The organism is Nonomuraea composti (assembly GCF_012034275.1).
Taxonomy (GTDB): Bacteria; Actinomycetota; Actinomycetes; order Streptosporangiales; family Streptosporangiaceae; genus Nonomuraea; species Nonomuraea composti.
In genome coordinates this window covers 1-56634 of sequence record NZ_JAATEP010000035.1, presented here as the reverse complement: position 1 = coordinate 56634, position 56634 = coordinate 1, and the positions used below count along the sequence as shown (strand labels likewise).

Genomic DNA, 56634 nt, shown 5'->3' with positions numbered 1-56634 from the left:
CAGGGTATGGCGTCGATCTTACGATTTACCCCGATTTTGTGTGATAGCTCCGGACACTTTGACCGCACTGGGTACCCGAGCGGGCGCGGGTTACGATCACTTCATGGACGGCTACTTCGGGTCGTACGTGCTCGTCGCCGCGCTCCTCGCCCTCGGCGTCGCCATCGTGGCCGGCGCCCTGCTCGCCAACCGCCTCCTCCGGCCCACCCGGCCCACCCCGGAGAAGCTGACCACGTACGAGTGCGGGGTCGACCCCGTGGGGGAGGGCTGGGCGCAGTCACAGGTGCGCTACTACGTCTTCACCTACCTGTACGTCGTCTTCGCCGTGGACGCCGTCTTCCTCTTCCCCTGGGCCACCGTCTTCGACGCGCCCGGCTACGGGGTGACCACGCTGGTGGAGATGTTCGTCTTCCTGGGCTTCATCGCCCTGGGCATCCTGTACGCCTGGCGCAAGCGCGTCCTGTCCTGGACGTAGACGCCATGTGAGGCGGGCGGCGCGCTTTCGACGGTGGCGCGCTTTCCATGGGCGGCGCGCCGTGGGCCCCGGCTATCTTGCTGTGCCATGTCCGCTCACCCCCCGTCCGGCCCGTCGTCACAGCCCTTACCGCCCGCCCCGCCCGGTTCCACGGGGCAGGGGCTCGCGATGTCCGCCGGCCTCGCCCGGGTCGCCGTCCACATCCTCGCCCTCCTGACCCACCTCCTCACCCCCGCCTTCCTCCTTCTCGGCATCCACCTCCTCACCCGGGGCACCCTCTTCGCCATCCTCCCGGCCCTGGTGGCGCTCGACCTGGCCTGGCTGTTGCGCCCCCGCCCCGCCCCGTTCCCACCGGAGACCCGGCCCCTCACCCGGGAGACGGCCCCGCACCTGTTCGCCCTGCTCGACCGCATCGGCGCCGAGGCGAACGCCCCGCGCACCGACATCGTCGCCGTCAGCGGCGAGGTGAACGCCTCCGCCCACGCGTACGGCTGGCGCCGCCGCCCGGTGATCGAGATCGGCTACCCGATGTGGCTGATCCTCACCCCGCAGGAGCGCATCGCGCTGCTCGCCCACGAGATGGCCCACTCCTCGAACGGCGACAGCCGTCACGGCTTCCTCGTGGGCAGCGCGCTCCACTCGCTGGCCGTGCTGATCGACGTGACGCGCTTCGACTGGAGGGAGGGCGACGGCGTGGCCCGGCTCTTCGCCGAATGCCTGCTCGCCCTGGTCGGTCTGCCCGTCCGTGGCCTGATGGTGGCGATGGAGCTCCTGCTGCACCGCTCGTCCCAGCGCGCCGAGTACCGCGCGGACGAGCTGGGCGTCCGGGCGGCGGGCACGTCCGCCATGATCGCGCTGCTGGACACCACGACCACCAGGGCGCCGTCCGTGATCAGCTTCCTGGAGACGAGCGCGCTCATCGCCAAGCCCGAGAACCTGTGGACGGCCCTCCGCGCCGCCGTCGAGGCCGTTCCCGCCGCCGAGCTGGAGCGCCGCCAGGAGGCCGCCCGGTCGGAGGACGTCCGCTGGGACAGCACCCACCCGCCCACGTACCTGCGGATGGAGCGGGTGGCCGCGTTGCCGCACCAGGAGGGACGGGTGCCGGCCGAGGCCGCGGGCGAGGCGGTCGACCAGGAGCTCGGCGCGGTCGCGCGGCACGTGGCGCAGGCGATCAAGGAGAACGCCCGCTCGGCCCTCTACCACTGACCGCGGGGACGCCCCGGCTCCTGATTCCTTTGCCTCCCCTCTGATCCGCGCAAGAATGGCCATATGGCAGCGACGGATCTCCCGATGCCCACCGTGGGCCCGATCTCACGGTTGGCGCCCAAACCCATGCGTTTCGTCCTCAACTGGGGGCGCCGCTACTCGCTGTGGGTGTTCAACTTCGGGCTGGCCTGCTGCGCCATCGAGTTCATCGCCGCCTCGACGAGCCGCCACGACTTCATCCGCTTCGGCGTGATCCCGTTCGCGAACGGCCCGAGACAGGCCGACCTCATGATCGTCTCGGGCACGGTCACCGACAAGATGGCCCCGGCCGTCAAGCGCCTCTACGAGCAGATGCCCGACCCCAAGTACGTCATCTCGTTCGGCGCCTGCTCCAACTCCGGCGGCCCGTACTGGGACTCGTACTGCGTCACCAACGGGGTCGACCAGATCATCCCGGTCGACGTCTACGTGCCCGGCTGCCCGCCCCGTCCCGAAGCCCTCCTGTACGGCATCACGAAGCTCCAGGAGAAGATCGCCGGCGAGAAGCTCAGCGACCGCTACGTCTGGTCCCGCCCCCACGCGGACCACCCCGAGGGCCCGGACGAGGGCCCGGACGAGGGCCCGGACGAGGAGCCGCAGCGGTGACCCCGAACGACCCCGCCGACGCGCCGGACCTGCGCGCCTCCCTCGCCGAGAGCTTCGGCGACCGCGCCCAGGTCTCCGAGTCCTTCGGCGACACCACGATCGACGTCGCCCCCGCCGACTGGCTCGCCCTGCTCACCCACGTCCGCGACACCCTCGGCTTCGCCTTCTTCGACTGGCTGACCGGCGTCGACGAGCCGCCCGACGCGTTCGCCGTCGTGGCCCACGTCTACAACCCGGCCGCGGGCCGGCGCCTGCTCCTGCGCACCCACGTACCGCGCGACGACCCGCGCCTGCCCACCGCCGTCGGCGTCTACCGGGGCGCGAACTGGCACGAACGCGAGACGTACGAGATGTTCGGGGTGATCTTCGACGGCCACCCCAACCTCGTCCCGCTCCTGCTCCCCGACGGCTTCGAGGGCCACCCGCTGCGCAAGGACTTCATCCTGGCCGCGCGCGTCGCCAAGCCGTGGCCGGGCGCGAAGGAGCCGGGGGAGTCGGGCCACGGCGCGCCGAGCCGCCGCAAGACCCTTCCGCCAGGAGTTCCAGCCGACTGGGGGCCACCTGATGCTTGAAGTGGTGCTGAGCTTCGTCGTCATCCTCGCCGTGTTCCTGGTCCTGCCGCTGATCATCGGCCAGACCGAGCACAAGGTCATGGCGCACATGCAGTCGAGGCTCGGCCCCATGTACGCGGGCGGCTTCCACGGCTGGGCGCAGCTGATCGCCGACGGGGTGAAGTTCGCGCAGAAGGAGGACGTCGTCCCGGCCGCGGCCGACCGCCGCATCTTCATGATCGCCCCGGGCGTGGCGCTGGTGCCGTACCTGGTCGTCCTGATCGCCATCCCCATCGACCGCGACGCCGTCGCCGTGAACCTCGACCTCGGCCTGTTCTTCGTCCTCGCCGTCATGGGCATCGGCGTGCTCGGCTCGATCATGGCGGGGTGGGCGTCGGCCAACAAGTACTCCGTCCTCGGCGGCATGCGCTCCGCCGCCCAGCTCATGTCGTACGAGCTGCCGCTGGTCCTGGCCGCCTCCTCGGTGGCCATGGCGGCGGGCACCCTGTCGATCCCGGGCATCGTCGAAGCGTGGCAGTGGTGGTGGCTGCCCTGGCAGGCGATCGGCGCCGTCGTCTTCTTCCTCGCGGGCCTCGCCGAGCTGCGCCGCCCGCCGTTCGACATGCCGATCGCCGAGTCGGAGATCATCATGGGCCCGATGACCGAGTACACCGGCATGCGCTTCGCCCTGTTCATGCTCTCCGAGTACGTCGGGATCGTCGTCCTGTCGTTCCTGACCACCGTCCTGTTCCTGGGCGGCTGGCAGGGGCCGTTCCTGCCGGGCTGGCTGTGGACGCTGGTGAAGGTCTTCTTCCTGGCCTTCGTCGTGATCTGGCTGCGCGTCACGTACCCGCGCCTGCGCGAGGACCAGCTCCAGAAGCTGGCCTGGGCCGTCCTGGTCCCCCTGTCCCTCGCCCAGCTCGCCCTCACCGGCATCGTCAGGGTCCTCACCTGACCGGCGACCCCGGCCCCGCGCGTCTCAGCCCTGGTCGTGCCGCGCGGGCTCGGCCTGCCGTCCTCGCACGAGCGCTCGGGCGATCTCGATCGTCCTGCGGGTCATCGCGAGGATCGTGCTCTCCTGCCCGCCTGCGGCGCTGAACGGCGCTGCCGCGTCTCGTGACCAGCCTGGCGGCGGCCCCCGGCTCGCGCCTCGGCGAAAATCGCTTGTCCCGGGAACCGCCTGGCTCGGCAAGACCCGGCCTCAGCCGTTGGCGGCGCCGAGCTTGGCGAGCAGCTCACGCAGCGTGGCGCTCTCCTCCTCCGTGAGCGGCAACGCCTGGTTGATCTCGCCGGGGATGCTCCGTGCCTGCCCGCGCAGTGCCGCGCCCTGGGGGGTCAGCTCGATGTCGACGCTGCGCTCGTCGTCGGCCCGGCGGCGGCGCACGATGTGGCCCGCCGCCTCCAGGCGCTTGAGCAGCGGCGTGAGCGTCCCGTGGTCGAGCTGGAGCGCGGCGGCGATCTCCTTGATGGAGGCGTGCCCGCGCTCCCACAGCACGAGCATGACCATGTACTGCGGCTGGGTGAGGCCCACCCGGTCCAGCAGCGGGCGGTAGAGGGCGGCCACCGAGCGGGACGCGGTGGCCAGGGAGAAGCAGATCTGCTCGTCGAGCCGCATGCGTCGCAATCTACCACGTGCACACTTATCTTGTGCACAAGATAATTGCGTGCTAGGTTTCTCGCCATGAGTGCATACATGATCATCAGCGTCACCCCCGAGGACGAGCAGAAGTTCCGCGAGTACGAGACGGCCACCCTGGAGCTCGTCAGCCGCTACGGAGGCGTCCCCGTGGCCCGCGACCCCCAGCCGCTGGTGCTGGAGACCGACGCCAAGCCGGCCTTCGGCGTCATCCTGCGGTTCGACAGCAAGCAGGCCGTCGAGGCGTTCTACCACTCCGAGGACTACGCGCCGCTGAAGGAGTTCCGCCAGACCTTCGCCAAGGCGCACGCCCTGGTCATCGAGGCGCCTGAGCAGTGAAACGCACCGGCAGCGCGACCGGCCCGCGCGTGATCCCCGCCGGCAGCCACCGGCGCTCGGCCGACGGGTCCGCCCAGGCCAGATCGGGCAGCCGGGCCAGCAGCACGCGCAGTGCCACGGCGCCTTCGAGCCGCGCCAAGGGGGCGCCCAGACAGTAGTGGATGCCGTGGCCGAAGGCCAGGTGGCGCGGGTCAGGGCGGGTCACGTCGAGGCGGTCGGCGCTCTCGGCGGGGCCCGCCGCACGGCTCGCCGAGGTGAGGGCGACGGTCACCGTCTCGCCGCGCCTGATGTGCCGCCCGCCGAGCAGCAGGTCCTCGGTGGCGAACCGAGCGGGAGTGACCTCCACCGGCGCGTCGAAGCGCAGGAACTCCTCCACCGCCGCCGGCAGCCGCTCGGGATTCGCCCGCAGGTACGCGGCCTGCTCGGGGTGGTCCAGGAGAGCGGCGACGGCGTTGCCCAGCAGGTTCACCGTGGTCTCGTGCCCGGCGACGACCAGGATGACGGCGGTGCCCAGCAGCTCGGTCGACGACAGGCGGCCGTGGTCGTCGTCGTGGACGGCGATCAGGCGCGACAGCAGGTCGTCGGCGGGAGCGGTGCGCTTGGTGGCCAGCAGGACCCGCAGATAGGTGTTGAGGGCGAGCAGGGCCTCGCGCTGCCGTGGCGACGGCGTGCCCATGCCCTGGCGGGTCCACCGCTGCAGGTCGTCCCGGCAGTGCTCGGGCACGCCCAGCAGCTCGCAGATGACCGCCATCGGCAGCGGGCCGGTGAAGGCGGTGACCAGGTCCGCGCCGCCCTGGGGCGCGATGACGTCGATCAGCTCGTTCGCCAGCTCCTCGATCCTGGGCGCGAGCCGCTCGACGGCGGCCGGGGTGAACGCCTTCGACACCAGCCGGCGCAGCCGGGTGTGCTGCGGCGGGTCGGACATCAGCATGTTCCCGCCGAAACCGGAGCCGGCCAGCAGGATGTGCCGCCCCGCCGCGCGTAGCTGCTCGGCGAACGGCTCGGGATCCTTGCTGAGCGCCGGATGGGCGAGGGCCTGCCGGGCCAGCTCGTAGTCGACGACCAGCCAGGTGATCCCGCCATCGGCCGAGCGCACCCGGTGGAGGGGCCCCTGCGCGCGCAGCCGGGCGTAGCGGGCATGGGCATCGGCCTTGAACTCGGCGGTGCCGACGACGACGAGGTCGTCATGGTGGACGGTCATGACCGGCATGGTTCGCCGGAGGGCACGTCAGCGACCAGAGCAGCGACACGTCAATCACGCGTCATGTCTGTGCGGCTCGCGAATCACGCGCCATCTTCGTGCGAGCTCGTGGATCACGCGTCATCTTCGTGCGAGCCCGTGGATCACGCGTCGGCTTCGCGCAGCTCGCGCTCCCACAGCTCCTCGATGATCAGCTCGGTGCCGCGGGCCAGGTGCCGCCGGTAGGTGCTCAGCGAGACGGCCAGCCGCTCGGCGCCGGCCTCCTGGGTGGGAGCGGCGTGCAGGTAGGCGGTGGCCAGCGCACGGTGCAGCTTGGCGGTGCGGGGGTCACCGGCCAGGGCGCCGATCGCCGAGGTCAGCAGCTCCCGCAGCCGCTCCCGGCCGTCCTCGGCCCCGGCGACGAGCCGGGTGCGCATCAGCGGGCCGGCCGCCAGCCGGTCGGGCCGGCGCAGGTCCTGCAACGCCTGCGTGACGGCGGCGGCGAACTGCTCGCGGGTCAGTACGGCGAACGCAGGGCGCCGGCGGGGCGTGGAGCCGGCGATCGGCGGCTCTGCCGGCCCGCCCAGCTCGACCGTCCCGCTGAACTCCAGCCACCGGCCCACGGGAACGGCCCGCCAGTCGTGCGCGTACAGCGTGGTGGGCCGGTCGCCGGCGAGGACGGGCCGCGGCAGCGCACGCTGGTCGATGTAGGCCATGAGCGGCCCCCAGAACGGATCCCGCAGCGCGGTGAAGGACCACGCGAGCCGCCGCCCGTGGATGAACTGCGCCAGCACGCGATGGATCATGAGGTCCATGGCCGGAGAGGGCCGCTCGTGCGCGGCCGGGTGCACGAGGAACCGGGCGACGCCGATCTCCTCACCCGGGCGCAACGGCCGGCGGGCGCGCACGTGCTCCCAGGCGGCGGCCACGACGGGATCGCGCTCCACCTCGTCCTGACGCTCGGCCTCCAGCCGCAGCCACGCCAGCACGGCGACCGGCTCGCCCCGAACGGTCCGGTACACGCGGAAGGCGGACGGCTGCCGCTCCAGCCAGAAGGCGGCGACCGCGGCCGAACGCGCCCCTTCGGCCCGCTCGACCAGGCTCAGGACGGCCGTCCGATCGGCGGGCAGCAGGGCGTCCTCGTGCAGGCCGCCGTCGCCGCGCCAGGTGATGAAGCGGGCGACGAAGCCGTTGTGCCGATGCAGGTAGGACAGGGCCAGCGTGGCGGGCAGCACCTCCGCCCCCGAGGCGGTCCTGGCCCGCTCGACGAGGTAGGCCCGGACCTGCTCGTGCATCTCCTGGTAGCCGTCGGGGTCGCGCCAGCGCAGGTCCGCGTCGAGGAGGTCGCGCACCAGGTCGTGCGGGTGCAGGCCGTGGCGGCCCGGCACGATGTAGGGCTGGCGGCGCAGCCAGGCGAACAGCTCCCCCGCCTGGTCGGGCAGGACGGTGCGCAGCAGCGCCTGCGTGGTGTCCAGCACGTGCGCGCACACCTCCAGGGCGCGGCGGTGGCCGGGCGTGGGGACCTCGCCCACGAGGCGGTCGAGCAGGTGGCGAAGCACGTCACCGGGCAGCTCGCCCGGCAGGTCACTGAGCGGATCGCCGGAGCCGAGGGCGAGCCTGGCGGCCATGCCGAGGGCCAGCGGGTGGCCGCCGGTGACGCGGAGCAGGGCCTCGTGCCGCGGCGCCGCCACCCCGAGTGCGTGCAGCAGGCTCCTCGCCTCCTCCTCGCGCAGGTTGCCCAGCGGCAGCACGCGCATCGCCCGCGCCCAGCCGGCGTCCTCGCTCCAGCGGCTGCCCGGCGGCTGCCGCCCGGCGATGACCGTGAGCACCGTCGCGGGCAGGCGGGGCAGGAACGACTCGCTGAGCCACTCTTCGAGCCCCTGGCAGCGTTCGAAGTCGTCCACGAGCAGGACCGCGCGCGGGTCGTCGAGCGCGGCGGCCGCCGCGGACCCGAAGGCCCCAGGCGACGGCACGAGGCTGCGGCCGTCGATCCGGACGACGTGGCGTCCGTACCCGCGGGCCTCGCGGGCGTAGCGGCGCAGCAGGCTCGTCTTGCCGATGCCACCGGGGCCGTGCACGAACAGGACCGCGACCGGGCCGCCCTCCAGGGCGTCGCGGAAGGCGGCGAGGTGGGCCGCGCGGCCGGTGAACGCCTCCTCGCGCGCGGCGTCCAGGCGCTCGCCCAGCCGGGCCGGCGGGCTGAAGTCGGGGATGGGGATCACCTCTTCACGTGGCCAGCGTGCCCAGCAGGGCCAGTGCCTGGGCCGAGCGGGAGCCCGGCTCCGCCGGCCAGGCGACGAGCCGCAGGCCGGGCGCGCTGGTGATGGGAAAGATCTCGGTACGCAGGCGCAGCTCTCCCACGTCCGGGTGGTGGAAGCGGTCGCCGGGCCTGGGCCTGCCGCGCGGCTCGGGCGCCGCCCACATCTGGCGGAAGTCCGGGCTGCCGATCGCCAGCTCGCCGACGAGCTCGCGCAGGCCGTGCTCGTCGGGGGCCTCGCGAGCGGCCCAGCGCAGGTCGTGCAGGGCGGCCCGGGCGGTGGCCGCCCAGTCGAGGAAGAACTGCCGTCCCGCCGGATCGAGGAAGATCATGCGCAGCAGGTTGTCGCCGCGGACGAACCGGTCGTGCAGGACGGCGGCCAGCGGGTTGCGCGCCAGCACGTCCCCGGACCAGCCGAGGATCAGGGCGGGCGCCACCGTCCAGCCGTCCAGCAGGGACAGCACCTCGGGCGCGACCCGCTCGACCCGGCCCGGACGGCGCCGCCGCGCGGCCGGCCGGGCCAGCCGGTACAGCTCGGCCACCGCCTGCTCGTCCAGGCGCAGCGCCCGCGCCAGACTCTCCACGGTCTCGCGCGTGGGGCGCTCGCGGCCCTGTTCGAGCCGGGCGTAGTAGCCGGTGCTGAGGCGGGCCAGGTGAGCGACCTCGTCGCGGCTCAGGCCCGGGACCCGGCGGCGGCCGTGCGCGGGCAGGCCGACCTGCTCGGGACGCACCCGCGCACGGCGTTCACGCAGGAACCGCCCCAGCGGATCGTTGCGCTCGCTGTCCATGACATCCCAGGTTAGGCACCCGGCCGGTGCGCTGCCTGGGTGCGTCATTCCCAGGCTGGACGAGCGATGCCGCACCGGTCAGCCTCGCAGGTCCAGCTCGCGCAGTTGCCGGCGCGAGCCGATGCCGAGCTTGCGGTAGATGTTGTGCAGGTGCGCGTCGATCGTGCGCGGGCTGAGGAAGAGCTCCGCGGCCACCTCGCGCGAGGTCCTGCCCGTGGCCACCAGGCGGGCGATGTGGGCCTCCTGGGAGGTCAGGGCGTCGAGGACGGACGGGGCGGAGCTGACCGGCCGGTCCCCGAGCTCGCGCAGGCCACGGGCGGCACGCTGGGCGAAGGCCGCCGCGCCCATGTCGTCGAACATGCGGTGGGCCTCGTGCAGGCTCGCGCGGGCCGCCGCCCGCTCGCCGGCCCTGCTCAGCCACTCCCCGTGGAGCAGGTGCGTGCGGGCGAGCTGAACGGCGACCCGGGTGCCGCTGAGGCGGGCCACGGCCTCCTCGTACAGCTCGCCGGGCCTCTCGCTGAGCAGGGCGCGGCTGCGGGCCAGCACGCCCAGGCCCCACTCGGTGCCCGCCGCCTCCGTCAGCTCGGCGAGCTCGGCCAGGGCGGGGGCGGCCAGGTCCGCCCGGCCGGTGCGGGCGGCGGCCTCGACGAGCTCGGGCAGCGCGGCGGCGCTCCAGAACAGGCGGCTGCGCCCGGCCGCCTGCCGGGCCGGCGCGAGCGCGGCCTCGTGGTCGCCCAGGCCGTTGTGCAGCACGGCCGTGGCGTACTCGACGATCGTGACGAACCCGCCCGCGCCCTCGGCGGCGGCTCGCACGCTCTGGTCGAACAGGTCTTGGGCCCGGCCGCGGTCGCCCTGGTGGGCGGCCAGGACGATGGCCGCGTACGGGGCGAAAGCGCCGGCGATGGCCTCGGTGAGGGCGTGTGCCTGCTCGGTCATGGCCGAGGCGGCGGTGAAGCGTCCCGCGTAGGTGGCGGCCACCGCCTGGAAGTTGAGCGCCAGCGGCAGGAACGTGAGCGCCCCCGCCTCCCGGGCCAGCTCGACGCACCGGGTGGCGAGCCGGTCGAGCGCGACCTCGTCCCACAGGTCCCACGCCGCCCGGCAGGCGACGGGCAGCCAGCGGGGGTCGTTCACCTGGTCGAAGGCGTCGACGGCGGCGCGCAGCAGGGGGACGGCGGCGCGCTGGCCCTGGGTGAACAGCGTGGCCAGGCCCTCCAGGAGCAGGTCGGTCGGCTCGGTGCCGCGCATGCCGGTCGGCTCGGCGGCGTGCGGGTCGGCGGTGCCGCGCCCACCGGGCGGCTCGGCAGCGTGCGGGGCGGCGGGGCCGTTCAGGATCGCCGCGGCGACGGCCCTGATGCCCTGCGCGTCGCCGTTGCGCTCGGCGCCGGTCGCGGCCCAGAGCGCTTCCAGCGAGGTCCGGCGGGCGAGCGCCGGGTCCAGCGGCGCCATCTGCTGGGCCGCCTCCAGCAGCAGCATGGGGGCGTCGTCGCCGCGCCGCGAGGTGAACGCGATCTGCCCGCGCAACCGCAGCAGGCGGGCCCGCCAGGCGTCGTCGAGCGGCCCGGCGTCGGCGGCGGCGAGCAGGGCGGCGGCCTGCTCCGAAGCGCCCGCCTCGTGCTTGGCCTGGGCGGCGCGCACCGCGCGCCGGGCCCTCTGCGCGGGATCGGGGGTCAGCTCGGTGGCGCGTTCCAGGAAGGCGGCCGCGGCCGCGACGCCGCCACGGCTGCGCGCCCGGCCGGCCAGGCGCTCCAGCTCGCGGGCCAGGTGCTCGTCGGCCTCGTCCGCCGCCTGCGCCAGATGCCAGATCCGCCGGTCGGGGTGGCGGGCGGGGTCGAAGGCGCGGGCCAGGGCGCCGTGGGCGTGCCTGCGCTCGTCGTCGGTGGCCAGGCGGTAGATCGCCGAGCGTACCAGCGGGTGACGGAAGCGGACGTGGGCGTCGAGCTGGAGCAGCCCGGCGGTCTCGGCCGGCTCGGCGTCGGCCAGGGAGAGGCCGTCGAGCTCCGCGGCGTGCCGCAGCACCCTGATGTCGCCGCGCGGCTCGGCGGCGGCCAGCGTCAGCAGCCGCCTGGTGCGCTCGGGCAGCGCGCGGAAGCGGCGCTGGAACGTCTGCTCGACCAGGTCGGCCACCGGCAGGGCGAGCTGGCCGGGGTAGCCGGGCGGGCCCAGGTCGTACGGCAGCTCGATCAGGGCGAGGGGGTTGCCGCGGGCCTCGGCGATGAGCCGGCGGCGGATCTCCGGCTCCAGCGGGGCGTGCGGCAGCCGCGCCAGGAGGGCGGCGGCCTCGTCGCCGGTGAGCGCCGACAGGCGCAGGCGGGGCAGGACCGCCAGCGCCGGCACCGCGTCCGGCTCGCGCATGGCGAACAGCAGGGTGACGGGCTCGGCCTCGATCCGGCGCGCGACGAAGGCGAGAGCCTGCGCCGAGCCGGCGTCCATCCACTGGGCGTCGTCCAGGACGCAGATGACCGGCCCGGCCGTGGCCGCCTCCGCCAGCAGGCCGAGCACGGCGAGCCCGATGACGAGCGGGTCAGGAGCGGGCCCTTCCTCCAGGTCGAACGCCGTGCGCAGGGTCGTGCGCTGCGGCGCGGGCAGCCGGTCGATCAGGGGGAGCAGCGGCGCGCAGAGCTGGTGCAACGCGGTGAAGGCCAGGTCCCGCTCGAACTCGGCGCCGGAGGCACGCAGCACCTGGGCGCCGCGCACGGTGGCCATCAGGTCGTCCAGCAGGACGGTCTTGCCGAGCCCCGCCTCCCCGTGGACGACCAGGGCCGTGCCGCCGCCCTGCCGCGCCTGCTCCAGCAGCCGGGTGAGCTGCGCAGTCTCCCTGCGGGGCAGGCTCGGGCGGGCGGCCGTCGTGTGCTCGTTCATCAGCCTCTGATGGTAGTTGCGCCCGCAACGCGCCTGGTCAGAACCGCATCTCCCGCAGTTGCCTGCGCGAGCTGATGTCGAGCTTCCTGAAGACGCTGCGCAGGTGGGCGTCCACCGTGCGCGGGCTGAGGAAGAGCCGCCGGCCGATCTCCTTCGACGTGGTGCCGGCCGCGGCCAGCCGGGCGATGCTCTCCTCCTGCGGCGTCAGCCGGGCAGGGGCCGGCTCGCGGCCCTGCCGCCGCCGCGGCCGGCCGATGGCGGCCAGTTCCCGCTCGGCCCGCCCGGCGAAGGCGGCGGCGCCCATCGAGGCGAACGAGGCGTGGGCGGCACGCAGGTGCTCGCCCGCGTCGCTCCTGCGGCCCTGCCTGCGCAGCCATTCGCCGTAGGAGAGCCGCGCGCGGGCCAGGACGGCGGACGGCTGCGGCGCTTCCAGCCGCCGTACGGCGTCGCGATACGCCTCTTCCGCGGCCGGCCCGTCGCTCAGCAGGGCCCGGCACCACGACGCCAGCCCGGCCGCCCAGCCGGAGCCCGTCGCGCGGGCGTGCGCACGCACCCGCGCGGCCACCGGCGCCGCCAGGCCGGGCCGCTCGGAGCGGACCGCGGCCTCCACGAACTCCATCGCCACGAACGGCAGCACGCCCGGCTCGTCCAGCTCGACCGCCGGGCGCAGCACCTCACAGGCCGCGTCGTAGCGGCCCAGGCCGTTCAGCAGGACGGCCTGCGCGATCTCGCCGAACGTGACCTGTCTGCCGTCACGCGCCTCGGGCCCGGCCCGGCGCCGCAGCTCCGCCACCACGTCCTGGTCCCCGCGCCAGGCCGCGCACAGCAGCTCTCCCGTGGTGAGCGGGCCCGCGCCGAGGGCACGGGCGATCGACCGCCCGGTACGGAGGTGCTCCTCGGCGGCGGCCAGCTCACCGGCGTGCAGCCGGGCGACGGCGAGATCGTCGAGCGCCGCGCACAGCTCGGCCGGCGCCCCGGCGGCGGTGCCGGCTCGCACGCGGGCCTCGGCCAGCCGCCGCCAGCGCGGGAAGTCCCAGGTCTCCACGGCGGCGATGGCCGGCAGCGGCCCCTCGGCCGGCAGGCGGCCGTCGAGCGCCTGCCGCAGCGGGGACAGGGCGTCACCGCCGCCGATCCGGGAGGCGATCGCCGCCAGGAGCGCTCTCCCGGCGGTGGAGGGTGGCCGTGCGGTCCGGGTGGCGTTCGCCGCCAGGAGCGCCCTGCCGGTGGTGGACGGCGGTAGCGCGCTGACGGCGCTGGTGAGGGTGCGGCGCTGCCGGGCGGTGGCGTCGCGGCCGGCGGCGATCGTGATGGCGAGCGCATCGCGCAGGGACGGGTACGCCTGGGACGGGTCGGCGGCGATGGCCGTCAAGAGCCGGTCCAAGGCGTCCTCGTCCCGGTCGGCCGTGTAGCGGATGCGGGCACGCAGGGTCTCGGCCCGCGTCCGCTCGGCCGGGCTCGGCGTGGCCGCGTCGACCAGGCCGATCAGCGTCAGCGCCACGTCGTCGCCCCCGGCCCGCCTCTGCGCGTCGGCGGCGGCCAGCGCGCGGCCGGCCAGGCGGCGCGGGTCTTCGGTGAGCGAGACGGCGCGTTCCAGGAAGGCCGCGGCGGCCACGGCTCCGCCGCTCACGCGGGCCTGCCCGGCACCGGTCTCCAGCTCCACCGCCACCTGCTCGTCGGGCCCGAGCGCGGCCATGGCCCGATGCCACGCCCGGCGCCCGGCATCGGCGTCTGGGCCGGTGGCGTCGGCGAGTGCCTGGTGGGCTCGGCGGCGGGCGGGTGTGCTCGCCGCGCGGTAGACCGCCGACCGGACGGCCGGATCGGGGAAGCGCACCACCTCCGCGCACTCCAGCAGGCCGGCTTCGCACAGCGGCCGGACGTCGGCCTCCGACAGGCCCAGCCGTGCCAGCGCCCGCGACAACAACGCCGGATCGCCCGTCGGGTCGGCCGCGGCGGCCAGCAGCACGGTACGGCCCGGTTCGGGCAGCTCGGCGACCGGGGGCACGTCCGCGGCCGGGGTGCGCAGAGCGCCCGGATACCCGCCCGACCTGATCGCCGTGCCGGCCGCCTGGAGCAGCGCGCGGGGATTGCCCCGGGCCTCGGCGAGGATCCTGCGCCGCACCCGGGCGTCGAGGGGCACCGGCACGTGGGCGTCGAACAGCGCGGCGGCCTCGTCCTCGGGCAGCGGGCCGAGACGGAGGCGGGGCAGCTCCTCGATCTCGGGGCGTTCGGCGGGCTCGCGCAACGCGAGCACCACGGCGGCGCGCGCCGACGACAGCCCGCGCGCCATCAGATCGAGGGCCCTGGCGGAGGGCGGGTCGAGCCATTGTGCGTCGTCCACCAGGCACAGCAGCGGCGGCCCGTCCGTGGCGTACCGCCGGACCAGCGCGTGCAGGGCGAGCCCCATCGTGAACCAGGCGGGCGCGCCGTCAGCGGCGGCGAAGGCGGCCTCGACAGTGCCGCGCAGGTGGGGCGGCATGCGGTCGAGGCGGTCCAGCAGCGGGGCGACGAGCTGGTGCACGGCGGCGAATCGCAGGCCGCTCTCGAACTCGACGGCGCCGGCCTCCAGGACGCGGAACCCTTCGGCCCGCGCCCGCAGGCTCCGCAGCAGGGCGGTCTTCCCGATCCCGGCCCCGCCGTGCAGGAGGAGGGCGCCGCCGTGGCCGGTGCGGGCGCGTTCGAGCAGCCGGTCGAGCTCCTCGCGCTCGGGACGGCGTCCGTACAGGATCGGGGCGCCGGCGCGGGTGAGAGGCAGGTGGTCCATCGCAAGCGAACCTACCCGCAGCCTGCTGGTCCATCGCAAGCGAACCCTGCCCGCAGCCTGCTGGTCCATCGCAAGCGAACCCTGCCCGCAGCCTGCTGGTCCATCGCAAGCGAACCCTGCCCGCAGCCTCGCGGGCTCGCGTCACGGGCGGATGCCGGCCGGATCGCCCGGGAGCGTCAGCGGGAGCGTCAGGCGGCCGGCGGGCCGTCCTCGGCGGCGAGCACGAGGCTGAGCACGATCTTGCCTCTGGTGTGCCGCCTGGCCAGCTCCACGTAGGCGTCGCGGACGCGCTCCAGCGGGTAGACGGCGTGGATCGGCACGGTCAGCCGCCGCACGGCGACCAGCGCGGCCAGCCGCTCGACCAGTTCGGGCGTGAAGGCGTCCTCCTGGGCCATGCTGTGCACGCCGTGGCGGCGCACGGCCGCGCCGTCGGCGATCGTGTTGATGCGCCGCGGCGGCACGCCGAGCCGGATGGCCTCCTCGACGTTGCCGTCCCCGAAGGTGTCGATGAACGCGTCCACCCCGCCAGGGGCCGCGGCCCGGACGCGCTCGGCCAGCCCGGGGCCGTGCAGGACGGGGGTGATGCCCAGCGAGCGGGCGAAGCCGACGTTGTGCGGGCCCACGGTGCCGATCACGGTCGCGCCGCGCAGCCGGGCCAGTTGCGCGGCGAGCACGCCGACCCCGCCCGCCGCGGCGGAGACGACCACCGTCTCTCCGGGCCGTGGCGCCACGGCCGCGACCCCGGCCCAGGCGGTCACCCCGACGGCCGACAGCGGGGCGGCCTCCTCCCAGCACAGGACCGGGGGTTTGCGGGCGAGCGTCGCCGCGTCGTGCACGACGTAGTCGGCCTGCGCGCGCCGGGGAGCGTAACCGATCACCTCGTCGCCGGGCGCGAAGCCGGTCACCCCTTCGCCGACCTCCACGACCTGGCCGGCCAGGTCGTTGCCCTGCCCTTCGGGGAAGGTGGCGGGCCAGACGCGGGCGAAGACCCCCTCGCGGATGCCGATCTCGCCTGGGTTCACGGGCGCGACGATCACCCGGACCAGGACCTGGCCCGGCCCCGGCACCGGTTTGCCCACCTCGACGACGTCCAGGACCTCCGGCCCGCCGTACCTGCTGAAGCGGACGGCGCGGGATCTGGTGGTTCCGGTCACGGGGTGGCCTTTCTTCTGGTGTGCCGCCATCTCGGGTCACGAGGATGGCGGCCCGCCCGCCAGGTCCGCCTCGGCGGAAAATACGTAAAAAGGGGTATATCGCTGCCCAATAAGTAGTTTTCGCCGATGTCATCACCACACGTCACAGGTGAGGCTGTAAGGAGGCCATCGTCGGAGGAGGACATGTGCAGGCCCTGGTCACCCGCTCGTACGGGCCGCTGGAAGAGCTGGCCGTCGCGGACCTGCCGGCACCCGTGCCGGGTCCCGGCCAGGTGCTGGTCCGCGCCGAGGCCGCCGCCCTGAACCCGGCCGACCTCAAGCTCGTGACCGGCGGCATGCGGCCGGCGGGGCTCACCCACCCGTTCGTGCCGGGGATCGACGTCACCGGGACCGTCACGGCGGTGGGGGAGGGCGTCACCCGCTACGCGCCCGGTGACCCGGTGCTCGCCTGGAACGGCGTACGCTCGGGGGCGCTCGCCGAGCTCGTGCTGGTCGACGACGGCCCCTTCAGCACCCGCCGCCCCGCGGGCCTGCCCGCACGGGAGGCCGCCGCGCTGCCGACCGCCGCCCTGACGGCGGCGGCGCTCATCGAGGCGGCGGGGCTCTCCCCCGGCCTGCGCGTGCTGGTCGTCGGCGCGGCCGGGGGCATCGGCTCCTTCGTGGTGCAGCTCGCCAAGCACGCCGGCGCCCGCGTGATCGCCACGGGCCGCGCCGGGGACGAGGGCTTCCTGCACACGCTCGGCGCCGACGACGTGCTCGACTACACCCGCGACGACGTCGCCGCGCAGGTGGCCAAGCTGACCGAAGCAGACGGGAAGACCGGGGCCGACGTCGTGATCGACCTGGCCCGCGCCGGTGACGCGCTCATGCTCTCGGCGGACGCGGCCCGTACCGGCGGGCTGCTGGTCTCGCCGCTCGGCGGGCCCGCGAGCTTCCCCCGCGACGTGCGCGCGGCCTACACGGGGACCGCCGCCGCGCCCCACCGCCTCGGCGGGCTCGCCGCGCAGGCCGCGGAAGGCCGCCTGCGCGTGCCGATCGCCGCCGCGTACCCGTTCTCCGAGGCCCGCCAGGCCCTCATCGACTTCGCCGGCCACCACTACCAGGGGAAGGTGACGATCACCTTCTGACACCCGTCGACGCGAAAGGACGGACATGACCGCCCGGTCAGCAACCCACATCCCGGACGCCCTTCTCCGGGGCGGCGAGCCCGGACAAGGAGCGGCGGCATGAGCGCCACCCCGCTGGGCGACTTCCTGCGTGCCCGCCGCGAAGCGCTCAGGCCCCAGGACGTCGGGCTCCCCGAGTACGGCCGCCGCCGCGTCAAGGGCCTGCGCCGCGAGGAGGTCGCACTGCTGGCGGGCATGAGCAGCGACTACTACGTACGCCTCGAACAGGGCCGCGAGTCGAGCCCGTCCCCGCAGGTCGTCGAGGCCGTGGCGCGGGCACTGCGCCTGGACGCCTTCGCCACCGAGCACCTGTGGCGCCTGGTCCAGCCGCCGGAGGCCCGCACGTGGCGGCACGGCGCGGCCACCGCCGTCGACCCGCAGCTGCTGCGGCTCATGGACGGCTGGACGACCGCGCCGGCGTTCGTGCTGGGCCCCGCGCTCGACATCCTGGCCGGCAACCCGATGGCGGCCGCGCTGCACGAGGGCTTCAGCCCCGCCGACAACCTGGCCCGCATGGTGTTCCTGGACCCGGCGGGCCGCGAGTTCTACCAGGAGTGGGAGCGCGCGGCACACTCCTGCGCCGCGGAGCTGCGGGCCGCCTACGGCCACGACCCCGGCGATCCGCGTGTCGCCGAGGTGGTGGCCGATCTGTCGGCGGGCAGCCCCGAGTTCGCCGAGCTGTGGGCGCGCCACGACGTCAAGCCCAAGACCCAGGAGGGCAAGCACCTGCGCCACCCGCGCGTGGGGGACCTGCACATCCTGTTCTCGGCGTTCACCGTCAACAGCGCGCCGCACCAGCAGCTCGTCGTCTACCAGGCCGAGCCCGCCGGCCCGACGGCGCAGGCGTTCGAGCGGCTGCGCGCACGCACCGAGAACCAGGTGACCGTTTCCTAGGTACATCGCTCCCAGGAAGTCCCCGGCCTTCTTCCACCCCGCTGACCTGGACAAACTCGAATATGTCAGCGGCGGGAACCGCCCGCCGCAGGTAGCTGGGACAGCGGAAGGAAGGCCACCGTCATGGCAACCTGGTTCATCACCGGAGCCTCCCGCGGGCTGGGCGCCGAGATCGCCCGCACCGCCCTCGCGCAGGGCGACGACGTCGTCGTCGCGGTGCGCAACCCCGACACCGTTCCCGACGACCTGAAGAAGGCCGGGAACGTCCTGACCGTCGCCCTGGACGTCACCGACACCGCGGCCATCCCGGCCGCCGTCCAGGCCGCCGTGGACCGGTTCGGCCGGATCGACGTGCTCGTCAACAACGCCGGCCGCGGCCTGCTCGGCGCGCTGGAGGAGATCACCGACGCCGAGGCGCGCTCCCTGTTCGACCTCAACGTGTTCGGCCTCGTCAACATGACCCGGGCCGTGCTGCCCGTCATGCGCCGCCAGGGCTCGGGCAAGCTCGTGCACATCGGGTCGCGGTCGGGGTTCGAGGGCGAGCCCGGGGTCAGCATGTACAGCGCCTCGAAGTTCGCCGTCGCCGGGATCAGCGAGGCGCTGTCGGCCGAGCTGGCGCCGTTCGGCATCCAGTCCATGGTGGTGGAGCCGGGCGTGCTGCGTACCGACTTCCTGGACGTCAGCTCCCTGTCCGTGGCCGCGCACCGGATCGCCGACTACGACGGCACGCCCGCGCACGTCACCCTCGACTGGGCCGGCACCGCCAACCACACCCAGCTCGGCGACCCCGTCAAGGGCGCCGCCCTGATCTACGAGGTCACCGGGCAGGACACCCTGCCCAGCCACCTCTACCTCGGCCCCGACACCCTCGACCGGCTCCAGGTGAAGCTGCGCCGCATCGAGGAGGACCTGGCGCCGTGGCGCGCCAAGTCCGCCGCCACCGCCCACGACGACGCCGTCCACGACGACGCCGCCCACGACGACGCCGCCTGAAAGGAGTGACCGACATGTCCACCCTGCCCACCGGCCCGGGCTCCGGCCCGGGCTCCGGCCTGCTGACCGGCACCCCGCTGGCCGGTCGCGTCGCCGTCGTCTCCCGCGCGTCCAGCGGCATCGGGGCCGCCACCGCCACCCGCCTGGCCGAGCTCGGCGCTTCCTGCCCCACCTCACCGCCGCGGCCGGGAACGGCCGGCCCGCCGACCTGATCACCACCTCCTCCATCGCGGCGACCCGCATCCTGGAGAAGTTCTCGGTCTACTCCGGCACGAAGGCCTACATCAGCCACCTGACCCGGCTGCTGCGCGTCGAGCTGGGCCCGAAGAACGTCCGCGTGGCCACGATCGAGCCCGGCATGGTCGACACCGAACTGCCCAGCCACGTCACCGACCCGGACGCCAGCGCGCTCATGGAAGGGCTGCTCACCGAGATCGACCCGCTGCGCTCCGCCGACGTGGCCGAGACGGTGGCGTTCATCGCCGCCTCGCCCCGGCACGTCAACCTCACCGAGATCACCATCCTGCCCACCGCGCAGGCGGTGTGAGCCCCCGCGTCCCGCCCTCCCCTTCGGGGGAGCGGGACGGGGTCACTCGCGCGTCCTGAGCAGCGACACCAAGGCGGGGCGCATGGCCGCTCGGGTGGCGAGGACGTTCGTGATCCCGGTGGCCAGCAGCACGCCGGCGACCAGCGCGCCGGCCGGCGGCCACGGCACCGCCACCGTCACGTCCCCGGTGACGGCCGCCATCGTCGCCACCGCGGCCACCAGCGTCCCGGCCGCGGCCAGGGTGCCCAGCAGCAGCCCGATCGCGGTCACCGCCCAGGTCTCCGCCAGCGCCATCCGTACGACCTGCCGCCGCGTCAGGCCGATCGCGCGCGCCGCCGCGAACTCCGGCCGCCGTTCCGAGCCGGCGATCACCACGGTGTTGACGACGCCGATCAGCGCGTACAGGCCGCCCAGGCCCAGCACCACCAGCAACGTGGCGGAGCTCGTCGTGGTGGCCGCCTCGGCGCGGCCGGCGAGCCAGGCGTCCGCGCTCCGCACCGTGCCGACGGCGGCCAGCTCGGCCGTCACCCGCCGCCGGTCCGCGCCGCGCTCCAGCGTGACGAAGCTCGTCGAGGGCGCCCGCGCGAGCTGGGCGGCCGGCACCGCGCCGGCGGGCAGCAGCAGCGCGGGGCCGCCGCCCATGCGCGCCGGGACGGCGGCCACGACGGGCAGCTTGCCCAGGTCGGTGTCGCCGACGCGGGCGACGACGGCGTCCCCAGGCGAGATCCCCAGCGCGCCGGGACCGGCCGCCGCGGCCCTGCCCCGCAACGCCCGCACGCTTCCGCTGCCCGGATGGGCCGACTCGTACGCGGCCGGATCGATCAGGGCCGCGCGGCTCAGCTCCGTGTACGCCAGCTCGCCGGTCCCGGTCGTGAGCCGGACGGGCACCTCGATCTCGGTGGAGACCCGCTCCACCCCCGGCACCGCGGCGATCCGCGCGCCGGCCGGGCCGTCGGCCTCCACCACGAGGTCGGCGGAGGTGCCCCGCCGAAGCTCCGCGGCCGCGGCGGCGGACAGCGAGACCAGCGCCACGGACTGCCCGAGCACGAGCCCGACCAGGACGATCAGCGGCGCGGCCGTGGACGCCGTGCGGCGCACGTCGTCCCGGAGGTTCGCGGCGGCCAGCAGCCCCAGCGCGCCCGCGGCCCGCCACGGCAGCAGCCGCGCCATCGCGGGCACGACGACGGGGCCGAGCACGGTGCACGCCAGCGCGGCACAGATCGACACGCACATGGCCATCGCCTGCCCGCCCGCGGGCCCCGCCACCGGGGCCAGGACGATGAGCGCGACGGTGCCCGCGGCCAGCGACAGCCCGGCGATCCATCTGCCGCGCGTCATGACGTGCCCGGTCTGCCCGCCGTCCCGCAGCGCCTCCAGCGGGAGGATGCGCGCGGCCCGCCGCGCAGCCGAGAGCGCGCCGGCCACGGCCAGCCCGACGCCGGTCAGGACGCAGACGCCGAGGATCCACGGCCGCCACTGCCCGGTGAACCCGGCGGGCACGAAACCCAGCGTTTCCAGCAGCCACGCCTGTACGCGCACCGCGGCCGGCCCGGCCAGCGCCCCCAGCGCGGCTCCCGCCGTACCGAGCAGCACCGCCTCCCCCAGCAGCAGGCGGCGCAACTGCCCCCGGTCGCCGCCCACGAGCCGCAACAAGGCGAAGTCGCGGCGGCGCTGCGCCACCGTGAACGCGAACGTGGAGCCGATGACGAACACGGCCAGGAACGCCGACAGCCCCAGGCTCACCGCAATGACCGTCACCGCGACCAGCATGCCCTCCTCGAACCGCATCCGCTCGATGGCCGGGAGCCCGGCCGGGGCCTCCCAGGTGGCGGCGGAGATCAGCAGGAGCAGCGAGGACTGCACCAGGGCGACCCCCAGGCAGACCGCCAGCACCGCCCCGACGAACAACGACCACCGCTCGGCGACCCCCGCCCAGGCCAGACGCAGCATCACCGCTCCAATGCGACGAGGCGTTCGGCGACCGCCCGCGCGTCGCCGCCGGCGAGCCGATCGATGACCCGCCCGTCGCGCAGGAACACCGTGGCGTCCGCGCGAGCGGCCGCGGCCGGGTCGTGCGTCACCATGACGATGGTCTGCCCCCGCCCCGCCATCGCCCGCATCAGGTCGAGCACCGTACGGGCGGCCGTCGAGTCGAGCGCCCCGGTGGGCTCGTCGGCGAACAGCACCTCGGGGCGGGTCACCATGGCCCGCGCCAGCGCGACCCGCTGCTGCTGGCCGCCGGACAGCTCGCGCGGCCGGTGCCGCCCGCGCTCACCGAGCCCCACTGCGGCCAGCACCTCCCTGATCTCGGCCGCGGCCGGCCGCACCCCCGCCAGCCGCAGCGGCAGCGCGACGTTCTGCTCCGCCGTCAGCGACGCGATGAGGTTGAAGCTCTGGAACACGAAGCCGATCCTGGTACGGCGCAGCGCCGCCAGGTCGTCGTCGGTGGCCCGGGTGATGTCGGTGTCGCCGATGAGGACCTGCCCGGCGTCCACCCGCTCCAGCCCCGCGGCGCAGTGCAGCAGCGTCGATTTCCCCGACCCCGACGGCCCCATCACCGCCGTCCACGTCCCCCGGGGGAACTCCAGGTCCACGCCGTCAACGGCCCGTACCGGCGCTGAGCCGCCGCCATAGGTGCGGCTGACCCCGCGCAACGCCACGGCGGGCGTGACTGTGGGGATCGTCGTCGATGCCATGGCAGCACCCTGCCGACCGCTCGGCCGGGGTCGCATCGGTGACAACTACCTACCTCGTCCCCGGCCCTCTCCCGGCAGCGCGTGATCAATAGGTAGTTCTCGCCGAGGCGCCTCCGCCCTCCTCGGTGGCAGCGTCGGGGCCGGGCGCAGCGCCCCGCACGACCTCCGTACCCCCGTCAGGAAAGGCGCATCACCATGGCATCCGTCAACCCCTACACCGGCCTGGACGCCCTGCTCACCCCGGACCGCTCGGTCCTGCTGCTGATCGACCACCAGGGCGCCCAGTTCGCCGGCCTGCAGAGCCATGACGGCGGCCAGGTGGTCAACAGCGTCACCATGCTGGCCAAGGGGGCGAAGCTGTTCGGTGTCCCCACGATCCTGAGCACCGTGGTCGAGGATCGCGGCGGCCGGATCATCCGCCCGCTCCAGGACCTGTTCCCCGAGCAGAAGCCGATCGACCGCACCACCATCAATGCGTGGGAGGACCCGCGGGTGGTGGAGGCCGTCGCCGCCACCGGCCGCAAGGACCTGATCATCGCCGGCTTGTGGACGGACATCTGCCTGGCCTTCCCCGCCGTCCACGCCCTCGCCGACGGCTACCGTGTCATCGCCGTGACGGACGCCTCCGGCGCCACCTCGCCGGAGGCCCACGAGCGGGGCGTCCAGCGGATGGTCCAGGCGGGCGTGATCCCCGTCACCACGGGCACCGTCCTCGGCGAGTGGCAGCGGGACTGGGCGCGCGAGGAGACCGTGCCCGGCATCGCCGAGATCTTCATGTCTCACGGGGGCAGCTTCGGCGCCGCGCTGGCCTGGGAGTTCCAGCTTCTCGGCGCGCCCGCTGCCGCCCCCTCGCCGGACGCCCGGTAGGCGGGGCGCGTCAGGCCCAGGTGGCGGACTCAGGGTCGATGCCGTGCTCGCGGGCGTTGGCGTCGATGATGTCACGAAGCCAGCCCGCCAGCCCCGGCTCGATCGCGTCGTAGTACGCCGCGAAGCCGGGGTCGGCGGCGTACTTCCTGCCCAGGCACACCTGCATCGGCAGGGTGCAGTCGAAGTACACGCCGATGGAGGCCCTGTGGCGGTCGGCCAGCGCGTTGGCCTCGGCGGAGCCAGGGATGACGCCGGCCCGCTTGGCAGCCGCCAGGCCGGCCTCGAGCGCCGCGATGTCGTCGGCGATCCGCTGCCAGTCCTCGGGCGTCCTGCCCGCGGCCCGCTCGGCGTACTGCACCCACTGTGGCGTGTCGCCCCAGCGCTCACGCGCCCCCGCCGCCCACGACGGCTCCCAGCGCTGCCCGAAGATCGCGACCTGCTCCTCCGCCGACAGCAGGATCCCCGCGTTCGCGGCCTCGATCATGCGATCGACGGCGTCGACCATCGCCTGCAACCGGGAGATCCGCTCCATGAGCTGGGCGCGCTGCTCCCGCAACGGCACGGTCATGTCCACCTCGGAAGCGTCGAGCAACGCCCCGATGTCCTCAAGGGGCAGGCCGAGCTCGCGGTAGACGAGCACCCGGTGGATGCGCGCGATATCGGCCGCCGAGTAGAGCCGGTAACCGCCCGAGGTGCGCCCGGACGGGCTGACGAGCCCGATCTCGTCCCAGTGGTGCAGGGTGCGGATGGTGACCCCCACCTGCGACGCCGCGGCCCCGACGGTGAGGCCGCCGCCGGGATCCGTGGCACGGTTCGTCGCGATTTCTTGCACGTTGTCGAGTCTGACACGCCCGCGCCCTTCGGGGAGCGCTCGGGTCAGCCGGTGAGCACGGCCGCGCCTTTCGGGGAGCGCTCGGGTCAGCCGGTGAACACGCCCGCGCCTTTCGGGGGCGCTCGGGTCAGCCGGTGAGCACGGCGGCGACGGCGGGGCCGAACGCGGCGCCGAGCAGGTAGCAGAGGCTGAACAGGCCCATCGCCGTCGACCTGGCCCCGTCGGGCACCGCGGCGCCGGCGCGCTGCGCGAACGCCCCTTGCCCGGACGCGGCGGCGAGCGAGGTGAACGCCTGGGCGAGGAGCAGGACGGCCGGCGAGCCGCCGAGCCACGCCAGCCCCGCGCCCGCCGCCGCCAGCCCGGGAAAGAGCACGGCGACGACCTTCACGGGCGCCTTCGCGGTGAGGGCGACCATCCCGTACGAAGCCAGCCCGCCGAACAGCAGCGGCCACAGGATGGCGGCCCCCACCTGGCCGCTGCTCCAGCCCGCCTGTTCCGCGAGCAGGGCGGGCAGCAGGTAGATCGTCCCGAAGTTGACCGTGGCCAGCAGGAACGCCAGCCCGGACAGCAGCAGGAACACCGGGGAGCGCACGACCGGCACGGGCACGAACCCATCGGGCCTGGCCCGCAGGCGCACCGCCAGCAGCCCGCCGCAGACCACGGCGGCCCCCGCCACCGGCCACCAGTGCGGCACGAACACCAGCGCCGTGACCAGCGCCGTCAGCAGCACCGCCCCCACCACGTCGAAGGACACCCGCAGTGCCGGTCGCGTGCCAGGAGCGGGAGGCGGCGCGCCCGCCGCGCCTGCCACGCCCGCCGCGCCTGCCACGCCTGCCACGCCGTCCGGACGGTGCCGCAGCACGCCGGGAACGGCGAGCCCCGGATCGCGCCGCAACACACCAGGGACGGCGAGCAGGCTCAGCGCGGGCAGCATCAGCGCAGCCTGCCAGGACAGCAGCTCCGCGGCCAGCCCGGCGACCAGCGGCGCGACGGCGCCAACCGTCGCCATCGAGGAGGCGACGAGCCCCATGGCCCGCGCCGAGCGGGTGAGGCTCATGGCCATCGTGCTGAACCCGGCGGTGCCGAGCCCTTGGGCGGCGCTGCCGAGCACGAGCACCGGCAGCGCGGGCACGCTCACCACGAGCACCGCGCCCACGGCGACCAGCGTCGCACAGGTGAGCAGCGCCCGGCGGAGACCTTGGTGGCCGTACAGGCTCGCCATCAAGGGGGTGCCGATCGCGATGGCCCAGCCGAAGGCGGTGACGATCCAGGTCACGGCGCCCAGGTCCAGGCCGAGGTCGCGGGCGGCGTCCGGCAGGATGAGGCTGGGCCCGGCGATCCCGAAGGAGAGCGGGCCGGCCAGCAGCGCCAGCCACGCCGCCGGCACCTCACGGGCCGGGGCGTCGGTGCGGGTGCGGGTCGTGCCGCTCATCTGTGCTCCCCTTCCGCTTCTGCGGACAGGACCGGATAGTCGGTGTAGCCGCGGTGGTCGCCGCCGTAGAAGGTGCCGGGGTCGGCCTCGTTGTACGGCCCGTCCGCCGCGATCCTGGCGGGCAGGTCGGGGTTGGCCAGCCACAGCCGCCCGAAGGAGACCGCGTCGGCCAGCCCGGACCGCAGCGCCTCGCCCCCGTCGGCGGGGCTCGCGGGCTCATCGCCGCTCCAGGGGTGCGGGTTGAGGATGAGCGGACCGTTCCACTCCTCGCGGATGATCTTGGTCACCTCGCGGGTGCCGTTCTCCGAGACGTGCAGGTACGCCAGTCCGTACGGGCGCAGCGCACGGGCCAGCTCCGCGTAGAGGACGTCCGTATCGCCCTCGTTCATGCCGTTGTACGTGATACCGGGGGAGATGCGGAGACCGGTGCGGTCGGGCCCGATCGCATCGGCCACGCCCTGCACCACCTCCACGGCGAACCTGAGGCGCCCGGCCACCGAACCGCCGTAGGCGTCCGTGCGCCGGTTCGTGTTGTCCGACAGGAACTGGTGGATCAGATAGCCGCTGGCGCCGTGCAGCTCGACCGCGTCGAAGCCGGCGTCCATCGCCAGGCGGGCCGCCGCGACGAAGTCCTCGATGGCCTGATCGATGTCGGCGAGTGTCATCTCCCTCGGCGTCGGGTGGTCCAGCAGCCCTTCGGGGGTGTAGAGCCGCTCCCCGGAGCAGATCGCCGACGGGGCGAGGGGCAGCTCGCCCCCCGGATACAGGCAGGGATGCCCGATCCGCCCGGAATGCATGATCTGGACCGCGATGCGGCCGCCGCGCCGGTGCACCGCGTCCGTGACCAGCCGCCAGGCCGCCACCTGCTCCGGCGTGTGCAGGCCGGGGGTGTCGATGTAGCCCTGGCCGATCACGCACGGCTGGGTGCCCTCCGTGATGATCAGCCCGGCCGCGGCACGCTGGGCGTAGTACTCGGCGGTCAGCTCACCGACGAGCCCGCCAGGTGCCCGGTTCCGCGTCATGGGCGCCATGATCAGGCGGTTGGGGAGATCCAGCGTGCCGATGGTCACCGGTGCGAGAAGCTCGTTCACGATCACCCTCCTTATGAGTCGTCACCGCATGTACAGCGGTCACTTCTGTCACTCGGGTCTGGAGCGCGCCTTTGCGCAACCACGAGGGTAGGAACGGGCCTTCAACGGCCGAATCGGTAAGGTTTCGTACCTGGAGTACTGGTTCTCCTGGGACGCATACGTATCCCCCGACGAAGGGTGCGGGCGGTTGCTGTACGGCAGGGCGAGCGAGCAGGCCGCGATCGAGGCCCTCGTGGAGGCCGCGCGGGCCGGCCGCAGCGGCGGCCTCGTCCTGCGCGGCGAGCCTGGCATCGGCAAGTCGGCGTTGCTCGGCTGGGCCGCCACGTCCTGCGTCGGCGACGACGTCCGCGTCCTGCGCGCCGCCGGCATCGAGACGGAGGCGGACCTGGCCTTCGCCGGGCTGGTCCAACTGCTCTGGCCCGTCAGGGGCCATCTCGATGCCCTGCCCCTGGCACAGGCGGACGCGCTGCGCGCGGTGCTCGGCTCGGGCGGCCCGGCCGGCCAGGACAGGTTCCTGTCGGGGCTGGCCGTGATGACGCTGCTGGCCCACCTCGCCGACGACGGGCCGGTGCTCTGCCTCGTCGACGACGCCCACTGGCTCGACCACGCCACCGCCGACGCGCTGCTGTTCGCCGCCCGGCGCCTGACCCAGGAGAAGGTCGCCCTCCTGTTCGCCGCCCGTGAGGACGGCTTCGCCGCCCCCGGCCTGCCGGAGCTCCGCCTGTCGAGGCTGTCGCAGGAGGACGCCGAACGCGTCCTGGCCCAGCGCGGCCTCACCCCCGCCGCCCGGGCACAGGTGATCGAGGAGTCGGAGGGGAACCCGCTGGCCCTGATCGAGTTCTCCCGCGAACGCCGGCGCTACCACGCGGCGCCCGGCCCCATCCCGATCGCCGACCGGGTGCTCGCCTCCTTCCGCTCACGCATCGCCCTGCTGCCCGACAAGACCCGCCTGATGATGCTGATGGCTGCCGCAGAAGGCCGCGGCGACCTGCCGATGCTGCTGAGGGCGGCGAACGCGCTCGGAGCCGGGCCGGAAGACCTCGAAGAAGCCGAGAAGGCCGGCCTGATCGAGGTGAACGCCGCCACCATGGCCTTCCGCCACCCCCTGATCCGCACCGCCGTCTACCAGAGCGCACCCCTGGCGCGACGGATCGCCGTGCACCAGGCGCTGGCGGGCGCGGCCACCGACGACGACTGCCGGCTCCGCCACCTCGCCGCCGCGACGATCTCGCCCGACGAGAACCTCGCGCTGCAACTGACGCACGCCGCCGAACGAGCCCGCCACCGAGCCGCCTTCGCCGCCGCCGCCGCTCTGTGGGAACAGGCCGCCGCGTTCACCCCGCAGCCCCACGCCCGCGCTGCCCGTCTGGGCCGAGCGGCGGCACTGGCCCTCTCGTCCGGCCACGCCGACCACGCCGCCGGCCTCCTCAGCCAGGCCGAGGAACTCCTGGACGACCCCGCCTCCCTCACCACGCTGACGGAGACCCGAGCAGCGGTGGAGTTCGAGCGAGGCCACGGCCGCCCGGCCGCCCGCCTCCTGGTGACCCGCAGCGCCACCGCCGACCAGCAACGCATCGTCCCCATGCTGCGCACCGCCGCCGGCTACGCCTGGCTCTACGGCGAGGCGGAGGTGATCCGAACCGCAGCGTCACGCCTGACCGCCATGGGCACCCAGGATCCGATGATCCACGGCCTGGCCCACCTGGTCGACGACGACTACGCCCACGGCCTGCCGCTACTGAGGCAATACATCACCCAGACCCTGTCACACGTCACAAGAACCCCACCGCACATCACAGAGCCCCCGCCGCGGGCTACCGAGACCGCGCCGCACACTGCACGGACCTCACCGCAGGCCACAGAGACAGCGCCACAGCTTGCACAGGCCCCGCCACAGGTCACAACGCCTTCGCAGCAGACCAGAAAGGCCGCACAGCACGTTACACAGACCCCGCCGCACATCACCCAGGCCATCCCGCATGCCACGCAGTCACCACCGCCGATCACCACCCTCACCGGCCAGGAGGCGCAGCCCGGCACGCCGCCGGAGAACGCCACCATGCCCTGGGCCGCCTTCTGCGCCATGGTCATGGCCAACGACGAAGCGGCCGCCGCCCTGGCGAGTGCCGAGGCGGCCCGGCTCCGCCGTCAGGGCCTGGTAGGGGCGCTGCCGCAGGTGCTGCAGGACCTCGCCGGAGTGCAGGTGCACGCCGGCAGCCACCGCGACGCCGAGGCGTCCATCGAGGAAGCCGTCCGGCTGGCCCGCGACACAGGAATGCACCAGAGGGTGCCGAGACTGCACTCGGTGCTGGCCAGAGTGGCCGCGATCGAGGGCGACGAGCAACGCTGCGCCCGGCTCGCCAGCACTCAGCCGGATGCCGGCGGCATGAGCGGCCTCGCCGCACTCTGCCTGCTCGACCTCGGCCTCGGACGCTACGACAGGGTTCTGGAGCGACTCGAAGCCGCAGCCCGAGGACCACTGCGCCACCTGACGGTACTGGTCACGGCCGGCGCCGATCAGATCGAGGCGGCCGTACGGCTGGGCGAGCCAGAACGGGCCGAGGAGCCCCTGCGCCGCTTGGAAGCCTGGGCACAAGCCGGAAACCAGCCCTGGGCTCAGGCCGTCAGCGCCCGCTGCCGCGCCCTCCTGAGCGACGACGAGTCCGACTACCTGCATGCACTGGCGACCCACCGACGCGCGAACCGCCCCTTCGAACAGGCCCGCACCGAGCTCCTGTACGGCGAGTGGCTGCGCCGCTCCCGCCGCCGCACCGACGCCCGCCCCCCGCTGCGCGCAGCATTGCAGACCTTCGAACGCCTGCGGGCCAGACCATGGCAAGCCCGGACGGAAGCAGAGCTGAAGGCCACAGGAGAGTCCATGCTCCCCACCCGGCCAACAGCCGCCGACCCCCTGGAACGCCTCACCCCTCAGGAACTCCAGGTCGTACGCCTGGCCAAGGACGGCCACACCAGCCGAGAGATCGCCGCCCACCTGTTCCTCAGCCCCCGCACGGTGGAGCACCACCTATACCGGGCTTACCGCAAGCTCGGCATCCGCTCCCGCCGTGAACTAACCCACCTCGACCTCACCTGACCACCATCCCCTCACCCACCGCGCAACCTCTCTGGCCCGCCTTCTATCGGTGCATCCGCCCCTGACCCGCCTGCCCCTGACCCACCTGCCATTGGCCCGTCTCCCAACCCGCTTGCCGTCCACTGGTCGGTCTCTCAACCCGCTTGCCGCCCACCGGATGGCCGCAGAGGCACGTCCCTGCACGTGACCACCCTCCTATCCCCGCACGTATCCCCGCACGGTTCGGCCGCTCTACCCAAGACGCTTCTAACCGGTCGGGCGCGCCGACTCGCACGCACTGCCCTCACCGCCGCACCGCAACCCCGCGTCATCGCCTCGCCGCCGCACCGCGCCCCACGTCATTGCATCGCCTCGCCGCCGCGTCTCGGCCCGCGTCATCGCACGGCTCCGCCGCCGCGCCCCCGGCGCGCAGCAGAACACCCCACCTCCCATCGCCCGGACCCGCACCGCGCCCCCACAATCCACCATGCCCGGAAACCTTATGCACGCCTTATTCGTCGTAACGGAACAAGGGGGCCATTGGGGGTATGACGAGTGAACCAACTCCGACCATGCGCCGGCGCGACAAAAGACAGCCGTTGCCCGCAAACAATCCTGACTTCCGGCCATCAAACGCTGACAGTCACCGACGAAATCACCGGCGATTCGATCAGCCTGACACCGGCCAGCCTCTATCACTACCGGTACGACCAGCAGCCGTCTTCCGACAGAGAAAAGCCGCTGACCATCCATGGCCTGGCAGCCCTGGACTCCGACGGCTTGGTCCTCGTCGACCTGCCTGGTAGCTGGCACGCGGTTGACCTCGAACAATTCGCCCGTAAGGCCGGAATCCCCTTAGAGGACGCCCGCAACCACCCCGCCAACGAGATCCGCGCGGTTCTGGCAGCCCGCGCCCCTGGTTGGCGGCGCGTACGCGGCCTGCCCCGCCCTTCCATCGCGAAATGGCGGAAACCAGTCGGCATATGTCTTGGAATCGCAGGTGCCGGCCTGATGGTCTATCTCGCCTCCTTGGGAATGTGGACCGCCTGGCGTGGCCTGTCCACGATTGGCAGGGTGATCGTCGATCTCCTCGAAGCCAAATGGCTCTTGGTGGCCTTCAGTCCAGCGTTACTCCTTTTCCGCCCCGCCCTGGCCAAACTCCATCGCAGGCGCGTCCGACGAGGCACGATCGTCGGCCCGTACGGTGGCCCGTACCTCAGCGTGCGCTCCTCGACCAAGCTCCACATCACCCAGGGCACCGACATCATGGCCAAGCTTCGCCTGGGCGAGAACCCGGGCCAGGCCTTCAGCCTCCTCCTCTACCGGTACGAGGACCTGAGGGGCCTCCTCGTCCTCGACCGCTTCGGCCGCCGAGCCCTCCACCATCTCCCCGGCCCCTGGCCTCCCCAGGACGTGGAACGTTTCGCGAAACGCCACAACCTCGCCCTGGCCGTGCACAGGGTGTCACGCGAGGAGTACCTCGCCCTCACGAGACACGCAAACGAAGCCACCCCCTGACAGAGCACACCGCTGGCAGCCCGCCACCACGTCATGCGACATCCCGCCGACGCGACCAGCTGGCACTACGGGAAGCTGACGGCCCAGCCACACAGCTACACCCGCGACTCGCGATGTGGGGATCCACGATGCCGCGACCTCTGGTGCCACGACCCGCGACCTGCGATACGGGCACGCAGTGGCACACGACCCAGCATCACCCCGACCCAGCATCACCCCGGCTCGGCTCACCCCGACCCGGCGTCACTGCGACCCGCCTCACCGTGACACGGCGGTACGGGGCGTCGCAGCACAGCCGACAGCCCACAGCCGAGGGCTCACCGTCGTCATTCGACAGCCGACAGCCGGTTTGGGCTCAGCGCACGATCGCCAGCATCACGTCCGAGGCCGAAGGGCGTTCCTCGGGCTTCTTGTTGAGGCATGCCTTCACGATGCCTCGTAACCCGGGCGGCAGCGGCGATAAGTCGGGGTGAAAGGTGAGGACCCGGTGGAACACCGCAGGCACGGTGTCCTCCCCGAACGCCGGTCGCCCCGTGGCCGCGAACATGATCGTCACAGCCCAGCTGAACACGTCGGAGGCCGGCCCCACCGCCGCCCCCGTCAGCTGCTCAGGCGACATGTACGGCGGCGTCCCCACCATCTTCCCCGACGTCACCGTCACCTGGTCGAGCGCCCGCGCGATGCCGAAGTCGATCACGCGTGGCCCGTCGTGCCCGATCAGCACGTTGCTGGGCTTGAAGTCGCGATGCACGACCCCCGCCTTGTGGATGGCCGCCAGCGCCCCCGCCGTGGACAGCGCGAGCCGGGTCAGGCTGTCCTGGTCGCGTGGACCGTACTTCTTGACGAGTTGCTCCAGCGACGGCCCCTCGATGTACTCGCTGACGATGTAGGCGTGCCGGCCGGTGATGTTCACGTCGAGCACGCGGGCTGTGGAAAACGTGGCCACCCGCCGCGCGGCCTCCACCTCCCGCGCGAACCTGGCCCGCGCCACCTCGTCCACCAGATCGTGCAGCACCTTCACCGCGACCCGCACCCCGTTGGGCGCCATGGCGAGGTAGACCGACCCCTGCCCGCCACGCCCGAGCTGCTGGAGCACCCGGTAGTGGCCGACCCACTCGGGATCGCCCGGCCGACGCTGGTGGCTGGGCGCGGTGGTGCGCTGCCGCAGGTCGACCGGAGGGTATGAGGGAGCGGTGAGCCGGGCACGGGCCATGAACGGCACGAGGACCGCCGCATGGACGAGCCCGCCGAACCAGCTCACGAAGAGCCCGACCGTTATGATCATGGACAGTGACGCCGGGATGTCCTCATACGTGTCGTACGCCAGTATGACGATGACGAACGAGCCGATGCCCACCAGATAAACCGCCGCGGCGACACCGTGCCAGATGTTGCGCAGCCAGAACGCCGCGATCCCGATGGTGATCGGGGTTGCCAGGCCGCACGTGAACAAGGGCAGACAGGCCCACCCGACGGCGGCTGTCCACCTCAGGCCACTGGGGCGGACGGGATGGCTGTGCTGCATGGCGGAGAGACTATCGCCATGCCGTGGTTCATATCGGGCATGCACACAGGTTGTGGATAACCTCCCGTCAACCTGTGGACAGCTGTGGAAAAACTGGGGACAACGCGCCCGCTCATTCACGTCCGGGGCCAAGTGCGTCATGATGTTGAACCATGGCGCGGATACCGGGAGTCGGACTGGCAAAGGGGCTGTCCATCACCCTTCGCCACATGCTGCGCAAATCGGTCACACAGCAATATCCCGAGGTCAAGCCCGATCTGCCGCCCCGGAGCAGAGGCGTTATCGCCCTGGTCGAGGAGAACTGCACCTCTTGCATGCTCTGCGCCCGGGAGTGCCCCGACTGGTGCATCTACATCGACTCCCACAAGGAGACGATCCCGGCCCCCGAAGGTGGCCGCGCCCGCCAGCGCAACGTCCTCGACCGCTTCGCCATCGACTTCGCCCTGTGCATGTACTGCGGCATCTGCATCGAGGTCTGCCCCTTCGACGCGCTCTTCTGGGCCCCGGAGTTCGAGTACGCGGAAGGCGACATCCGTAACCTCCTCCACGAGAAGGACAAGCTGGCCACCTGGGTGCCATCCGTACCTCCTCCTCCCGCCCACGAGGCCGGCGCCGAGCCGCCGAAGGAGCTGACGGCCGCCCCCCGTCGTCCCGCCGCCGACCGCCCGGCCCGTACACCCGCAGCTCAGCGCCCCCGTCCCGCCCCTCAGGAGAGCACCCCCGAAGAGCAGACGCCGTCCGCGACCGCTGAGCCGGCACCCGAGACCGGGCCCGCCGCGCCTCCGTCACGCACCCCTGGTGGCCGCCCCCGCCGCCCGATGACGAACGTACGAGGCATCCGCCCCCCAGGCGCCCTCCCGTCCACTCCTCCGAGCGGCACGCCCTCGCAGCAGGAAGGCGCGGCGAACGCCGAGCCGGGCTCGGCCGGGGAGCAGGCGCGCCCGCAGAGCGACCACCCGCAGGACGACCGTCCAGAAGGCGACCGCCAGGAAGACGAGCGCTTGGAAGACGAGCGCCTGGGGAAGAGCCGAGAAGCGGCTCAAGGCGAGTCCCCACGGGAAGGCCAGAAGGCGGCTCAGGACGAGCCCCAAGGGCAGGGCCAGGAAGCGCAAGACCAAGCGTCATCCACAGGACAGCCACCCGAAGACAAGTTGTCCACAGCCGCGGCCGAATCGCGATCGAAGCCTGAAAACGAGGAGCAGACTTCTTCCGCGAGCCCCCGCCGGCGCAGGATGGCCGATCCACGATCCATCCGACCGCCAGGGCGGCTCGGCCCTGACGAGCCGAAGGAGTCCGAGGAGGAGTCGTGACCGAGGCGGTGCCCTCCTACCTGTCACCCACCGGGCAAGAGGTCGTCTTCTTGCTGCTGGGCGCGGTAGCGGTTGGATCGGCGCTGCTCGTCGTCACGACCAGGCAACTCGTCCACGCCGCCCTCTGGCTCGTGGTCTGCTTCGGCGCCCTGGCGGGCGGCTACCTGGTGCTGACCGCCGAGTTCGTGGCCTGGGTGCAGGTGCTCATCTACGTGGGCGCGGTGGTCGTGCTGATGCTGTTCGGCATCATGCTCACGCGCGCCCCGATCGGCCGCTCCGCCGACCTCGACAGCGGCAACAGGCTGCTCGCCGCGCTGGTGGCGGTGGCGACGGCGGCGATCCTCGTCACCGTGGTGATCGACGGCTTCCGTACGGCCTACACCCCGCTCACCCCCGGCCGGGGAGCCGCCAAGGAGCTCGGGGCCAGCGTGTTCGCGACGTGGGTGCTGCCGTTCGAGGCCCTGTCCGTGCTGCTGCTGGCCGCCCTGATCGGCGCCATCGTCCTGTCCCGCACGGACATCCCAGGCGGCGCCCCACCCGAACCGGACACCGCCCCGCAAAGCACCTCGTCATCGGTACGCCCGAACGGCACCTCCCCACCAGAGCAGACCGTGGACGACACACCACCGGACCGGGCCGTGGACGACACACCGCCCGAGCAGAGCGGGGGTCATTAGTGCACATCGTCTATCCGGCGGTCGTCTCCGCGCTCCTGTTCTCCATCGGCGTCTACGGCGTGCTCGCCCGCCGCAACACGATCCTCGTGCTGATGTCGGTGGAGCTGATGCTCAACGCCGTCAACCTCAACCTGGTGGCGTTCGACGTGTGGCTGGGCGACCGCCTGCACAGCGGCCAGGTCCTCACCCTGTTCGTCATCGTCATCGCGGCGGCCGAGGTGGGCCTGGGCCTCGCGATCGTGCTCGCGCTGTTCAGAAACCGCCGCACGGTGGACATCGACCACCTGCGCGACCTGGCCGAACCGCCCGAGGAAGCACCGCAGACCCGCCCCACCCGAGTAAGACTCCAGCCGACGCCGGAGCCCACACACCCCGACCACGAGCACGACGGCCAAGGCGCCACGGTCAAGCGAGGAGGCGGACCGCTGTGACGACGTTCCCGCTGCTGGCCGTGCTCCTGCCGTTCATCGCCGCCTGCGCGGGCCTCCTGCTCTCGCGCCTGCCGCACAACAGCACGCCCCCGTCCGGATGGGACAACCCGCCGCGTAACAGCACGGCCCCGTCGGGGCGGGACAACCCGCCGCACACCAGCACGGCCACGTCCGGACGGGACAAAGCGCACGCCCGAGCCGCCTGGATCGCGATCCTGCCCACGGCAGCCGCGGCGATCCTGACGATCTGGCTGGCCTGGAAGCCGGGCCTGGCCTATTTCACCGGCACCAACACCGGCACCGGCACCGGCATCCCACCCACCGGCCAGACGTACGGCACGATCGTCACCGGCGGCCTGCCCATCTCGCTCACCCTCCAGGCCGACGCCCTGTCGAGCGTCATCGGCGTCCTGGTGACGCTGGTGGCCCTGGCCGTACAGGTCTACTCGGTCGGCTACCTCGAAGACGACCCCCGCTACCCCTCCTACAGCGCCTTCATCAGCCTGTTCACCAGCGCGATGCTCCTGGTCGTGTACGCGGGCGACCTCCTGGTCCTCTACGTCGGCTGGGAGATCATGGGCCTGTGCTCCTACCTCCTCATCGGCCACTGGTGGGAAGACCGGGGCAATTCACGCGCCGCGGTGAAGGCGTTCCTCGTCACCCGGCTCGGCGACGTCGGTTTCCTGTTCGGCATCTTCGTGCTCGGCACGGCGGCGGGCAGCTTCCGCGTCTCAGAGGTGCTGGCGCGCGTCCCTGAGATGTCCGCGGCCACGCTGGTGACGGCCACGATGCTCCTGCTCGCGGGCGTGGCGGGCAAGAGCGCGCAGGTGCCGCTGCACACCTGGCTGCCCGACGCCATGGCGGGCCCCACGCCGATCAGCGCGCTGATCCACGCCGCCACCATGGTCGCGGCCGGCATCTTCATCGTGGCCAGGCTGTTCCCCGCGTTCGCCGCCGCCCGTCCCACGCTCGACGTGCTGGCCGTCATCGCCGCGCTCGGCATGCTGGGCGCCGCACTGGCCGCGCTCGCCCAAGACGACCTGAAACGCGTTCTCGCCTACTCCACGGTCAGCCAGCTCGCCTACATGGCGGGCGGCCTGGCCGCGGGCTCCGACACCGCGGCCGTCTTCCACCTGCTGACCCACGGAGCGTTCAAGGCGCTGCTGTTCCTCTGCGCGGGCGCGGTGATCCACCACGTCGGCTCGAACCTGATGACCCAGATGGGCGGCCTGCGCCGCGAGCTGCCGGTCACGTTCGTCACGATGACGATCGGGTTCGCCGCGCTGATGGGCATCCCGCCGGCCAGCGGTTTCTTCAGCAAGGACGGCGTCCTGCTGGCCATGGACGGCGCGCTGTCGTCCGGCGGCCTCACCGACGCGGCCGCCTTCCTCCTGTACGGCTGCGCGCTCGCGACCGTGGCCGTCACCGGCGCGTACGCGACCAGGGCCTGGCTGCGCACGTTCTTCGGCGAGGCGCGGGCGGTGGCGCTCCCGGAGCCGGAGCCCGGCACCGCCCACGTCGTCGACGTCAGGGAGGCCCCGCGGACGATGCTCGTGCCCGTCATCCTGCTGGCGGCCCCCGCCCTGCTGCTGGGCTTCGCCGGCGAGCCGCACTTCGAGCTCGGCGTCGCGGCCGTCAGCGTCCTGCTCGCGGCGCTGGGCGCGGGGGCGGTGTACGCGTTCTGGCGCCTCGACCCGGTCGCCGATCCCGCCCGCCTGCTGGGCCCGCTGCGGGCGCCGTGCGAGCGCGCCTTCTACGTCGACACCCTGTACGCGGCCCTGTTCGTCCGCCCGGTGCTGGCCCTGGCCAGGCTCGTCGTCAGGACGGACGACGTGGTGGTGGACGGCGCGGTGCGCGGCTCCGGCAAGTCGGCGCGCGGGCTGTCCGGGGTGCTGCGCCTGGCCCAGAACGGCAACGTCCAGCTCTATGTGAGCGGCGTGCTGGCCGGTGTCCTGCTGATCGCGGTGGGGGCGGTGGTGTTCACGTGACCGAACCGTTGGGGGTCGCATGATGGGCTGGATCCCGGTCGCGCTCCTGGCCGTCCCCCTGCTGGGCGCCCTCCTGCTGCTTCTGGCGCCGCGTACGTTCCGGGGCGTGCTCCCGGCGTACGGACTGATCTTCTCGGGCGTGACGCTGGCCCTGAGCCTCGCGCTCCTGGCGCTCTACGACTACGGCGGGCCCGCGCGCATGCGTTTCGAGCTCGACCTGCCGTGGATCCCGGGGCTCGGGCTGCGCCTGCACCTGGGCGTGGACGGCGTCTCGCTGCCGCTGATCGTGCTGACGGCGCTGCTGACGTTCCTCTGCTTCGTCTATCTGTGCTGGGGGCGCGCGCGGGCGACCGGCGGGTTCATGAGCGCCAGGCCGAGGGCGCTCATGTTCACGCTGCTCGTGCTCGAGGTCGGCATGATCGGGACGTTCCTCGCCCTCGACCTGCTGCTCTTCTTCGTCTTCTTCGAGATCGTGCTCATCCCGATGTACTTCCTGATCGGCGTCTGGGGCGGCGAGGGGCGCAGGGCGGCGTCGATCAAGTTCATCCTCTACACGCTGCTCGGCTCGGTCGTCATGCTGCTCGGCCTGCTCCTGGTCTGGGCCCAGACCGGAACACTGGACATCGAGGCACTGACCGCCGCACACGGCGCGGGAATGCCCAGATCCCTGCAGATCCTGGCGTTCGTGGCGATCGGCATCGGCCTGGCGGTCAAGACCCCCATGTGGCCGCTGCACACCTGGCTGCCCGACGCCCACACCGAGGCCCCCACGGTCGGCTCGGTGCTGCTCGCGGGCGTGCTGCTCAAGATGGGCACGTACGGTTTCGCCCGGATCGCCATCCCCGTCCTGCCCGAGGGGGCGACGGCGGTGGCGCCGTGGCTGGGGGCGTTCGCCGTGGTCGGCATCGTCTACGGCGCCCTGGCCTGCCTGGCCCAGCGCGACCTGAAACGCATGATCGCCTACTCGTCGGTGGGCCACATGGGCTTCGTCCTGCTCGGCTTCGCCACGCTCACCCCCGTCGGCGTCAACGGCGCCCTGTTCGCCAACGTCGCCCACGGCCTGATCACCGGCCTGCTGTTCTTCCTGGCCGGAGCGGTCAAGGAGCGCTACCACACCTCCGAGATGCCCGCCCTCGGCGGCGGGATGCTGGCGACGATGCCGCGGCTGGGCTCGATGCTGACGTTCGCGTCGATCGCGTCACTGGGGCTGCCGGGGCTGGCCGGGTTCTGGGGGGAGATGCTGGCGTTGTTCGGGGCGTTCCAGCCGGCGAACGGGCTGCCGCGCGGGCTGTTCCTCACGTACATGGTGATCGGGGGGCTCGGCGCGGTGCTGACGGCCGCGTACTTCCTGGTCATGCTGTCCCGCGTCACCCACGGCCGGCCGCGGGACTCCGCCGAGCACCACGAGGCACCTGACGAGCGCCCCATCGCGGTGAGCCTCGCGCCCAGTGACGTCAGAGGGTACGAGCTGGCCGCCTGGACGCCACTGGTGGTCCTGATCCTGCTGTTCGGCCTGTGGCCGGGCCTCCTGCTGTCGCTGACCACGCCGCCCGTCCAGGCCCTGCTGGGAGCCCTCTCATGATCCAGCAGATCGACTACTTCGTCATCGCGCCGCCGCTGGTGCTCGCCCTGGCGGCGGGGCTGGTGCTGCTGCTCGACGCGTTCCTGCCCGCACGCCCGCGCACGATCAGCGCCGAACGCCCGGGCGCGGCCCTTCCCTCAGGCACAAGCCCGGCCCTTCCCCCGCGGCCGGGCACGGCGACCGGGCTGGGGCTGGTCACGCTGGCGGGCATCCTGGTCGCCCTGGGATTCGTGGTCGCGCAGGCGCTCGGGGGCGGCTCACCGCGCTCGACGTTCTGCGTGCCGCCAGGGCTGGCCGGATCCGGGACGCTGTGCTCGTTCGTGGCGGACGGGTTCACGCTGGTGTTCGCCGGCATGGTGCTGGTGGCCGCCGTGGTGATCGTCCTGATGTCGATGACCGAGCTGGCGGGCGGCGCCATCCCCGTCGGAGAGTGGTACTTCCTGCTCCTGTGCACCCTCGTCGGCGCCGTGACCCTGCCGGCCTCCCGCGACCTGATCATGCTGGTGGTGGCCCTGGAGCTGGTCTCGCTCCCCGTCTTCGCCCTCACCGCGCTCAAACGCTACGACGGCCGCTCGTCCGAGGCGGCCGTGAAGCTCTTCGTCGTGTCGGTGGTGTCCACGGCGATCATGCTGTTCGGCGTGTCTCTTCTGTACGGCATCGCCGGCTCGGTCTACCTGTCACGCCTGCGGGAGGTCTTCGGAGGGCGGGCGACGGACCTGCCAGCGGTCGTCCGGGAGGTCTTCGGAGGGCAGCCGACGGCCCTGCCGGCGGTCGTCACGGTGGGCGTGGTCCTCGTGGTGGCCGGGTTCGCCTTCAAGATCGCCGCTGTGCCGTTCCACTCGTGGGCGGCCGACGTCTACCAGGGCGCGCCCGTCCCGGTGGCGGCGCTGCTGTCGGTCATCTCGAAGGCGGCCGGATTCGCCGGGCTGATCCTCGTCCTGGTGACCGCCCTGTCCGGGCAGGCCGGCACGTGGACGCCGATCGTGGCGGTCCTGTCGGCGCTGACCATGACCGCGGGCAACCTGCTGGCCATGCGCCAGCGCTCCGCCGTACGCCTGCTGGCCTGGTCGTCGGTGGCGCAGTCCGGTTACATCCTGGCGCCGCTCGCGGTCGCGGCCACCGCTCCGGGCGCGGTCGGCACGTCCATGGCGTACCTGGTCATCTACGCCGCCATGAACCTCGGCGCGTTCGCCGTCGTCATGCTCGTGTCCAGGGTCGCGGCCCGCAACGAGCTGGACGACTACCGCGGCCTCGCGCTGCGCCGCCCGGCGGCGGGCGTCACGCTGGCGTTCTGCCTGGTCTGCCTGGCGGGGCTGCCGCCGGGGCTGGCGGGGCTGTTCGCCAAGGTGTTCGTGTTCCGGGAGATCGTCGGGGGCGGGGCCGGGTGGCTGGCCGTGGTCATGGCCGTCAACACCGTGATCGGGCTGTACTACTACGCCGTCTGGACGGCCCGCCTCTTCACGCCGCCCGGCCGGCCGGAGCCGTCCCCGTACCGGCCGCCCCTGACCGCCTGGCTGGCCGTGGGGCTGGCGCTGGCGGCGGCCGTGCTGTTCTCGGTCGCGCCCCAGCTCGTCCTGGACCTCACCTCCCTGTCCGCTTCGGGCTGAGTGCGGAACGAGCGGACGCCGGGCTGATTGCGGCACGACGAGAGGCCGGGCTGATTGCGGCACGAGGGGACGCCGGGCCGGGAGGTCGCGCTCCGCCCTCAGCTGAGCACGGCGGGGAACGAAGCACCGGGTCCGGATCGTTGGACGGGGTGAACCCGGACCACGAGAGGGGGAACCTTGCACCACAACGGTCTGCGTACCGCCATCCTGCTCGGCGGGCTGTCGGCGCTGATCATCGCGGGGGGCGCGTGGTTGGGCGGCGGCGCGGGTGCGCGGATCGCGTTCGTGCTCGCGCTGGTGAGCAACGGCGTCGCCTACTTCTTCTCCGACCGCATCGCGCTGTCCGCGATGCGGGCCAGACCGGTCAGCGAGGTCGAGCAGCCCACCCTCTACCGGATCGTCCGCGAGCTCTCCACGCAGGCCAGGCAGCCGATGCCGCGCCTGTACATCTCGCCGACCGTGCAGCCGAACGCCTTCGCGACGGGCAGAAGCCCCAGGAAGGCCGCGGTGTGCGTGACGTACGGGCTGACCAAGCTGCTCACCGAGAACGAGCTGCGCGGCGTGATCGGCCACGAGCTGTCCCACGTCTACAACCGGGACATCCTCATCTCCTCGGTCGCCGGCGCGTTCGCCACCATGATCACGTGGCTCAGCTACGTGGCCGTCTTCTTCGGCGGCTCCGACGACGACGAGGGCCCCGGCTTTCTGGGCGCGCTGCTCATGATGGTGCTCGGCCCGGTGGCGGCCACGATGGTGCAGATGGCGATCTCCCGCACCCGCGAGTTCCAGGCCGACGAGTCGGGCGCCCGGCTCACCGGCGACCCGCTGGCCCTCGCCTCGGCCCTGCGCAAGATCGAGCTGGGCGCCCGCCGGCTGCCCCTCCCGGAGAACAGCCGCCTCACGTCGGCCTCGCACATGATGATCGCGAACCCGTTCAGCGGCTCCGGCTTCGGCCGCCTGTTCTCCACCCACCCGCCCACCTCGGAGCGCGTGGCCCGCCTGGAGCGCATGGCCGGCTACCGCCGCTGACCGCCCGCGCGGGCCGTTCCGCAGCTCAACCGCTCATTCCGTCTCTTCAGTGGTGATCTTCCGCAGCAGCGTCGCGAGATCCGCGGGATGAACGACCTCCGTGGTGCTTTCGAGCTCCTCCTCGCTCCACCACCGGTGCTCGATCGTCGTGTCCTTCTCGATCTGCTCCATGTGATCGAACGACACGGCGGCCGCCTCGCCCACCCGGATCGCGAAGAACGCCTGATCCTGCGTGAACGCGTACTCACCCCACTCGAACTCGATCAGCGCCTCGGCATGCGGCCCCGTGAACTCCTCCACCCCGGCCCGGATCCCGACCTCCTCGTACAGCTCCCGTGCCGCCGCCTCCTGCAGCGTCTCGCCGTCCTCCACGGCTCCGCCGATCGTGAACCAGAACCGCCGCTCCGGCTGAGCGGGGTCGAAGCCATGGAGCAGGAGAACCCGACCTCGTTCGTCAATGGGCAGCACACGTGCCGTGAACCGGCGCAAAGGGATCTTCGTCACATCAACCGAGCATACGGTCAAGCCCCGCCAAAGCCCCCGCTACCACGCCGAAGCCGCCGCGGGGCTGGCGCGAAAGACAACCAGAACCACTGACCGGTCACGCGCCCACGCACCCACGCGGCCGCGCAGACACCGGCACCGAAAGCGGCACCGACGCTGACAGGACATCGGCACCGTCGCCTGCGGCCTGCGGAGCGTCCCGGGACACGAGATCCTTCGCCTTGGGGCTTTGTGGCTTTGTGTCCCGGACACGCTCTCCGCGATCGTCGCACGCCTGGCTCAGAGCCGAGCCGTACAGCAGCATGCCTTCGAACTAGCGGTAGTTCACGAACTGCAGGGCGATGTCCAGGTCCTTGCCCTTCAGCAGCGCGATGACGTCCTGAAGGTCGTCCTTCTTCTTGGAGCTGACCCGCAGCTCCTCGCCCTGAATCTGCGCCTTGACCCCCTTCGGCCCCTCATCCCGGATCAGCTTGGAGATCTTCTTCGCGTTCTCCTGGTCGATGCCCTCCTTCAGGCTGACCAGCATCCGGTACTCCTTGCCCGACAACTTGGGCTCACCCGCATCGAGGATCTTCAGAGAGAGGCCCCGCTTGACCACCTTCTCCTTGAACACGTCGAGCGCGGCACCCGCCCGCTCCTCGCTGTTCGCCTTGATCTCGATGACGTTCTGCCCGGCCCCGGACCAGCTGATGCTCGCCCCGGTGCCCTTGAAGTCGAAGCGGTGTCCGATCTCCTTCACCGTCTGATTGAGCGCGTTGTCGACCTCCTGGCGGTCGATCTTGCTAACGATGTCGAAAGATGAATCGGCCAATGCACCCATCCTCTCAGCTGCGGCGTATCCGGCCCGGCCCACGTACGCCCGGACCCAGCGAACGAGCCTAGCCAGCATCGGCCCGCCGTGCAGGACCACGCCCCCTTACTGCCCCCTCCACAAACCATCCCCCCACCCCCGACCCCCCCGCCCCACCCTCACTCGTCAGCGAGGCGACGCCCCGCCGGCCTCACATCGGGGCCACCTCATCGGCCGGCGAAGGAGTCGTGGAGGTGCGGCAAGGACGACTCAGACTCGCCTCGGGACAAACCGGTGTCACGTACACCTCCGAAGTCCGCTATTCTTCTTTCTGTCGCCGCGAGAGCGGAAGACACGGCAGGTTGCCCGAGTGGCCAAAGGGAGCGGTCTGTAAAACCGTCGGCTCAGCCTACGCAAGTTCGAACCTTGCACCTGCCACACCAGCGGGAAGGGGCCCGTCACCAGCGGAAACGCGGTGACGGGCCTCTCGTTGTGTCCGGCTGGTTTCGTCGAAATGCGCTACCAGCGTGAGCGCTTGGGCGGCCTGTAGCTTCTTCTGAACGACCCCGCTGTGGTTGACGTACCTGTTAGCCACAGTTGACCAGCTCTGCGCGCCTGGGGCCTGCCGGTCAAGGACCTCCGGCACCGCTCGGCCCGCCCACCGCAACGTCCTGTGTAGGCACTCCATCTCCTCCTCAGCCCCGGTCGCGGGGTCTCCGAGGTTCGTTGGTGAGTGCCCGTCTGGCTGCGTCGGTAAGCGGGTCGGCGCGCTTCAGCGTGGACGGTTGGTGGGGTGGGCCGGAGGGGTGGCTGTCAGGCTGGCCAGGAGCTTGAGGCGGTCTTCTGAGGTGCTGCCTGGCTCGGCGGTGTAGATGGTGAGGCCGTAGACCGTCCGGTTGGAGATGGGCAGGTCGAGGGACTGGTAGGTCAGCTCCAGGTCGCCGACCTGCGGGTGCCACAGTCGCTTGTGGCCAGCATGGTGGATGCGGACGTCGTGGGCGGCCCACTGGCTGCGGAACTCGGGGCTGAGCGTGGACAGCTCGCCGACCAGGTCGCGCAGGGCGCGGTCGTGGGGTTCGCGGCCGGCCTCGGCGCGTAGCAGGGCGGCGCTGACGGCGGCGGCCTCGTCCCAGTCGACGAAGAACTGCTGCGAGGCCGGGTCGAGGAAGACGTAGCGGGCCAGGTTGGTACGGGCGTGCCGGGTGGTGGCTGGGCTGTCGAAGACCGGGGCGAGCAGGGACCGGGCCAGTGCGTTGCAGGTGACGATGTCGGTGCGGCCGTTGCGTACCCACGCCGCCGACAGCGTCATGGAGTCCAGCAGCCACTGGACCGGCGGCGGGACCTGGGCGTCCGTGCGGCGGGAAGGTGTGCGGCGGGTGGGGCGGGCGGCGCGGGCCAGGGCGAACAGGTAGGTGCGTTCGTCCTGGTCCAGGCGCAAGGCCTGGGCCACCGCGCCGAGTACCTCTTCCGATACGCCGGTGATGTGGCCTTTCTCCAGCCGCGTGTACCACTCGGTGCTCACTCCGGCCAGCACCGCGACCTCCTCGCGGCGCAGCCCGGGGACCCGGCGCCGGCCGCCGGCAGGCAGCCCGACCTGTTCCGGGGTCAGCTTGGCGCGCCGGGTCGTGAGGAAATCCCGGATCTGGGCGCGGTTGTCGGGCCGGTCGTCCATGTCCTCCACGGTAAGCGCAGGTGGCGGTGGGAAGGAGGTTGAACTTGTTCCCCTATAAGCGCGCTCTGCCTCGTGTGCGGCGCGACGGGTTTTCTGGGATCAGCAGAGAGGACGCGACCTGCTGATGTCAGGTCCAGCCAGCTCTTGGCGTGGTGATCGGCCCGCCCATCACCCGTCGGAGCCCTCCTGTGACGCACCAGCAGGACCTCCACCACTCAGGAGTACGACCATGACCGGCAAGACCGTACTGATCACCGGCGCGACCAGCGGCATCGGCGCCCACACCGCGCGACTGCTCCTCGACCGCGGTCACCGCGTGGCCGTCACCGGCCGCGACGAGACCAGGCTCAAGTCCTTCCTCGACGAGACCGGCCACCCCGACCGGCTGCTCGGGATCATCGCCGACGCCGCCGACTGGCCGGCCACCCAAGCCGCCGTGACCCGCACCGTGGAACGCTTTGGCGCCCTGCACGCCGTGGTCGCCAACGCCGGTTTCGCCGCCGCCGACTACCCGCGCACCATCGCCGACGGTGACCCGGAGCTGTGGGCGCCGATGGTCCTCACCAACGTCCTCGGCCCCGCCCTGCTGGCCAACGCCGCCCTGCCCCACCTCGAGGCCACGGGCGGGCGGCTGATCCTCATCGGCAGCGTCGCCGGCCTGAAGAACAGCCCCGCCAACCTCTACTCCGCCACCAAGTGGGCCGTCACGGGCATGGCTGAGAACCTGCGCATGTACGCCACCAGCCGCGGCATCGGCGTCACCCTCGTCAACCCCGGCATGACCGACACCGCTTTCTGGCAAGGCAGCGTCCCGCCCATCGCCATGTCCCCCGAGCCCGTCGCCGAGGCCATCTGCTTCGCCCTCGGCCAGCCGGCCGGCGTCGACCTCAACACCCTGACCATCCGGCCGGTCGGCCAGCCCGTCTGAGGCACAGATCCGTGAGCTGTGGTGTTCCAAGGGGAAGCGGCACGTGGCCAGAGGCCTCCTGGTCACGTTCGCGTGTGGGACATGCGGGGTTCCTCTCGTAAGGGATGAGCTTCGGGCCAGTGTGAACGGGTGCGAGAGATGATCTAGGCTGGGCGCCCCTGAACACGATCACCTGGCGGCGTTCTTGCTTCCGTTATCGGCGATTCCCCCGCGCTGGGGCGTGCCCTCGCTGACCTTGGCGGCTCTGGCGGCCCCCGCCTTGCGTACCTTTTCGCTGTACTTCCCCGAAGGGCCGACCTACTCGACCAAGGGCTTTACCTGCCCGCTGAGCTCCGAGCCACTGGCTCCTGCGGATATCGGCTGGCTGATAGAGCTCAACTGGCGCACCGTCTCCGCGGACTTGAACGGCTTGCCCACCACGGTGATGGCGCTTGGTCTTTGTGCGGTTCTCGTTCTTCGGGGAAGGTGGGGCGTCGCCGCCGCGTGGCTGACGGCGGCGCTGTTCGTGGTGATCGCCGGGGTGTTCAGCATTCCGTACGCCGTTCAGATCAGCTTGGACGGCTGTACGGAAACCATTGAATTCGGTGGTTGGGACATCGTCATGTACGGCCCGATCCTGCACTATGTGGCGGGCGCAGTGTTGGTCGCATTCTTGGCGTTGATTCGGCGCGAGGAGGGGGCGCGGCTCCAGGCTTGAGATCGCAGTCAGGCGTGCGGCTCTGATCTCGTCCAGGTCGGTAGGTCACGTGTCGGCGCCTATGCCTCGGCAGAGGCACTCCGGCTCCGGGGTGGTCGCCAATGCCTTGGTTCCTACACTCGTGAGCCATGGCGGCCGATGCGGCAGGTGAACTTGAGGGTCTCGCCGGCTTTCTCCGTGAATACCGGGCAGGTGGCTACGCCGTTCAGCAAGTGAGGGAGGCCGTGTGCGGCGGATGTGCGGGCAGGCACTTCAACGTCATGGCCGATGACGATGCAGGTTGTGTCCGACGGATCTGTGTCGCGTGCGGGGGCGCTTCCTATGTCGCTGACAGCGCCGATCACGTGGATGAGGCGGATCTTGGAGAATGTGCTTGTCCGTGTGGAGGCGAGGAGTTCGCTGTAGCGGTGGGGCTCGCCTTGCGCGGTGATGGTGAGGTGCGGTGGGTCAGTGTCGGCTTGCGCTGCCTTCGGGACGGAAGCCTGGGCGTCTACGCGGACTGGAAGATCGACTACAGTCCCACTGCCCACCTACTGGAACTGGCCTGATCGTACGGCGGTAGTCACTTGGATGCCTGGTCGCCGAGCAGGACGACCTTGCCGGCGGCGGGGTCGAAACCGAGGACCACGTGCTCTTGGCTTCCGCCTTCCGGGGTCATCAGCACCGGCTTGCCGAGTTCGCTGCCGATCGCTCGCAGGAAGTCGCAGAGGGTGTCGACGCCCTTCTGGTCTTGCAGTTCGTGAAGGTCGACGTCGAAGTCGATTTCGGTGTCCGACATGAATCGGAAGATCGCGAGCACGCCCGGAGCGGGCCAGACTCGTAGTGACGCCGTCTCGGCCTCGGGTGGGCGAGTGAGTGCTTCGGCGGCGGTGGGCAGTGGCAGCGCCGTGGCGCCTTGCGAGTACTGCCATTTCCGTCCGCGTGCTCTGACCAGGTCCAGGACGGTCTGCCAGTCCTCGACGATGGCGTCCGGGACAAAGAGGTCGGGCAGTGCGCCCATCAAGCCGGGATCGAAGAATTCGCTCACTTCGTCCCACTGGAGATCTGTCATGTCGCCATGCTGGCTGCTTGAGGGGGCTGTCGCAGCTCGATTACTTCGGCCTCTGATTGACATCCGCTCATCGTCGGTCGATGGCGTCCCGCCGAGTGGTGTAATGCGTGACGATCAGTCACTGGGGTCTGGCAGGAGGTGAGCCATCGTGTGACGGTCGAAGGGAAGCGGCTCATTCTCCCCGGAAGGGCACGTTCACGATGGGCGCCGTTTGCGTAGGCGGGGAAGAAGGAGTCGGAGCGCAGCTCAAACTGCGTGCCGGCGCTTCCAGCTACTCGCGCCCTCCTGCACGTCACCCGCCTGTCTCGAGCTCGGAAAGCGCACCTGGAACGCGCGCACACGTCGATATCACGGACCGTAGCCTATTGAGTTCGCTTCACGCGAGGCATTTCGACTCTCTTAACATGCATGTCAACGATGTCCTTGTGAAAAGTATCTCGCTGCCGCTCTGCTGATCGCGGGTGCCACGATGGTGTCCGGCTGCGGTCCCGGCGGAACGCAAGCGCCCGTATCAGCGCAGGAGTTTCTTCGCAGTGAGCGGAACGGCTCACTCGACGTCTCCCTCTTACGGGTCTCGGAGTCCGGCTATCCGGCATACGATTGCCGGTGGGATCGCGTACGTGGCCTTGGATCAGGGCGCTGTCGTCCGCGACGACTCTGCGCCGGCAGACCAATGGAAGCCGGCGAAAAGCGTTGCCGACTTCGAGAAGGCGATGCCGTCGGGCACCAAGATCCTCGCGTATCCGAGGGAATTGCCGCAGGAGGCGCTCACCGGCGCAGTGCGCATTCCCGGTGCCAAGCTGCCTGGCTCGGCGCAGCTCATGCTGGTTCCCCCGCAAGGGCTCCTTCTGGAAGACCCCGTTCTGGCCGCACAGCGCTCTGGTGGTCAGACCGCGCTCGTCGGAGGACGAGAGCCACTTTCGGCGGGCGGCAATGCCTGGCTCCAGCCCAGGAGCATGGACGAACTCATTGCCCGGCTGAAGGACCATGGCATCTCTGAATGACACGTCAGGCGCCCGTCGGGGCGCCTGACTTCACTTGAGCTTTGAGCTGGCACGGGGTCGGCTGCGTTGTGTGGTGGCGGAAGCTGCGATCGGCAACGCGCGAACTTGGTAAGTGGTCACAGTGCGATGGGGCGGTAAGCGGACGCCTGGGCAACGACTTGTTCCGGGGTTGGTTCAGCTGTTGAGGGCCAGAAGATCAGGTCGGAGACATGGCCTGAAGGGCATGCGAATGAGCGGTCCAGTATCTCCAGCCAGCTGTCGAGTTCCCGCTCGTCCGCGTACTCCCCATCCATGATGCGCTGCACCAAGGAGACGGCCTCCCCGCGATTCAGGTGCACGCTCAGCCCGTACCCCACGGGGAGGTTTGATCCGCCATGGGGTGGATCGTATCGCCCGGATCTTGAGGAGGGGTGGATGGGCGGGGGTCGGGGTGAGTGAGGAGGTGCGTCTCTGACGTGACCCCACGGGAGGCTCCGGGGTTCGGGCAAATTTGGATAGTTGCAGGTCATGGGCGTCGTTGGGGGCGGCGAGTGTGGCGGCGGACGGGGTGGATGTCGCTCATGCTCGTCAATGGAGCCGAGTGTCACCGTGCGTGGTGATTGACCGGCTCGTTCGAGTATCCGAGGGTGAAGCGGAGCCAGATCATGGCTGAGCAGGGGCGCGTGCGGTGGAAGCGGTTTGCCGTGATCTTGGCTCCGGTGGCGGTGGTGACGTCGGTGGTGGTGGGTGCCACGGCTCAGGGGGTCATCGGGGCTACGTTCGTGGTGGCCGGTAGTGCGTTCAAGCTTTCCGTGGGGGAGTTGCGGGGGCAGGGGTTCGCCATGACCGGCAGGGTGGTGGAGAACAGGGCGGGGCGGTCGATTCCGGTCATCGCCACCGGGGTGCGGCGGGCTGTGGTGACCGATCTGTGCCAGAGCGTGCTGGTGAGGACGCCGCTCGGGCCCGTCACGATGCGGCTCACCGGGGGGCGGGGCGGGAACGTGGTGACGATCGATGATCTGGTGCTCGATGTGGAGACCGGGCGGACGGGGGCCGATCTCCGGGCGCTGGAGCTGGGGCGGGATGCTGCCACGTTGGACGAGGTGCCCGGGCTCAGGGGGCCGGCCGGGGCGTTCGGCAGTCAGGCTTCGGCGGTCACGCTTCGTGATCTCAGGTTGAGTCCGCGGGCTGCCACGGCGGCGACGTTCCGGTTGCCGGATCTCGGGCTCGACGTGGTGCGGGGGGAGCGCGAATGCTTCTGAGGGCGGGATGGCGGCGGGGGCGGCCGTTCTGGGGCGGGGCGTTGGTCGTCGCGGCGGGGGTGGAGCTGCTCTCCGTTCCGATGGCGCTTGACGCTTTGCCGGTGGCCGTCATGTTCGGCGCTGTGGGGGTCAGCTATCTGATCGCGCTGCTCATGGTGATGGCAGGGGTGCTGGTCTGGGCGCAGCCGGCTCAGCGGGTCTTTCTCGGGCTGGTGGCGCTGGTGCTGTCCCTGGCGTCCTTCGTCTACTCCAATCTGGGCGGTTTCCTGGTCGGGATGGTCCTGGGGCTGGTGGGCGGCATGCTGGTGATGGCCTGGGCCCCTGAGAGCGAGCCGGACAACCGCATCGACACCTTCAGCATCCGGAGCGCGGTGAGGGGGTGGCGCGGGTCACGGGGTGACGATGGCGAAGTCCGGGGTGGGGGTCTCCAGGACGGCGATCAACCGTTGGAGGACGGCCAGGTCGCCGTCGTGGTCGAGGCCGCGGTCGGTGTCGCCGGCGAGCAGCCCGAGCAGGCGGTCCTTGGTGAGGCGGAGGGTGAGGTCGGGGCTGCCGCCGGACGGGGACTGCTCGTGGATCAGGGCGCCGTTGGACATCGTGGTGCGATGATGCTCGCCCGAGCCGGTGTCCGTGAGGTGCCAGTCGATGGTGAAGCGTTCGGTCCAGGCGGACGGGCCGTTGACGCGGATGGCGAGGGAGTCGAAGAGCTGGGCCGGCGTGAGGGCGTTCAGGAGGTCGGGCGGGGCGGTGTCGGTCGCGGCGGGTGACGGGCCGCCGGCCAGCTCGTGGGCGCCCGTGAGGTAGAAGTTGCGCCAGGTGGCGTTCTCGGCGCCGTGGCCCAGGCGGGTGTAGACCTGGGCGAGGAGACGGCGGGCGGCGGAGTCGCGCGGGTCGGCGAAGACGGCGTGGTTGAGCAGGGTGGCGGCGAAGCGGAGGTCGCCTTCCTGAACGTAGCCGCCGGCCAGGGCGACGACGGCGGAGGTGCCGCCGAAGGCTTCGACGTAGCGGCGGGCCTGCTCGACGGGCGGGTACTCCCACAGGTGGGCGGGGTTGCCGTCGAACCAGCCCAGGTAGCGCTGGTAGATGGCCTTGACGTTGTGGCTGACGGAGCCGTAGTAGCCGTGGGTGTGCCAGGCCTGTTCGAGGGCGGGCGGCAGCCGCATGGTCTCGGCGATCTCGGGGCCGGTCAGGCCGCTGTTCAGCAGGCGCAGGGTCTGGTCGTGCAGGTACGCGTACAGGTCGCGCTGCTGCGACAGGAACGTGACGATGCGCTCGCGGCCCCAGGTGGGCCAGTGGTGGGAGGCGAAGGCCACGTCCGCCTGGCCGGCGAACAGGGCGATGGCCTCGGTCAGGTAGCGCGCCCAGACCCGGGTGTCGCGCACCAGCGCGCCCCGCAGGGTGAGGACGTTGTGCAGGTTGTGGGTGGCGTTCTCGGCCAGGCAGAGGGCACGGCGGCCGGGAAAGAGGAAGTTCATCTCGGCCGGGGCCTCGGTGCCGGGGGTGAGCTGGAAGACGATGCGCACGCCGTCGACCGTCTCCTCCTGGCCGGTGCGGGTGATGTCGAGGGTGGGCGGGACGAGGGAGACGGTGCCGGTGGAGGCGCCCATGCCGAGGCCGCAGCCGAGCTGGCCTTCCGGGTCACGGGGCAGGAACTGGCCGTACATGTACGCGGCGCGGCGGTTCATGGCGGTGCCGGCATAGACGTTCTCGGAGACGGCGTGCTCCATGAAGCGGGCTGGGGCGATGACGGGGATGCCGTCGCCGCTGGTGACACCCCTGGCGCCGCCGAAGTGGTCGACGTGGGAGTGGGTGTAGACGAGGCCGGTGACCGGGCGGTCGCCGCGGTGGTCGCGGTAGAGCCGCAGGGCCGCGGCCGCGCACTCGGTGGAGATGAGCGGGTCGATGACGATGACGCCGCGCTCGCCTTCCACGAGGGTCATGTTGGCCAGGTCGAGGCCGCGTACCTGGTAGATGCCGTCGGTGACCTCGTACAGGCCCTGCTTGGCGCAGAGCTGCGCCTGCCGCCACAGGCTGGGATGCGCGGTGGGCGGGCAGTCGGCGTCGAGGAAGGCGTAGGCGTCGTTGTCCCAGACGACCTGGCCGTCGGCCGCCCTGATCAGGGCGGGGGTCAGCTTGGCGACGAAGCCGCGGTCGGCGTCGTCGAAGTCCGTCCGGTCGTGGAAGGGAAGGTCTGCCATGCGACGGTGGTGCCCGGCATCGCCTGTGATGAGGGCAAGCGAACGCTCAAATGTTGCCGTCCCGTGAGCGCTCAGGAAGGGAGGAACTTGGTCAGGAGGTCGGCGAGCTTGGCGAGGGAGTCGGCGAAGTCGGCGACCGGGCGGAGCCGGTCGCGCAGGCGGCGGAACGCGTCCGCGATGCGGCTCGTGTCCCGCTCCGCGGCCGGGCGGGCGGCCTCGTCGAGGAGCTCCTGCGCGTCGCGGCCGGCCCGTTCGGGGTGGTCGATCTCGTCGGAACGGGCGGCGACCCGCGTCATCAGGTCGGCGAGCAGCGCCTCCAGCCGCACCAGGTCCGGGTCAGGGCCGGCGGCGCTCTGGCCCGATGTCGTGACGTGCTGGGTGAAGTGGGAGCCGGGGCCGCCGAACTGGCTGCCGGTGAACGTCCCGCTGTAGGTGTAGCTGTCGTCGGTCATGACTTGCCCTCGCCGCGCTGCTCGGTGGTGTTCTGGACGAACTGGGAGCCAGGCCCGCCGAACTGGCCGCCCTGGAAGCTGCCGCTGTAGTGCGTGGTGCTGGAGATGGAGACCGCGGTGGCCTGGCGCCGGTAGGCGGTGGTGTCGACGCCTTTGTCCTCCAGGAAGTCGAGCACGGCCGAGGTCAGCCGCTCCTCGATGAGCTTGGTGTACTTGAAGGTGTCCAGCTCGTGGATCATGGTGTCGGCCCGCTCGGCCGCGCCCAGCTCGCGCAGGCTCAGGCGGGCGCCGTAGTCATAGGCGGTGTACGCGCGCGGGTCGTCCACGCCGATGCTGTGCCGGAACGACTGCCACCCCATGCGCAGCAGCCGCACGGGCGCGGCGACGATGTCGCGGAACAGGTAGAGGACGCTCCCGCGCAGCGCGTGGTACGCCAGGAGCGGCGGCGAGGAGAGCGGCAGCTCGTCCACGTGCCGGTACGCCTTGGCCGCGGGCGGCAGCACGGTGACGACGAACTCGGTGTAGAGCATGCGCCCCTCGACCGCGAGGTGCACGAACGCGGTGACCGACGTCCCCCGGTCTTCCGCCGGGATGATGATGCGGCCCGACGGGTCGAGCACGCTCGGCCCCTCCGAGTTGATGTCCAGCCGCTGGTAGTGCCGCGCCCCTGCCTGGGGGCTGCGGATCACGGCGGAGACGACCTGCTCCGGCAGGTTCGTCCAGGGGCGCAGCTGCTTGGAGTCGACCAGGGGGTGCAGCGCGGGGCCAGCGCCGTTCCAGCCGTGCAGCTGGTTGAACCGGCCGCCGGCGACGATCTGGTCGCGGATGCGCAGGTTGATGATGCCCGCCGGGTGGGACTGCGCGCTCATCTGCTCCAGCCGTTCGCGGACGAACGTGTGCAGCTCCAGCGGGTCGATCTCGACGAGCGGGCGCACCGGCCCCGAGCCGTTGTGCGCGCCCGCCGTCCGGTCCATCTCGACGGCGATGGTCCAGGCGCGGGCCGTGTCGCCCGCGCCGAGGAACGGGTTGCGCCCGGAGTAGAGCGTGATGTTGCCGTGCTGGGCCGCGCCGATCCACTGCAGCCGTTGCTCCGTCTCGTCGCCGGCGGCCGGGCCGGACGGCGGCGGCGCGCCCGGACGCAGGTCGCGGCCGATGACGCGGTAGACGGCGATGCGGTAGGCGATGGCGACGCCGAGGGTGACGAGCGCCATGATCGGCCACTGCACCAACAGCCCGGCGGCATCGTACGTCACGAAGGTGATCTCCCCGCCCAGCAACACCCGGGCGGAGATGAGAGCCGCGAGCACGAGGCCCGCCGCCACCGCCAGGACCGTCGAGAAGATAAGCCAGGCGATGAGCTTGTGCGGCCAGGGAAGCCCGCGTATCGGTCGCACGGTGAGGAGGGCGAACGCGAGGGCCATGGCGAGCCATTGGACAGTGCCCGTGGCGAAAAGAAGGAGGCCGAGGACGAGCACGAGGGTCAGCACGACCTCCCGGGCCAGCAGGAACGACCGCGCCCGCAGGCAGTGCCGCAGCACGGGCACGACGTCGAAGCCGCCGTGCGAGGGCGCGACGCCCCGGTGCCGGTTGCGGACCAGCTCGCGCAGCGCCACCTCCCGGTACGTCGGGTCGAGGTACGCGGCGACCGACATGTACCGGGTCGCGTCTCGCATGGCGGTGCCGGAGGGGGCCTGCGAGGTGGCCGGCGGGGGTTGGGAAGGACTGGTGTGCATGCCCGGCTCCTCTCGACGGAGAGATCAGCCTCATACACGTTAGGCGATCCGTAATCGTACGACTACGGAATAACGTTTCTGGTATGCCTCGTGGTAGGCAGGGTCTGGAGGAAGGGGTCGATATGGGCCTACGCGTGGTGGGGGCGGGGTTCCCGCGTACGGGGACGACGTCGTTGCGGAAGGCGCTGGAGCGGCTGCTCGGGGCGCCCTGCTACCACATGGAGGAGCTGTTCGCCCGGCCGGGCGACGCCGCCGTGTGGCGTGACGCCTGTGCGGGGACGCTGCCGGACTGGGGCGGGTTCCTGGCGGGGTACGCGGCGGGGGTGGACTGGCCGGTGTCGTGGTTCTGGCGGGAGCTGTCCGCCGCGTACCCGGACGCGCTGGTACTGCTGTCGCGGCGGGAGAGCCCCGAGCGCTGGTACGAGAGCATGGACCGCACGGTGCTGCAGGGGGCCCGCCACCTGATGGGCGGAAGCCCGGCGGGTGAGCGGCCGCCGTTGCTCGCCGGGAGCGCCGAGCAGGCCGACGCCATGCAGGAGGTGATCCGGGCGCTGTTCGGTGGCGCGTTCGGCGATCCGAACGACCGTGACCGGATCGTCGCGGCCTACGAGCGGCAGCTCGCCGAGGTCCGCGCCACGGTGCCGGCGCACCGGCTGCTGGAGTGGCAGCCGTCGGAGGGGTGGGAGCCGGTGTGCGCCGCGCTCGGCGTTCCCGTCCCCGACGAGCCGTTCCCGCACGAGAACACCACGGCGCAGGCGCAGGCCCGCATCAGGCGCTGACCGGCACCAGGTCGGACAACGCCCGCCGGCCCAGTGCCGCGAGGGTCAGCGTCACCGCGACCGAGCCGGCCGCCAGCACCGTCATCGCCACGGCCGGCGAGGTCAGCTGGGCCACCGCGCCGGCGAGGGCCGCGCAGAGGCCCTGCACGGCGGACATGCCGACGAAGTGCAGGCCGAGGGCCTGGCCGGCGAGGCCGGCGGGGGTGTGGGACATCAGGCGTTCCTGGATGACCAGGCCCGCGCCGAAGCCGGCGGAGGCGACGGCGACCACGACGGCCGCCGCCGCCCCTTCCGGCCGCAGGACGAAGATCAGGTACGGTGCCGCGAGCAGCAGGCGCAGCGGGATTGCGAGACGGGGACGCCATGCGGGCGGCACCAGGCGCCCCACGGCCACGTCGCCCAGGAACATGCCGAGCGCCGCGCACGCGTGCAACGTCCCGGCGAACGCGGGGGCGTACGACACGTAGAGCGACTCGCAGCCGATGACCAGGCCGTTCGGGATCCACAACAGCAGGTACGCCAGGCGCCGGGGCCGCGCGGACCACAGGAAGGCGTTGGCCCGCCAGGTCGCCGAGACGGACGGGCGCCCGGCGGCGCGCGGCGGGCGGGCCGTGAGCCCCAGGCGGGCGCCCAGGGCCGACACCACGTGCAGTGCCGCGGCCAGGATCAGGCACGTCCTCGGTGTGAGGGACGTCAGCAGCGCGCCGCCCACCGCGAACCCGGCCACCTGCGTCAGCCCCGACACCATGTTGAACACCGAACGGCCCAGCACGTAGCCGTCCTTCGGCAGGATCTCGGTCAGCAGCCCCGACCGCACGCCCCCGCCCAGCGACGCGATCAGCCCCTGCGTGAGGAGGACGGCGAAGATCGCCGCGACCGGCAGGCCGGGCCAGGTGAGCAGCGCCGCGCCGGTCGCGTACGCGAGCGAGAGGCCGCACAGGATCACCCGCGGCGGCAGGCGGTCGGCGGCCGAGAGCAGGAACGCGGCCCCCACCAGCTGCGCGAGCTGCGGCCCGAACATGCTCACCGCCGCCAGGAACGGCGAGCCGGTGGCACGGAAGACCAGCGTACCGAGGGCGAGGGCGCCGATCGTCTGGGCGCAGGAGTGGGCGGTGAAGGAGAGCAGGAACGGGGTGTACTCCGGGGTGCGGAGCAGGGCTCGGTAGCTGCGCATGGGTACGAAGTCTCGGAGAGGCCCCCGGACCGTGTTTACTGTTTCGCCGGCGCGCGAAAGGTCGTACACGGATGGGCTTGTGGCAGATCGACACCGACACGCTGGCCCGCAGCCGGTTCGTGCTGTCGCCGTTCGCCGAGACGTTCGCGAGCCTGAAGCTGCTGCACGCGGGCGCCGGCCGGCATCCGGGCGAGGCGGCGTGGCTGCGGGCGCACCTGCCCGGCTACCGCGCCCGCCTCGCCGACGACCCGGTGGCGGCGCTGATCGTGCGGGCGGCGCTCGGCGCGTCCTGGATCGCCGACTTCTTCTGTCCCACCTCGTGCGAGGGGGAGAGCTTCGAGGAGACCGTCGCCCGGGTGCGGGCGGCAGGCGCGCGGGAGGCGCGCGACAACCTGCGCGTCTCGCTGCGCGGCCCGCTCCCCGCCGCCCTGGAGCGGGACGACCTGCCCGGGCGGGCGGCCGCCCTCCTGACGTACGTCTGGGACGAGACCGTACGACCGTACTGGCGGCGCCGCCGGCGCATCCTCGAAGCGGACATGGTGGCGCGGACGGCGCGGGTGAGCCAGGGCGGCTGGGCGGCCGTGCTGGACTCGCTGCGGCCCGGCACGCGGTGGCTCGGGGAGAGCCGCTTCCAGGTCAACATGAACGCGTACCCGCCCCGTGAGGTGGCCGCCGGGGCGGAGCTGCTGTTCATGCCGGTGACGCCGCGGGCCGGGTGGGTGTCGTGGGAGGGGCGGGAGCGGTACGCCCTCGTCTACCCGTGCCTGGGGGTGCTCGCCGAGGACCACGACCGGCGGCCCGCACCGGCCGGGCTCGCGGCGCTCGTCGGCGGCGCGCGGGCCGGGGTGCTGGTGCTCCTGGGCACCCCCATGAGCACGACCCAGCTCGTCGCCGTGACCGGGCAGGCGCTCGGGTCCGTGGGGCGGCACCTGCGGGTGCTGCTGGACGCGGGGCTGGTGGAGCGGCGGCGGGCCGGGCGGTCGGTCCTCTATGTGCGGACGGCGGCGGGGGACGTGCTGGTGGAGGCATCAGGGGCCGGAACAAAAGGGGCCGGAACAAAAGGGGCAGGCACCTCAGGGGCTCACGCCACTCCTTCGTGAAGCAGCTTCGCGGCCACCATCGCCCCGTCCGAGCGGACCTCGCCCGCCACGGCCGCCGCCCGCGCCCGGGTCCCGGCCGCCAGCGCCGTCCCGAGCGCCGCCGACAGGGACGCGACGGTCGGCACTGGCCCGTCGTGCGCCACCCCGATCCCCAGCGCGGCCACCCGCCCCGCGTAGTACGGCTGGTCCACCATCTGCGGCA

At 72.3% G+C, this 56634-nt stretch carries 49 protein-coding genes, 1 tRNA gene and 3 pseudogenes; 30 read left to right on the top strand and 23 right to left on the bottom strand.

Features of this window, described 5'->3' with window-relative positions; translation table 11 throughout:
* Window positions 1–103 precede the first annotated feature (103 nt).
* From HCN51_RS37840 to nuoH, 5 genes are all read left to right on the top strand, one after another.
* Window positions 104–475 (top strand): NADH-quinone oxidoreductase subunit A, encoded by a 372-nt coding sequence (locus tag HCN51_RS37840; RefSeq protein WP_168016623.1) that lies wholly within the window; start codon window positions 104–106, stop codon window positions 473–475.
* Between the two features lie 168 nt (window positions 476–643).
* Window positions 644–1681 (top strand): M48 family metalloprotease, encoded by a 1038-nt coding sequence (locus HCN51_RS37835; RefSeq protein WP_168016621.1) that lies wholly within the window; start codon window positions 644–646, stop codon window positions 1679–1681.
* 126 nt (window positions 1682–1807) lie between these two features.
* Window positions 1808–2326 (top strand): NADH-quinone oxidoreductase subunit B, encoded by a 519-nt coding sequence (locus tag HCN51_RS37830; RefSeq protein ID WP_240973685.1) that lies wholly within the window; start codon window positions 1808–1810, stop codon window positions 2324–2326.
* Entirely contained in the window at window positions 2323–2898 is a 576-nt protein-coding gene (locus HCN51_RS37825; protein WP_346433936.1) for an NADH-quinone oxidoreductase subunit C, read from the top strand. Before HCN51_RS37830 ends, HCN51_RS37825 begins: the two co-directional genes overlap by 4 nt.
* Window positions 2891–3832 carry an NADH-quinone oxidoreductase subunit NuoH gene (gene nuoH, locus HCN51_RS37820; RefSeq protein WP_080043578.1) on the top strand — a complete coding sequence of 314 codons (942 nt, stop codon included), beginning with the start codon at window positions 2891–2893 and terminating at the stop codon, window positions 3830–3832. Before HCN51_RS37825 ends, nuoH begins: the two co-directional genes overlap by 8 nt.
* A gap of 246 nt (window positions 3833–4078) precedes the next feature.
* On the opposite strand, the gene HCN51_RS37815 is transcribed toward nuoH, so the two are convergent.
* Entirely contained in the window at window positions 4079–4492 is a 414-nt protein-coding gene (locus tag HCN51_RS37815; protein WP_168016619.1) for a MarR family winged helix-turn-helix transcriptional regulator, read from the bottom strand.
* Between the two features lie 66 nt (window positions 4493–4558).
* Here HCN51_RS37815 and HCN51_RS37810 point away from each other — a divergent pair, with 66 nt between their 5' ends.
* Entirely contained in the window at window positions 4559–4852 is a 294-nt protein-coding gene (locus tag HCN51_RS37810) for a DUF1330 domain-containing protein (RefSeq protein ID WP_168016616.1), read from the top strand.
* On the opposite strand, the gene HCN51_RS37805 is transcribed toward HCN51_RS37810, so the two are convergent.
* The 6 genes from HCN51_RS37805 to HCN51_RS37780 form a co-directional block, all read right to left on the bottom strand.
* Window positions 4830–6053, bottom strand: coding sequence for a cytochrome P450 family protein (locus HCN51_RS37805; protein WP_240973684.1), 1224 nt, complete (start codon window positions 6051–6053; stop codon window positions 4830–4832). The two genes, HCN51_RS37810 and HCN51_RS37805, sit on opposite strands and share 23 nt — an antisense overlap.
* 143 nt (window positions 6054–6196) lie before the next feature.
* Window positions 6197–8254, bottom strand: a complete 2058-nt coding sequence (locus tag HCN51_RS37800; RefSeq protein WP_168016612.1) for an AAA family ATPase — start codon at window positions 8252–8254, stop codon at window positions 6197–6199.
* 4 nt (window positions 8255–8258) lie between these two features.
* Window positions 8259–9077: a helix-turn-helix domain-containing protein gene (locus HCN51_RS37795; protein ID WP_168016610.1), complete on the bottom strand. Its 819-nt coding sequence runs from the start codon at window positions 9075–9077 to the stop codon at window positions 8259–8261.
* 78 nt (window positions 9078–9155) lie between these two features.
* A complete protein-coding gene (locus HCN51_RS37790) occupies window positions 9156–11936 on the bottom strand; it encodes a helix-turn-helix transcriptional regulator (RefSeq protein WP_168016608.1) in 2781 nt (926 codons plus the stop codon).
* A gap of 37 nt (window positions 11937–11973) precedes the next feature.
* Window positions 11974–14697, bottom strand: coding sequence for an ATP-binding protein (locus HCN51_RS37785; RefSeq protein ID WP_168016606.1), 2724 nt, complete (start codon window positions 14695–14697; stop codon window positions 11974–11976).
* A gap of 188 nt (window positions 14698–14885) precedes the next feature.
* On the bottom strand, window positions 14886–15851 hold the full coding sequence (locus HCN51_RS37780) for an NADP-dependent oxidoreductase (RefSeq protein ID WP_346433935.1): 966 nt from the start codon (window positions 15849–15851) through the stop codon (window positions 14886–14888).
* Window positions 15852–16036: 185 nt separating this feature from the next.
* Between HCN51_RS37780 and HCN51_RS37775 the strand changes: the two genes are divergently transcribed.
* The 5 genes from HCN51_RS37775 to HCN51_RS60230 all read left to right on the top strand — a co-directional run bounded on the left by HCN51_RS37775 (window position 16037) and on the right by HCN51_RS60230 (window position 19451).
* Window positions 16037–16978 carry an alcohol dehydrogenase catalytic domain-containing protein gene (locus HCN51_RS37775; RefSeq protein WP_168016602.1) on the top strand — a complete coding sequence of 314 codons (942 nt, stop codon included), beginning with the start codon at window positions 16037–16039 and terminating at the stop codon, window positions 16976–16978.
* 99 nt (window positions 16979–17077) lie between these two features.
* On the top strand, window positions 17078–17911 hold the full coding sequence (locus HCN51_RS37770) for a helix-turn-helix transcriptional regulator (RefSeq protein ID WP_168016600.1): 834 nt from the start codon (window positions 17078–17080) through the stop codon (window positions 17909–17911).
* A 123-nt stretch (window positions 17912–18034) separates the two neighbouring features.
* The gene (locus HCN51_RS37765; RefSeq protein WP_168016598.1) at window positions 18035–18904 is read left to right on the top strand and encodes an SDR family NAD(P)-dependent oxidoreductase; all 870 of its coding nucleotides are present in this window, start codon (window positions 18035–18037) and stop codon (window positions 18902–18904) included.
* 14 nt (window positions 18905–18918) lie between these two features.
* A complete protein-coding gene (locus HCN51_RS60235; protein ID WP_240973683.1) occupies window positions 18919–19116 on the top strand; it encodes a hypothetical protein in 198 nt (65 codons plus the stop codon).
* The gene (locus HCN51_RS60230; RefSeq protein WP_346433939.1) at window positions 19068–19451 is read left to right on the top strand and encodes an SDR family oxidoreductase; all 384 of its coding nucleotides are present in this window, start codon (window positions 19068–19070) and stop codon (window positions 19449–19451) included. Before HCN51_RS60235 ends, HCN51_RS60230 begins: the two co-directional genes overlap by 49 nt.
* Window positions 19452–19493: 42 nt before the next feature.
* Here the strand turns inward: HCN51_RS60230 and HCN51_RS37755 are convergent, their stop codons facing one another.
* Window positions 19494–21401 carry an ABC transporter permease gene (locus tag HCN51_RS37755; RefSeq protein ID WP_168016596.1) on the bottom strand — a complete coding sequence of 636 codons (1908 nt, stop codon included), beginning with the start codon at window positions 21399–21401 and terminating at the stop codon, window positions 19494–19496.
* On the bottom strand, window positions 21401–22147 hold the full coding sequence (locus HCN51_RS37750; protein WP_168016594.1) for an ABC transporter ATP-binding protein: 747 nt from the start codon (window positions 22145–22147) through the stop codon (window positions 21401–21403). Before HCN51_RS37750 ends, HCN51_RS37755 begins: the two co-directional genes overlap by 1 nt.
* 195 nt (window positions 22148–22342) lie before the next feature.
* Here HCN51_RS37750 and HCN51_RS37745 point away from each other — a divergent pair, with 195 nt between their 5' ends.
* Window positions 22343–23014, top strand: coding sequence for a hydrolase (locus tag HCN51_RS37745; protein WP_168016592.1), 672 nt, complete (start codon window positions 22343–22345; stop codon window positions 23012–23014).
* Window positions 23015–23024: 10 nt separating this feature from the next.
* Here HCN51_RS37745 and HCN51_RS37740 read toward each other — a convergent pair whose 3' ends face one another.
* The 3 genes from HCN51_RS37740 to HCN51_RS37730 all read right to left on the bottom strand — a co-directional run bounded on the left by HCN51_RS37740 (window position 23025) and on the right by HCN51_RS37730 (window position 26369).
* Window positions 23025–23846, bottom strand: coding sequence for a MerR family transcriptional regulator (locus HCN51_RS37740; protein ID WP_346433934.1), 822 nt, complete (start codon window positions 23844–23846; stop codon window positions 23025–23027).
* Between the two features lie 127 nt (window positions 23847–23973).
* Window positions 23974–25278 carry an MFS transporter gene (locus tag HCN51_RS37735; RefSeq protein ID WP_168016590.1) on the bottom strand — a complete coding sequence of 435 codons (1305 nt, stop codon included), beginning with the start codon at window positions 25276–25278 and terminating at the stop codon, window positions 23974–23976.
* Window positions 25275–26369 (bottom strand): alkene reductase, encoded by a 1095-nt coding sequence (locus HCN51_RS37730; protein WP_346433933.1) that lies wholly within the window; start codon window positions 26367–26369, stop codon window positions 25275–25277. The genes HCN51_RS37735 and HCN51_RS37730 overlap by 4 nt, the downstream gene beginning before the upstream one ends.
* Window positions 26370–26556: 187 nt before the next feature.
* Here HCN51_RS37730 and HCN51_RS37725 point away from each other — a divergent pair, with 187 nt between their 5' ends.
* Both HCN51_RS37725 and HCN51_RS37720 read left to right on the top strand, forming a co-directional pair.
* A complete protein-coding gene (locus tag HCN51_RS37725) occupies window positions 26557–29463 on the top strand; it encodes a helix-turn-helix transcriptional regulator (protein ID WP_168016588.1) in 2907 nt (968 codons plus the stop codon).
* Between the two features lie 534 nt (window positions 29464–29997).
* On the top strand, window positions 29998–30960 hold the full coding sequence (locus HCN51_RS37720; protein WP_168016586.1) for a hypothetical protein: 963 nt from the start codon (window positions 29998–30000) through the stop codon (window positions 30958–30960).
* 355 nt (window positions 30961–31315) lie between these two features.
* On the opposite strand, the gene HCN51_RS37715 is transcribed toward HCN51_RS37720, so the two are convergent.
* Window positions 31316–32485 carry a serine/threonine-protein kinase gene (locus HCN51_RS37715; RefSeq protein WP_168016584.1) on the bottom strand — a complete coding sequence of 390 codons (1170 nt, stop codon included), beginning with the start codon at window positions 32483–32485 and terminating at the stop codon, window positions 31316–31318.
* 209 nt (window positions 32486–32694) lie between these two features.
* Between HCN51_RS37715 and HCN51_RS58390 the strand changes: the two genes are divergently transcribed.
* The 7 genes and pseudogenes from HCN51_RS58390 (at window position 32695) to htpX (ending at window position 41109) form a co-directional block, all read left to right on the top strand.
* Window positions 32695–33795 carry a 4Fe-4S binding protein gene (locus HCN51_RS58390; protein ID WP_240973682.1) on the top strand — a complete coding sequence of 367 codons (1101 nt, stop codon included), beginning with the start codon at window positions 32695–32697 and terminating at the stop codon, window positions 33793–33795.
* Window positions 33792–34472 (top strand): NADH-quinone oxidoreductase subunit J family protein, encoded by a 681-nt coding sequence (locus tag HCN51_RS37705; protein WP_346433932.1) that lies wholly within the window; start codon window positions 33792–33794, stop codon window positions 34470–34472. The genes HCN51_RS58390 and HCN51_RS37705 overlap by 4 nt, the downstream gene beginning before the upstream one ends.
* Window positions 34472–34774: pseudogene (gene nuoK, locus HCN51_RS37700) on the top strand (NADH-quinone oxidoreductase subunit NuoK); the annotation flags it as partial. The gene HCN51_RS37705 and the pseudogene nuoK, both read left to right, overlap by 1 nt.
* Before the next feature lie 125 nt (window positions 34775–34899).
* Window positions 34900–36891 carry an NADH-quinone oxidoreductase subunit 5 family protein gene (locus tag HCN51_RS37695; protein WP_346433931.1) on the top strand — a complete coding sequence of 664 codons (1992 nt, stop codon included), beginning with the start codon at window positions 34900–34902 and terminating at the stop codon, window positions 36889–36891.
* Window positions 36892–36910: 19 nt separating this feature from the next.
* Window positions 36911–38473 carry an NADH-quinone oxidoreductase subunit M gene (locus HCN51_RS37690; protein ID WP_168016582.1) on the top strand — a complete coding sequence of 521 codons (1563 nt, stop codon included), beginning with the start codon at window positions 36911–36913 and terminating at the stop codon, window positions 38471–38473.
* Complete coding sequence (locus HCN51_RS37685) at window positions 38470–40080, top strand: NADH-quinone oxidoreductase subunit N (protein WP_168016580.1); 1611 nt, start codon at window positions 38470–38472, stop codon at window positions 40078–40080. Before HCN51_RS37690 ends, HCN51_RS37685 begins: the two co-directional genes overlap by 4 nt.
* 177 nt (window positions 40081–40257) lie before the next feature.
* The gene (htpX, locus tag HCN51_RS37680; protein WP_080043569.1) at window positions 40258–41109 is read left to right on the top strand and encodes a zinc metalloprotease HtpX; all 852 of its coding nucleotides are present in this window, start codon (window positions 40258–40260) and stop codon (window positions 41107–41109) included.
* A 33-nt stretch (window positions 41110–41142) separates the two neighbouring features.
* Here the strand turns inward: htpX and HCN51_RS37675 are convergent, their stop codons facing one another.
* The gene (locus HCN51_RS37675; protein ID WP_168016578.1) at window positions 41143–41613 is read right to left on the bottom strand and encodes an NUDIX domain-containing protein; all 471 of its coding nucleotides are present in this window, start codon (window positions 41611–41613) and stop codon (window positions 41143–41145) included.
* A gap of 313 nt (window positions 41614–41926) precedes the next feature.
* Window positions 41927–42433, bottom strand: a complete 507-nt coding sequence (locus HCN51_RS37670) for a YajQ family cyclic di-GMP-binding protein (RefSeq protein ID WP_206068353.1) — start codon at window positions 42431–42433, stop codon at window positions 41927–41929.
* Between the two features lie 326 nt (window positions 42434–42759).
* Here HCN51_RS37670 and HCN51_RS37665 point away from each other — a divergent pair.
* Window positions 42760–42841: transfer RNA gene (locus HCN51_RS37665), tRNA-Tyr, on the top strand.
* A gap of 334 nt (window positions 42842–43175) precedes the next feature.
* On the opposite strand, the gene HCN51_RS37660 is transcribed toward HCN51_RS37665, so the two are convergent.
* Window positions 43176–44075 carry a helix-turn-helix transcriptional regulator gene (locus tag HCN51_RS37660; protein ID WP_168016576.1) on the bottom strand — a complete coding sequence of 300 codons (900 nt, stop codon included), beginning with the start codon at window positions 44073–44075 and terminating at the stop codon, window positions 43176–43178.
* Window positions 44076–44304: 229 nt separating this feature from the next.
* Between HCN51_RS37660 and HCN51_RS37655 the strand changes: the two genes are divergently transcribed.
* The 3 genes from HCN51_RS37655 (at window position 44305) to HCN51_RS37645 (ending at window position 46248) form a co-directional block, all read left to right on the top strand.
* On the top strand, window positions 44305–45003 hold the full coding sequence (locus HCN51_RS37655; RefSeq protein ID WP_168016574.1) for an SDR family oxidoreductase: 699 nt from the start codon (window positions 44305–44307) through the stop codon (window positions 45001–45003).
* Window positions 45004–45223: 220 nt separating this feature from the next.
* The gene (locus HCN51_RS37650; protein ID WP_168016572.1) at window positions 45224–45700 is read left to right on the top strand and encodes a hypothetical protein; all 477 of its coding nucleotides are present in this window, start codon (window positions 45224–45226) and stop codon (window positions 45698–45700) included.
* Window positions 45701–45828: 128 nt separating this feature from the next.
* Window positions 45829–46248 (top strand): hypothetical protein, encoded by a 420-nt coding sequence (locus HCN51_RS37645; protein WP_168016570.1) that lies wholly within the window; start codon window positions 45829–45831, stop codon window positions 46246–46248.
* Between the two features lie 14 nt (window positions 46249–46262).
* Here HCN51_RS37645 and HCN51_RS37640 read toward each other — a convergent pair whose 3' ends face one another.
* On the bottom strand, window positions 46263–46751 hold the full coding sequence (locus tag HCN51_RS37640; RefSeq protein ID WP_168016568.1) for a hypothetical protein: 489 nt from the start codon (window positions 46749–46751) through the stop codon (window positions 46263–46265).
* Window positions 46752–47371: 620 nt separating this feature from the next.
* Between HCN51_RS37640 and HCN51_RS37635 the strand changes: the two genes are divergently transcribed.
* Window positions 47372–47755: a hypothetical protein gene (locus HCN51_RS37635; RefSeq protein WP_168016566.1), complete on the top strand. Its 384-nt coding sequence runs from the start codon at window positions 47372–47374 to the stop codon at window positions 47753–47755.
* A gap of 116 nt (window positions 47756–47871) precedes the next feature.
* Here HCN51_RS37635 and HCN51_RS37630 read toward each other — a convergent pair whose 3' ends face one another.
* The gene (locus tag HCN51_RS37630; RefSeq protein ID WP_206068350.1) at window positions 47872–48063 is read right to left on the bottom strand and encodes a bacteriocin immunity protein; all 192 of its coding nucleotides are present in this window, start codon (window positions 48061–48063) and stop codon (window positions 47872–47874) included.
* A 336-nt stretch (window positions 48064–48399) separates the two neighbouring features.
* Between HCN51_RS37630 and HCN51_RS37625 the strand changes: the two genes are divergently transcribed.
* A complete protein-coding gene (locus tag HCN51_RS37625) occupies window positions 48400–48996 on the top strand; it encodes a DUF6230 family protein (protein ID WP_168016564.1) in 597 nt (198 codons plus the stop codon).
* Window positions 48987–49304 (top strand): annotated as a pseudogene (locus tag HCN51_RS60225) (DUF6114 domain-containing protein); the annotation flags it as partial. The gene HCN51_RS37625 and the pseudogene HCN51_RS60225, both read left to right, overlap by 10 nt.
* An 81-nt stretch (window positions 49305–49385) precedes the next feature.
* Here the strand turns inward: HCN51_RS60225 and HCN51_RS37620 are convergent.
* The 3 genes from HCN51_RS37620 to HCN51_RS37610 form a co-directional block, all read right to left on the bottom strand.
* Complete coding sequence (locus tag HCN51_RS37620) at window positions 49386–51194, bottom strand: alkyl/aryl-sulfatase (RefSeq protein ID WP_168016562.1); 1809 nt, start codon at window positions 51192–51194, stop codon at window positions 49386–49388.
* 71 nt (window positions 51195–51265) lie between these two features.
* Complete coding sequence (locus HCN51_RS37615; protein WP_168016560.1) at window positions 51266–51646, bottom strand: hypothetical protein; 381 nt, start codon at window positions 51644–51646, stop codon at window positions 51266–51268.
* Window positions 51643–53379: a hypothetical protein gene (locus tag HCN51_RS37610; RefSeq protein WP_168016558.1), complete on the bottom strand. Its 1737-nt coding sequence runs from the start codon at window positions 53377–53379 to the stop codon at window positions 51643–51645. The genes HCN51_RS37615 and HCN51_RS37610 overlap by 4 nt, the downstream gene beginning before the upstream one ends.
* Window positions 53380–53501: 122 nt before the next feature.
* Between HCN51_RS37610 and HCN51_RS37605 the strand changes: the two genes are divergently transcribed.
* Window positions 53502–54158, top strand: coding sequence for a sulfotransferase family protein (locus HCN51_RS37605; RefSeq protein WP_168016556.1), 657 nt, complete (start codon window positions 53502–53504; stop codon window positions 54156–54158).
* Here HCN51_RS37605 and HCN51_RS37600 read toward each other — a convergent pair.
* On the bottom strand, window positions 54148–55332 hold the full coding sequence (locus tag HCN51_RS37600) for an MFS transporter (RefSeq protein ID WP_168016554.1): 1185 nt from the start codon (window positions 55330–55332) through the stop codon (window positions 54148–54150). The genes HCN51_RS37605 and HCN51_RS37600 overlap by 11 nt on opposite strands.
* Before the next feature lie 71 nt (window positions 55333–55403).
* Between HCN51_RS37600 and HCN51_RS37595 the strand changes: the two genes are divergently transcribed.
* Complete coding sequence (locus HCN51_RS37595) at window positions 55404–56432, top strand: ArsR/SmtB family transcription factor (protein WP_168016552.1); 1029 nt, start codon at window positions 55404–55406, stop codon at window positions 56430–56432.
* Here the strand turns inward: HCN51_RS37595 and HCN51_RS37590 are convergent.
* Window positions 56414–56634 (bottom strand): annotated as a pseudogene (locus HCN51_RS37590) (glycosyltransferase); the annotation flags it as partial. The gene HCN51_RS37595 and the pseudogene HCN51_RS37590 overlap by 19 nt on opposite strands.

Bases quoted from the DNA above. Each gene is read 5' to 3' on its own strand.
- HCN51_RS37605 (WP_168016556.1), top strand. From the start codon at position 53,502: ATGGGCCTACGCGTGGTGGGGGCGGGGTTCCCGCGTACGGGGACGACG.
- HCN51_RS37745 (WP_168016592.1), top strand. From the start codon at position 22,343: ATGGCATCCGTCAACCCCTACACCGGCCTGGACGCCCTGCTCACCCCG.
- HCN51_RS37645 (WP_168016570.1), top strand. From the start codon at position 45,829: ATGGCGGCCGATGCGGCAGGTGAACTTGAGGGTCTCGCCGGCTTTCTC.
- nuoH (WP_080043578.1), top strand. From the start codon at position 2,891: ATGCTTGAAGTGGTGCTGAGCTTCGTCGTCATCCTCGCCGTGTTCCTG.
- HCN51_RS37595 (WP_168016552.1), top strand. From the start codon at position 55,404: ATGGGCTTGTGGCAGATCGACACCGACACGCTGGCCCGCAGCCGGTTC.
- HCN51_RS37770 (WP_168016600.1), top strand. From the start codon at position 17,078: ATGAGCGCCACCCCGCTGGGCGACTTCCTGCGTGCCCGCCGCGAAGCG.
- HCN51_RS37660 (WP_168016576.1), bottom strand. From the start codon at position 44,075: ATGGACGACCGGCCCGACAACCGCGCCCAGATCCGGGATTTCCTCACG.
- HCN51_RS58390 (WP_240973682.1), top strand. From the start codon at position 32,695: ATGCTGCGCAAATCGGTCACACAGCAATATCCCGAGGTCAAGCCCGAT.
- HCN51_RS37830 (WP_240973685.1), top strand. From the start codon at position 1,808: ATGCGTTTCGTCCTCAACTGGGGGCGCCGCTACTCGCTGTGGGTGTTC.
- HCN51_RS37685 (WP_168016580.1), top strand. From the start codon at position 38,470: ATGATCCAGCAGATCGACTACTTCGTCATCGCGCCGCCGCTGGTGCTC.
- HCN51_RS37690 (WP_168016582.1), top strand. From the start codon at position 36,911: ATGATGGGCTGGATCCCGGTCGCGCTCCTGGCCGTCCCCCTGCTGGGC.
- HCN51_RS60235 (WP_240973683.1), top strand. From the start codon at position 18,919: ATGTCCACCCTGCCCACCGGCCCGGGCTCCGGCCCGGGCTCCGGCCTG.
- HCN51_RS37840 (WP_168016623.1), top strand. From the start codon at position 104: ATGGACGGCTACTTCGGGTCGTACGTGCTCGTCGCCGCGCTCCTCGCC.
- HCN51_RS37615 (WP_168016560.1), bottom strand. From the start codon at position 51,646: ATGACCGACGACAGCTACACCTACAGCGGGACGTTCACCGGCAGCCAG.
- HCN51_RS37715 (WP_168016584.1), bottom strand. From the start codon at position 32,485: ATGCAGCACAGCCATCCCGTCCGCCCCAGTGGCCTGAGGTGGACAGCC.
- HCN51_RS37765 (WP_168016598.1), top strand. From the start codon at position 18,035: ATGGCAACCTGGTTCATCACCGGAGCCTCCCGCGGGCTGGGCGCCGAG.
- HCN51_RS37625 (WP_168016564.1), top strand. From the start codon at position 48,400: ATGGCTGAGCAGGGGCGCGTGCGGTGGAAGCGGTTTGCCGTGATCTTG.
- HCN51_RS37790 (WP_168016608.1), bottom strand. From the start codon at position 11,936: ATGAACGAGCACACGACGGCCGCCCGCCCGAGCCTGCCCCGCAGGGAG.
- HCN51_RS37785 (WP_168016606.1), bottom strand. From the start codon at position 14,697: ATGGACCACCTGCCTCTCACCCGCGCCGGCGCCCCGATCCTGTACGGA.
- HCN51_RS37735 (WP_168016590.1), bottom strand. From the start codon at position 25,278: ATGAGCGGCACGACCCGCACCCGCACCGACGCCCCGGCCCGTGAGGTG.
- HCN51_RS37750 (WP_168016594.1), bottom strand. From the start codon at position 22,147: ATGGCATCGACGACGATCCCCACAGTCACGCCCGCCGTGGCGTTGCGC.
- HCN51_RS37815 (WP_168016619.1), bottom strand. From the start codon at position 4,492: ATGCGGCTCGACGAGCAGATCTGCTTCTCCCTGGCCACCGCGTCCCGC.
- HCN51_RS37810 (WP_168016616.1), top strand. From the start codon at position 4,559: ATGAGTGCATACATGATCATCAGCGTCACCCCCGAGGACGAGCAGAAG.
- HCN51_RS37610 (WP_168016558.1), bottom strand. From the start codon at position 53,379: ATGCACACCAGTCCTTCCCAACCCCCGCCGGCCACCTCGCAGGCCCCC.
- HCN51_RS37755 (WP_168016596.1), bottom strand. From the start codon at position 21,401: ATGCTGCGTCTGGCCTGGGCGGGGGTCGCCGAGCGGTGGTCGTTGTTC.
- HCN51_RS37835 (WP_168016621.1), top strand. From the start codon at position 644: ATGTCCGCCGGCCTCGCCCGGGTCGCCGTCCACATCCTCGCCCTCCTG.
- HCN51_RS37670 (WP_206068353.1), bottom strand. From the start codon at position 42,433: ATGGGTGCATTGGCCGATTCATCTTTCGACATCGTTAGCAAGATCGAC.
- HCN51_RS37600 (WP_168016554.1), bottom strand. From the start codon at position 55,332: ATGCGCAGCTACCGAGCCCTGCTCCGCACCCCGGAGTACACCCCGTTC.
- HCN51_RS37805 (WP_240973684.1), bottom strand. From the start codon at position 6,053: ATGACCGTCCACCATGACGACCTCGTCGTCGTCGGCACCGCCGAGTTC.
- HCN51_RS37655 (WP_168016574.1), top strand. From the start codon at position 44,305: ATGACCGGCAAGACCGTACTGATCACCGGCGCGACCAGCGGCATCGGC.
- HCN51_RS37620 (WP_168016562.1), bottom strand. From the start codon at position 51,194: ATGGCAGACCTTCCCTTCCACGACCGGACGGACTTCGACGACGCCGAC.
- HCN51_RS37640 (WP_168016568.1), bottom strand. From the start codon at position 46,751: ATGACAGATCTCCAGTGGGACGAAGTGAGCGAATTCTTCGATCCCGGC.
- HCN51_RS37795 (WP_168016610.1), bottom strand. From the start codon at position 9,077: ATGGACAGCGAGCGCAACGATCCGCTGGGGCGGTTCCTGCGTGAACGC.